Origin of the sequence: Streptomyces cupreus (genome assembly GCF_014257025.1) — a bacterium.
In the GTDB taxonomy this organism is placed as follows: Bacteria; Actinomycetota; Actinomycetes; order Streptomycetales; family Streptomycetaceae; genus Streptomyces; species Streptomyces cupreus.
On sequence record NZ_JACMSF010000028.1, the window covers coordinates 57672 to 105258 of the forward strand.

Annotated in this window: 43 protein-coding genes and 3 pseudogenes (1 of these 46 running past the window's edge); 20 read left to right on the forward strand and 26 right to left on the reverse strand. The window is 68.8% G+C overall.

The genetic code is table 11. The features are described from left to right. From H4N64_RS24465 to H4N64_RS24485, 5 genes and pseudogenes are all read left to right on the forward strand, one after another. Positions 1 to 750 carry the 3' portion of a cytochrome P450 gene (locus H4N64_RS24465; protein WP_186284562.1) on the forward strand. The gene continues 615 nt to the left of window position 1, outside the view, so the window shows 750 of its 1365 coding nt (coding positions 616–1365); the start codon falls outside the window, past its left edge; it ends in the stop codon at positions 748 to 750. A gap of 37 nt (positions 751 to 787) precedes the next feature. Continuing rightward, positions 788 to 1224, forward strand: a pseudogene (locus H4N64_RS24470) (IS5 family transposase); the annotation flags it as partial. 221 nt (positions 1225 to 1445) lie between these two features. Continuing rightward, on the forward strand, positions 1446 to 2030 hold the full coding sequence (locus tag H4N64_RS24475) for a TetR family transcriptional regulator (RefSeq protein ID WP_186284563.1): 585 nt from the start codon (positions 1446 to 1448) through the stop codon (positions 2028 to 2030). A gap of 63 nt (positions 2031 to 2093) precedes the next feature. Then, on the forward strand, positions 2094 to 2381 hold the full coding sequence (locus H4N64_RS24480; protein ID WP_186284564.1) for a YciI family protein: 288 nt from the start codon (positions 2094 to 2096) through the stop codon (positions 2379 to 2381). 12 nt (positions 2382 to 2393) lie between these two features. Beyond that, entirely contained in the window at positions 2394 to 2993 is a 600-nt protein-coding gene (locus H4N64_RS24485; RefSeq protein ID WP_186284600.1) for a DNA-3-methyladenine glycosylase I, read from the forward strand. A gap of 391 nt (positions 2994 to 3384) precedes the next feature. Here the strand turns inward: H4N64_RS24485 and H4N64_RS24490 are convergent, their stop codons facing one another. Next, on the reverse strand, positions 3385 to 4296 hold the full coding sequence (locus tag H4N64_RS24490; RefSeq protein ID WP_260859938.1) for a helix-turn-helix transcriptional regulator: 912 nt from the start codon (positions 4294 to 4296) through the stop codon (positions 3385 to 3387). Between the two features lie 163 nt (positions 4297 to 4459). Beyond that, positions 4460 to 5455, reverse strand: a complete 996-nt coding sequence (locus H4N64_RS24495; protein ID WP_222109357.1) for an aldo/keto reductase — start codon at positions 5453 to 5455, stop codon at positions 4460 to 4462. A 300-nt stretch (positions 5456 to 5755) separates the two neighbouring features. On the opposite strand from H4N64_RS24495, the gene H4N64_RS24500 reads away from it, so the two are divergent. Continuing rightward, positions 5756 to 5932: a DUF6616 family protein gene (locus tag H4N64_RS24500; RefSeq protein WP_186284565.1), complete on the forward strand. Its 177-nt coding sequence runs from the start codon at positions 5756 to 5758 to the stop codon at positions 5930 to 5932. Between the two features lie 85 nt (positions 5933 to 6017). Continuing rightward, positions 6018 to 6386: a VOC family protein gene (locus H4N64_RS24505; RefSeq protein WP_186284566.1), complete on the forward strand. Its 369-nt coding sequence runs from the start codon at positions 6018 to 6020 to the stop codon at positions 6384 to 6386. 148 nt (positions 6387 to 6534) lie between these two features. Here the strand turns inward: H4N64_RS24505 and H4N64_RS46425 are convergent, their stop codons facing one another. After that, a complete protein-coding gene (locus tag H4N64_RS46425; RefSeq protein ID WP_336246795.1) occupies positions 6535 to 7020 on the reverse strand; it encodes a hypothetical protein in 486 nt (161 codons plus the stop codon). A 179-nt stretch (positions 7021 to 7199) separates the two neighbouring features. On the opposite strand from H4N64_RS46425, the gene H4N64_RS24515 reads away from it, so the two are divergent. Beyond that, positions 7200 to 8468, forward strand: coding sequence for a hypothetical protein (locus H4N64_RS24515; RefSeq protein ID WP_260859940.1), 1269 nt, complete (start codon positions 7200 to 7202; stop codon positions 8466 to 8468). Positions 8469 to 8717: 249 nt separating this feature from the next. On the opposite strand, the gene H4N64_RS24520 is transcribed toward H4N64_RS24515, so the two are convergent. From H4N64_RS24520 to H4N64_RS24540, 4 genes are all read right to left on the reverse strand, one after another. Beyond that, on the reverse strand, positions 8718 to 10271 hold the full coding sequence (locus H4N64_RS24520) for a M28 family metallopeptidase (RefSeq protein ID WP_186284568.1): 1554 nt from the start codon (positions 10269 to 10271) through the stop codon (positions 8718 to 8720). A 366-nt stretch (positions 10272 to 10637) separates the two neighbouring features. Continuing rightward, the gene (locus H4N64_RS24525; protein WP_186284605.1) at positions 10638 to 11639 is read right to left on the reverse strand and encodes a tetratricopeptide repeat protein; all 1002 of its coding nucleotides are present in this window, start codon (positions 11637 to 11639) and stop codon (positions 10638 to 10640) included. After that, positions 11597 to 13687: a HEAT repeat domain-containing protein gene (locus tag H4N64_RS24530; RefSeq protein WP_186284569.1), complete on the reverse strand. Its 2091-nt coding sequence runs from the start codon at positions 13685 to 13687 to the stop codon at positions 11597 to 11599. The genes H4N64_RS24525 and H4N64_RS24530 overlap by 43 nt, the downstream gene beginning before the upstream one ends. Positions 13688 to 14751: 1064 nt before the next feature. Next, positions 14752 to 15429, reverse strand: coding sequence for an ArsR/SmtB family transcription factor (locus H4N64_RS24540; RefSeq protein ID WP_186284570.1), 678 nt, complete (start codon positions 15427 to 15429; stop codon positions 14752 to 14754). Positions 15430 to 15526: 97 nt separating this feature from the next. Between H4N64_RS24540 and H4N64_RS24545 the strand changes: the two genes are divergently transcribed. Continuing rightward, positions 15527 to 16897, forward strand: coding sequence for a rhodanese-like domain-containing protein (locus H4N64_RS24545; protein WP_186284571.1), 1371 nt, complete (start codon positions 15527 to 15529; stop codon positions 16895 to 16897). Further along, positions 16894 to 18153, forward strand: a complete 1260-nt coding sequence (locus tag H4N64_RS24550; RefSeq protein WP_186284572.1) for an MFS transporter — start codon at positions 16894 to 16896, stop codon at positions 18151 to 18153. Before H4N64_RS24545 ends, H4N64_RS24550 begins: the two co-directional genes overlap by 4 nt. An 81-nt stretch (positions 18154 to 18234) precedes the next feature. Here H4N64_RS24550 and H4N64_RS24555 read toward each other — a convergent pair whose 3' ends face one another. After that, entirely contained in the window at positions 18235 to 19680 is a 1446-nt protein-coding gene (locus tag H4N64_RS24555) for an FAD/NAD(P)-binding protein (RefSeq protein WP_186284573.1), read from the reverse strand. Between the two features lie 158 nt (positions 19681 to 19838). Between H4N64_RS24555 and H4N64_RS24560 the strand changes: the two genes are divergently transcribed. Continuing rightward, positions 19839 to 20969: a helix-turn-helix domain-containing protein gene (locus H4N64_RS24560; protein WP_260859941.1), complete on the forward strand. Its 1131-nt coding sequence runs from the start codon at positions 19839 to 19841 to the stop codon at positions 20967 to 20969. 48 nt (positions 20970 to 21017) lie between these two features. On the opposite strand, the gene H4N64_RS24565 is transcribed toward H4N64_RS24560, so the two are convergent. From H4N64_RS24565 to H4N64_RS24590, 6 genes are all read right to left on the reverse strand, one after another. Continuing rightward, positions 21018 to 21497, reverse strand: coding sequence for an HIT family protein (locus H4N64_RS24565; RefSeq protein ID WP_186284575.1), 480 nt, complete (start codon positions 21495 to 21497; stop codon positions 21018 to 21020). Between the two features lie 31 nt (positions 21498 to 21528). Then, positions 21529 to 22044 (reverse strand): DUF4760 domain-containing protein, encoded by a 516-nt coding sequence (locus H4N64_RS24570; RefSeq protein ID WP_186284576.1) that lies wholly within the window; start codon positions 22042 to 22044, stop codon positions 21529 to 21531. A 350-nt stretch (positions 22045 to 22394) separates the two neighbouring features. Continuing rightward, the gene (locus H4N64_RS24575; RefSeq protein WP_186284577.1) at positions 22395 to 23456 is read right to left on the reverse strand and encodes a threonine aldolase family protein; all 1062 of its coding nucleotides are present in this window, start codon (positions 23454 to 23456) and stop codon (positions 22395 to 22397) included. 17 nt (positions 23457 to 23473) lie between these two features. Further along, complete coding sequence (locus tag H4N64_RS24580; protein WP_186284578.1) at positions 23474 to 24052, reverse strand: helix-turn-helix domain-containing protein; 579 nt, start codon at positions 24050 to 24052, stop codon at positions 23474 to 23476. Continuing rightward, on the reverse strand, positions 24052 to 24693 hold the full coding sequence (locus H4N64_RS24585; RefSeq protein WP_186284579.1) for an alanyl-tRNA editing protein: 642 nt from the start codon (positions 24691 to 24693) through the stop codon (positions 24052 to 24054). Before H4N64_RS24585 ends, H4N64_RS24580 begins: the two co-directional genes overlap by 1 nt. 223 nt (positions 24694 to 24916) lie before the next feature. After that, positions 24917 to 25798, reverse strand: a complete 882-nt coding sequence (locus H4N64_RS24590; protein WP_186284580.1) for an NAD(P)-dependent oxidoreductase — start codon at positions 25796 to 25798, stop codon at positions 24917 to 24919. Between the two features lie 96 nt (positions 25799 to 25894). Between H4N64_RS24590 and H4N64_RS24595 the strand changes: the two genes are divergently transcribed. After that, a complete protein-coding gene (locus tag H4N64_RS24595; protein ID WP_186284581.1) occupies positions 25895 to 26257 on the forward strand; it encodes a winged helix-turn-helix transcriptional regulator in 363 nt (120 codons plus the stop codon). Between the two features lie 21 nt (positions 26258 to 26278). On the opposite strand, the pseudogene H4N64_RS24600 reads toward H4N64_RS24595, so the two are convergent. From H4N64_RS24600 to H4N64_RS24610, 3 genes and pseudogenes are all read right to left on the reverse strand, one after another. Next, positions 26279 to 27153 (reverse strand): annotated as a pseudogene (locus tag H4N64_RS24600) (IS5 family transposase). Between the two features lie 820 nt (positions 27154 to 27973). After that, positions 27974 to 32254 (reverse strand): nSTAND1 domain-containing NTPase, encoded by a 4281-nt coding sequence (locus H4N64_RS24605; RefSeq protein WP_186284582.1) that lies wholly within the window; start codon positions 32252 to 32254, stop codon positions 27974 to 27976. Continuing rightward, positions 32251 to 32604 (reverse strand): CU044_2847 family protein, encoded by a 354-nt coding sequence (locus tag H4N64_RS24610; RefSeq protein WP_186284583.1) that lies wholly within the window; start codon positions 32602 to 32604, stop codon positions 32251 to 32253. Before H4N64_RS24610 ends, H4N64_RS24605 begins: the two co-directional genes overlap by 4 nt. Positions 32605 to 33093: 489 nt before the next feature. Between H4N64_RS24610 and H4N64_RS46855 the strand changes: the two genes are divergently transcribed. Together H4N64_RS46855 and H4N64_RS24620 are read left to right on the forward strand one after the other, a co-directional pair. Further along, positions 33094 to 33462, forward strand: coding sequence for a transposase (locus H4N64_RS46855; RefSeq protein ID WP_418896291.1), 369 nt, complete (start codon positions 33094 to 33096; stop codon positions 33460 to 33462). 30 nt (positions 33463 to 33492) lie between these two features. Continuing rightward, positions 33493 to 33876 (forward strand): hypothetical protein, encoded by a 384-nt coding sequence (locus tag H4N64_RS24620; protein WP_186284584.1) that lies wholly within the window; start codon positions 33493 to 33495, stop codon positions 33874 to 33876. A 268-nt stretch (positions 33877 to 34144) separates the two neighbouring features. On the opposite strand, the gene H4N64_RS24625 is transcribed toward H4N64_RS24620, so the two are convergent. Beyond that, positions 34145 to 35002, reverse strand: coding sequence for an alpha/beta fold hydrolase (locus H4N64_RS24625; protein WP_186284585.1), 858 nt, complete (start codon positions 35000 to 35002; stop codon positions 34145 to 34147). 105 nt (positions 35003 to 35107) lie between these two features. Here H4N64_RS24625 and H4N64_RS24630 point away from each other — a divergent pair, with 105 nt between their 5' ends. The 3 genes from H4N64_RS24630 (at position 35108) to H4N64_RS24640 (ending at position 37519) form a co-directional block, all read left to right on the forward strand. Continuing rightward, positions 35108 to 35653: a TetR/AcrR family transcriptional regulator gene (locus H4N64_RS24630; RefSeq protein WP_260859942.1), complete on the forward strand. Its 546-nt coding sequence runs from the start codon at positions 35108 to 35110 to the stop codon at positions 35651 to 35653. 349 nt (positions 35654 to 36002) lie between these two features. Further along, positions 36003 to 37031 (forward strand): NAD-dependent epimerase/dehydratase family protein, encoded by a 1029-nt coding sequence (locus H4N64_RS24635; protein WP_186284587.1) that lies wholly within the window; start codon positions 36003 to 36005, stop codon positions 37029 to 37031. 65 nt (positions 37032 to 37096) lie between these two features. Further along, positions 37097 to 37519 carry a CBS domain-containing protein gene (locus H4N64_RS24640; RefSeq protein ID WP_186284588.1) on the forward strand — a complete coding sequence of 141 codons (423 nt, stop codon included), beginning with the start codon at positions 37097 to 37099 and terminating at the stop codon, positions 37517 to 37519. A gap of 48 nt (positions 37520 to 37567) precedes the next feature. Here H4N64_RS24640 and H4N64_RS24645 read toward each other — a convergent pair whose 3' ends face one another. Continuing rightward, complete coding sequence (locus H4N64_RS24645) at positions 37568 to 38242, reverse strand: ANTAR domain-containing protein (protein ID WP_186284589.1); 675 nt, start codon at positions 38240 to 38242, stop codon at positions 37568 to 37570. A gap of 190 nt (positions 38243 to 38432) precedes the next feature. Between H4N64_RS24645 and H4N64_RS24650 the strand changes: the two genes are divergently transcribed. Then, complete coding sequence (locus H4N64_RS24650; RefSeq protein ID WP_186284590.1) at positions 38433 to 38783, forward strand: helix-turn-helix transcriptional regulator; 351 nt, start codon at positions 38433 to 38435, stop codon at positions 38781 to 38783. 270 nt (positions 38784 to 39053) lie between these two features. Here the strand turns inward: H4N64_RS24650 and H4N64_RS24655 are convergent, their stop codons facing one another. From H4N64_RS24655 to H4N64_RS24670, 4 genes and pseudogenes are all read right to left on the reverse strand, one after another. Further along, positions 39054 to 39773 (reverse strand): DUF6766 family protein, encoded by a 720-nt coding sequence (locus H4N64_RS24655; RefSeq protein ID WP_186284591.1) that lies wholly within the window; start codon positions 39771 to 39773, stop codon positions 39054 to 39056. A gap of 83 nt (positions 39774 to 39856) precedes the next feature. Next, positions 39857 to 40267, reverse strand: coding sequence for a hypothetical protein (locus H4N64_RS24660; RefSeq protein ID WP_186284592.1), 411 nt, complete (start codon positions 40265 to 40267; stop codon positions 39857 to 39859). Positions 40268 to 40518: 251 nt separating this feature from the next. Next, positions 40519 to 40770, reverse strand: a pseudogene (locus H4N64_RS24665) (nitrate reductase); the annotation flags it as partial. Between the two features lie 99 nt (positions 40771 to 40869). Next, on the reverse strand, positions 40870 to 41343 hold the full coding sequence (locus H4N64_RS24670) for an SRPBCC family protein (protein WP_186284593.1): 474 nt from the start codon (positions 41341 to 41343) through the stop codon (positions 40870 to 40872). Between the two features lie 119 nt (positions 41344 to 41462). On the opposite strand from H4N64_RS24670, the gene H4N64_RS46210 reads away from it, so the two are divergent. Continuing rightward, entirely contained in the window at positions 41463 to 41636 is a 174-nt protein-coding gene (locus H4N64_RS46210) for a hypothetical protein (RefSeq protein WP_186284606.1), read from the forward strand. 10 nt (positions 41637 to 41646) lie between these two features. Here the strand turns inward: H4N64_RS46210 and H4N64_RS24680 are convergent, their stop codons facing one another. Further along, positions 41647 to 42336: an HhH-GDP family DNA glycosylase gene (locus H4N64_RS24680; protein WP_260859943.1), complete on the reverse strand. Its 690-nt coding sequence runs from the start codon at positions 42334 to 42336 to the stop codon at positions 41647 to 41649. Between the two features lie 322 nt (positions 42337 to 42658). On the opposite strand from H4N64_RS24680, the gene H4N64_RS24685 reads away from it, so the two are divergent. After that, positions 42659 to 45751, forward strand: coding sequence for an FAD-binding and (Fe-S)-binding domain-containing protein (locus tag H4N64_RS24685; RefSeq protein ID WP_186284594.1), 3093 nt, complete (start codon positions 42659 to 42661; stop codon positions 45749 to 45751). 277 nt (positions 45752 to 46028) lie between these two features. Here H4N64_RS24685 and H4N64_RS24690 read toward each other — a convergent pair whose 3' ends face one another. Both H4N64_RS24690 and H4N64_RS24695 read right to left on the reverse strand, forming a co-directional pair. Further along, entirely contained in the window at positions 46029 to 46355 is a 327-nt protein-coding gene (locus H4N64_RS24690; RefSeq protein WP_186284595.1) for a plasmid stabilization protein, read from the reverse strand. A 680-nt stretch (positions 46356 to 47035) separates the two neighbouring features. Further along, positions 47036 to 47587, reverse strand: a 552-nt coding sequence (locus H4N64_RS24695; RefSeq protein ID WP_186284596.1) for an AbfB domain-containing protein, incomplete at its 5' end; no start/stop codon positions are given.

The following is a 47587-nucleotide window of genomic DNA, read 5'->3' on the forward strand; positions in this document are numbered from 1 at the left end:
GCCGGCGTACGCGCCACCATCAACACCGCCGTCGACGAACTGCAGGCCTCCGGGCACGACACCGGGGACATGCTCTCCATGCTGCTGCGCGCCGTCGACGAGGAGACCGGCGAGCCGCTGACCGGGGATCAGATCTGCTCCGAGATCCTCACCCTGGCCGTGGCGGGCACCGAGACCACCGCGTCGGTGCTGTCCTGGACCCTGTACGAACTCGCCCGCCACCCCGGCATCGAGGCCCGGGTCCTGGCCGAGCTGGACGAGGTCCTCGGCGAACGGCCGGTCGCCCTCGACGACGTGACCCGGCTGCCGTACCTGAACCGGGTGATCACCGAGACCCTGCGGCTGCACCACCCCGGCTGGCTGGTCACCCGCCGCACCATCGAGGAGACCCGGCTCGGCGAGTGGACGCTGCCCCCCGGCACCGAACTGGCCTACTGCCAGCACGCCCTGCACCGCGACCCCGAGCGCTTCCCCGACCCGGACACCTTCGACCCGGACCGGTGGAACGACCCCGCTCAGGAGCCTCCGCCGGGCGCGTTCCTGCCCTTCGGGGACGGCAAGCACAAGTGCATGGGGGACCGTCTCGCCCTCACCGAGATGGTCACGGCGCTCGCGACGATGCTGCGTTCGGTACGGCTGGAACTCGCCGAGGGCCAGGTCATCCGCCAGGTCGCCCGGCTCACCGTACGGCCGCGCACCCTGCGGATGACCGTCCGCCCCCGGAACCGTCCCGAGCCGGGGTCGGCCTAACGCGTGTCTCTTCGACGGGTTGGTCAGTTGATCGGATGTGTCTGTCCGATTAGTGATCACTGATGCGATGTGGGACCGGATCGAGCCGCTGATGCCGGCGGATCCGGTCCGCGGGCGGCGACAGGCCGACCACCGCCGCACTCTTGAGGCCATCGCGTGGAAGTACCGCACCAACTCGCGCTGGCGGGACCTCTCCGACGAGCTCGGCTCATTCCAGACCGCTCACAAGCGGCTGATCGGATGGGCCGTCGACGGCACCTGGGCAATGATCCTCGCCGCCATCCTGGCGGCGGCGGATGCCGAAAACGACATCGACTGGACGGTTTCGGTGGACCCCACGGTCGTACGGGCCCACCAGCACGCCGCCGGAGCACTCAAAAGGGGGCGGCCCACTCCGGCGAGCCCGCCGATCACGCGCTCGGACGCTCCCGCGGCGAGCTGAGCACCACGGTCCACCTGGCCGACCGGCATGGTGCAGCGGGAACACCGTGCCCATGCGGCTGGCCGGGAGGCAGGGTCATTGCGTCGTCCAGGAGAACACCACAGGCACGGTGCCGGTGACCACGTGAGTGGTGCTGTGGGACAAAACGTTGGTGATGCAGCCCGCCTTGCCAGGCTAGGACGAATGTCCTAGTGTGCCGACTGCCGCCTAGGACAGTCGCCCTAGACGCGGTCGTCGGGTGTGAGGTGTTGTCGTGGGTACTCGCGAGCAGATCGTCGATGCAGCGAACCGCCTGTTCTATCAGCAGGGCTTCGAGCCGACGTCGTTCGCGGCGATCGCGGAGGCAGTGGGGATCTCCCGGGGCAACTTCTACTACCACTTCAAGACCAAGGACGAGATCCTCCAAGCGGTGATCGAGGCCCGATTGGCGAGCACTCGGAAGATGCTCGTTGAATGGGCAGACGGCTCGGCAGACCCGCTTGATCGCGTGCGGCGGTTCGTTGAGATCGTCATCACCAACCGGGGCGACATCGAGAGCTACGGCTGCCCGGTCGGGACGCTGACGAACGAGCTTGCCAAGCTCGACCATCCCTCCCGTGCGCACGCCGTGGGCGTCTTCGAGCTGTTCCGTACCTGGCTGCGCGAGCAGTTCGAGGACCTCGGGTTCGATGCAGAAGCCGATGACCTCGCGATGCACGTCCTGGCGTTCAGCCAAGGGATTGCCGCGCTGTCGAACGCGTTCCACGACAGCGACTTCGTGTACCGCGAGGTCGCCCGGATCAACACGTGGCTGACTGAGCGACTGGCCTCTCACACATCCGCCGACGGCGCGCGCTGAGCCACTGCCGTTCCTTCTTGTTCCTTATCTTCGTCCGCACCCCTTATCTGTGAGGAGACTTTCGTGTACGTCGCCCTGCTTCGTTTCTCTGCCAACAAGGCTGCAGCCGCCGAGCACATGGCGGAGCACCAGAACTGGATCCGTAAGGGCGTGGACGACGGCGTCTTCCTGCTCGTCGGGAGCATCCAGCCGGGGCAGGGCGGCGCGGTGCTCGCCACGGGGATCACACTGGAGGACCTGCAGGCGCGCCTCGCCCAGGACCCGTTCGTGGTCCACGACGTCGTGGCGGCCGAGGTCATCGAGATCGCCCCAAACCTGACGGACCCGCGCCTAGAGTTCCTGAAGGGCTGAAGACGCGTGGAGATGTTCATTGCCCCCGATGGCGGGCTGCGCTGCGGCTGGGCGGGGTCGGCGCCTGAGTTCCTTGACTATCACGACACGGAGTGGGGCTTTCCAGTCATCGACGACCGTCGGCTGTTCGAGAAGATCAGCCTGGAAGGCTTCCAGTCCGGACTCAGCTGGCGCACCATCCTTGCCAAGCGCGAGAACTTCCGGACCGCTTTCGCCGGGTTCGACTTCCACGCGATGGCCGGCTTTGCTGACGATGACGTACAGCGCCTGCTCAGCGACGCCGGCATCGTCCGGCACCGGGGCAAGATCGAAGCCGTCATCAACAATGCCCGCCGGGCCGTGGAACTCGAACGAGAGGCTGGCTCCCTGGCGGCGTACTTCTGGCGCTTCGAGCCAGCCCCGAGCGAGGTTGATCTGCCCCAGACCGTATCGACGTCACCGGCATCGGTCGCGCTGTCGAAGGACTTGAACAAGCGCGGCTGGAAGTTTGTCGGACCGACCACCGCGTTTGCGTTCATGCAGGCCATGGGGCTGATCAATGACCACGCTTCCGACTGCTCGACGCGCGCACTGGTCAGGGCGGCTCGCACCGCCTTCACGCCGCCTCGCTAGCGCATCAGATGATGCACCCCAACGCACCCTTGTCGGTGGATGGTCCCATGAGCGCCGGCCGAGTGCGCACCGCCGGTGGACACCGCCACCATGCGCAGAACACCATCCGCAGACCCGACACGACTTTCGCGCGCAGCCGATCGTGGAGCTCCTTGACCATCTGACTCACCGGTTCGGGAACGCCGCAGATCACGGGGTGCACGGAGAGTGGCCTAGCGGGACTCCGCGGCCGCGTTGGCGTTCAAATGTGACAACAGGGCCTCCTGGTAAACGAGTTGGGTGGCACCCTCGAACTACCAAAAGGGCCCTGTTCTCATGCCCGCGGCCAGCAGCGATCACTCGATCGAGACTCCCGTTCGAAGAACGCCCTTCAAGGTCGTAAAGACAACAGCTATTTACAGTCCCCGCTGGGGCGGGGCACCGGTGTCTGCGTGTGCTGCATTTCGGTCGCCTGCCAGCTGGCGAGCAGGCGCAGTCGGTCTTCGGTGGGCGAGCCGGCGGGCGCGGTGTAGAGGACCAGGCACTGGTCGAGGTCTCCGGGCAGGAGCAGCGTTTCGTAGGCGAGTTCCAGGTCGCCCACCACGGGGTGGCAGATGTGTTTGGTGCCGTATGTCTTGTCCTGGACGGGGTGGGCGGCCCACAGGGTGCGGAAGGTGTCGCTGTGCATGGACAGTTCGCCGATCAGGGCAGCCAGCCGTCTGTCGTGCGGGTGCCGGCCGACATCGAGGTGCAGGAAGGCCACGGCCTCCTCGGCGACCGTGTGCCAGTCGGCGTAGAAGTGCTCCACGCCGGGGTGTAGGAAGGTGTGCCGGGCGGCGTTGCGGTGCTCCGCCGGCATGTCGCCGAACCCGTACAGGGCGTCGGCCAGCGCGTTGTAGGCCAGGACGTCGGTGCGGCGTCCCAGGACGCAGGCGGGCACGGCGTCCATCATCTCCAGCAGGCGCAGCAGGCCCGGCCGTACCCGCTCGCGTCCGCCCGCGGCACCGGCGCCGCGGCGGGCTGCGGCCGGGCCGGATGGGCGGGCCAGGTGCCGCAGGTGTTCCCGCTCCGTGGCGTCCAGGCGCAGGACGTCGGCGATCGCGTCCAGGATCGCGTCGGAGACGTTGCGGGCGCGGCACCGTTCCAGGCGCGTGTAGTAGTCGATGCTCACGCCGGCGAGCTGGGCCAGCTCTTCACGGCGCAGCCCGGGCACGCGGCGGCGGCCCAGGTCGGGAAGTCCCACGTCGGCGGGCTGGATGCGCGCCCGCCGTGACTTGAGGAACTCGCCGATGCCGCCGCTCATGTCGCTGTCACCGCTGCTCATGGTTCGAGTATGAAGGGCCGGTTCCCGGCTTTCCTGGCCCTGGCAGGGCCCGGCTCACATCCTTGTCTCCTTCTCTGCCACGTGCCGCCCGCAGCGCGCCCGGTGTGCGCTCCCGGTGTGCGCTCCCGCAGGTCCGTGCGGGAGCGCCATGACCGCCAGGCCGTCAGGCCTTGGGGGCAGGCGGGGCCGCAAACTGCGGGGTGCCCGACACCTCCCGGCTGCGCAGGGCAGCCGCCATCGGGCCGTAGGGGTAGTCGATGTACGGCTCGGTGACCTTGTCCAGCTGCGCGGTCTCCTCCGCGGACAGGACCAGGCCGTCGGCCGCCAGGTTCGCGCGCAGCTGCACGATCGTGCGCGCCCCAATCAGCACCGACGACACTCCGGCGCGGGCGGCCACCCAGGCCAGCGCGGCCTGCGCCGCCGTGACGCCCCGTTCCTGGGCGACGCGCTCCAGCATGCCGGCCACCTCCCAGGTGCGCTGCTGCTGGGTCTTCACGCCGAACAGCGGGCCGAACACGGGGTGGGCGAGACGACTACCGGCGGGCGCCGGCGCGTCCGGGCGGTACCTGCCGGTCAGGACGCCGCCGGCGAGCGGAGAGAAGACGAGCAGGCCGACCCCGGCCGACTCGGCTGCGGGCACCAGCTCCCACTCCACCTCGCGCACCAGCAGGTTGTACTGCAGCTGGAAGGCGACCGGGCGGGCCAGGTTGTGGGCTTCGGCCAGGTTTGCGGTCTTCTGCAGCTGCCAACCGGTGAAGTTCGACAGGCCCGAGTAGCGGATCTTCCCGGCGCGCACCGCGTCGTCGAGGAAGGCCAGCGTTTCCTCAATGGGAGTGAGCGGGTCCCAGCCGTGCAGCTGGTAAAGGTCGACGGCGTCCACACCCAGGCGGGTCAGGGAGGAATCCAGGGCACGCTGAAGATGACGGCGAGAACTGCCCTGACCGTTGGCGTCGCCGCTGGTAGGGAAACGCCCCTTCGTGGCGATGACCATCGGTTCGGTCACGTGTGCAGGGCGCTCGGCCAGCCACCGGCCCACGATCGTCTCCGCGGCACCGTTCATGTAGACGTCGGCCGTGTCGATCAGGGTGCCGCCGGCCTCGGCGAACGCATCGAGCTGCGCGAAGGCCTCCTCCTGGGAGGTGCTGTCGCCGAAGGTCATCGTGCCAGCGCGAAGGCCGACACCGCGATGCCGGAACGGCCCAGAAGACGGTACTCCATGTCATAACTCCCCGGTGAGGCATCCACATCTGCGCGATGCCGGGTGATGAGATGCCTTGACTCTGCACCCCGGGTCCGGGCGTGCCCACGGCCCTGGCTGTCCCAGGGTCTGCCAGGGCCAGGCTGGTCCGGCGGACCAGTGGCCCTGGCAGCCCCAGGGAACCGCGGGGCTCTGCCCCGCCGGCGGGCCAGCCTGGCGTTGACCCTGCACCCCCGCCCCATCGGATGAGGAGCTGCCGTCATGTACCTGGTCGTCGAAGTATGGAAGGCCAAGCAGGCCTGGTTGGTACTGCCCCGCAAAGAGCGCCACGCGTTCCTGAACGACATGGGAGATCAGCTGGCCGGCCTGAAGGAGGCGGGAATCGAGCTGATCGGCAACGGTGATGTGGATCTCGATTTTTCCCAGTGCGTGTTGTAGATCGTCCGGCGGGGTGGTTTTGCCGATGAGTTCACCGTCCTCGAACGGTCTATCCAGCGACACGACCGTTCTCGACAGGAGTGCCATGTCCACCATTCAGCCAGTGATCTTGACTGCCGACCAGGACGTTCTGCTCGGCTTCTATACGAAATTGTTCGGCGCTGAGGAGATCTTCCGGGTACCTGCGGAAGGCCCGGCCTTCTACCTCGGCTTGCGCATCGGCGACACCGACCTCGGGCTGGTGGCCAAGGCGGACACGGGGACTGGGTCGGCGCCGCGGATCCTGCTCAGCATCGGTGTTGACGACGTCGACGAGACGCTCGGCCGGGTGGAGGCGCTGGGCGGCTCGGTCCGCAGCGGCCCCAATGACATGCCGTGGGGACAACGCGTCGCCCACATCCAGGACCCCGACGGCAACCCGGTGAACCTCACTCAGCCGATCCCGGCCCGGTGACGCTGCTCCGGGGGCTTGTGCTGATCGTGGGCTGCCTGCGGTAGGCGCTGGTCAGGGGGCTGCCTGCGGCAGAGATCAGTTGTCGGTAGTGGCCTCGATGTTCGTCAGGACGAGCAGCGCGCGAAACAGGTGGGTGGCGCGGGCGGGGTCAGTTCCGACCTTGGTGAGCATCCGCCAGTTCTTCAGGCGGACAAAGCCGCGTGCGACGGGGACGCGTGCGGCGGCCAGGACCCGATTGGCCTCCTTCCCGGCGGATGCGAGCCTGCGGGCTCGGGAGACCCTTGAACCGGGTGACAAACCCGGGATCGTCCCCGTCGTCGTCAAGGCCGAGGAAGTCCGGGTCGGTCGGGGCGCCGAGCCCGGCAGCGCGCAGGTGGGCCAGGATGCGGTCGCGGCGGGTGGCGGAGATGTCGTTGCCGTCGGCCATGTCGGTCAGGCGCTGATCATGCCGCAGCACGGCCAAGACGATCACCGCGATCCTCCCGGGCGACAGCGCCCGCCACCTCGACCGTATCGCCTTCAGATGGCGTCGCAGCAGGTCGGAGAGGTAGTGCAGGATGTGCGTGGACAGCAGCAGGCGGCACTGGCAGACCAGGGACACGGTGTCCCAGGCATGCTCTTTGGGTCTCGTCACACCAGCGCAGGCCACAGCCGAACTCCTCGTCAACACCGCGCCTGCGCGCCGCATCGTTGCTCGTCACGGGGCGATCGCTGGGCCGCAGGACTCCGAGTGGAGCTGCGTTGTCAGTACCGCGTCGTAGCCTCCCTGATATGGCCCGTTCTGTGGAGCGGAAGAGGCAAATGGGGGTAAGGATGCGCAGGCCTGTCGATGGCGAAGTACACGTTCACTACGGCCAGATCTACGTCGAGAGCGATCCCGACGGCTTCGGCATGGAGCTCGGAAACTCGTTCGCCGGGCAGCAGGCCGGGCTGTGCGGAGCAGCGGTCCCCGGTGCCCTGTTCCTGCTGACCGGGCTGCACACGGGCAACGTCGGCTTCACCGTCGAGGTCCACGACCAGGCGCCGCCGGTGGATCCGGCATGGGAGGACGTCGTGGAGGCGTCTTTCCGCCCCGTCTCGGACAGCAGCTCACTCGTGCAGTGGGCCGGCGAGGACTCCTGGGAGCTCGGCCTCGAAGAGATCGATTACCGCGTGCGGTACTGCGCCAAGGGTATGGACGCGGCGAATGAGTTCGACACCCGGCTCGACGAAGAGCCCCAACAGGACCGCTATCTCCTGCAGTTCTGGCCCGCGGCGTCGGCGCCGGACCATATCGTGAAGCAGACTTCCGAGATCGCCGCCTACTGGCACGACTACGCCCGCCGGCAGCCGCCCCCTCCCTCCCCCGTCGAACGCGCCGAAGCCGAGCGCCAGGCCCGTCTGGCGCGGGAACAGCAAGAGATCGAGCGTCAACGCGACTACGACCGATGGGAGTGGGGCGGGCAACTGCCGAGCGAGGCCCTGCGCAACGTCGGTGGCAATGTGCGCGGGCTCGTCCCCTTCGATCCCGCTCTTGTCCACGCCCTCGACGCCGCCGGCCCCGACGCCCAGCGCGCGGTTGCCGTGCTGGCAGCGCGCCACGCATGCGAAGCGGCCGGTCTCGCCGACCTCGACTGGATCGCCGCAGCACTCGCCGCGTTGTCCGAAGGACGTCCGCTGCCTCCGCCCTTCGACGACTGGGACCGTATGTGGCACGCCTTGGCATCCGACCCACGCGTCCCCGACAAAACCGTGGGCCGGGCCGTCCCGCCCAAGCGGCCTCCGTTCCAGCCATCCGCCTGCGACGGTTCCCACACGAGCATGCCCAAAGCCGTGGGCCGTGGCGTAGCCATAGTGGAGTCACCAGCACCACAGCCCTCCGCCGGGGCCACCTCGCCCCGGCTCGCGGTCACCAACGGCACGCCACTGGAGTCCCTCGCCATATCCCAGCCGCACATGGCCCTCCCCGCACTGCCGGCCGCCGCCGAAAGCAACCCCCTCCAGGCGGCCCTCGACGCAGTGTTCGCAGCACTGGTCACCTACGGCGAGAACTACCCCGCCCTCCTCCCCCACATATGGGCGGCCTGCCGAACACACCCCTGACGCCAGCAGGACCACCCAACACCCACCACTCCTCAAGAAGAAGCCCGCCAGGCATACTTGCTGCGCAGCGCCCCATCCACTGTCACAGCAGGAGGGCATCTGAAGCGTCCTCACGCTCCCGGGCGCGCTCCGCGACCTGCTCCTCCAACTGCTCCAGGGGGGCGGTCGTTCGGTCGGCAGAGCCGGTCACCCGGTGTGGGTGTCGGTGAGGCGACTGCGGCCCCCTGACGGGGGCCGCAGCGCGCTGGTCTACTCGCTCACGTAGTCGTGGCCGTCGTGCAGACCGCCACCGCTGCCGGAGTCCCCGTCCGTCGGGGAGGAGTCCACCGGCTTGGTGAGTGGTTCGAGGTCGTACGCGTAGTGGCCGACGGCATCGGCGATGACGTCGATGTTGATGTCGAAGGCACGCATGTTGATGTTGTCGATGTCGTCACCGGGAGCGTGGTAGTTCACGTCGTACGCCACACCCGCCTGACCGCCGAACTTGACGGCCTGCGCCTCGGTCTTGATGCCCTCCGCACCGGTGAAGGTGCCGCCGGAGGGGATGCCGACCTCGATGAACGGGCCGTAGTCGGAACGGCCGGTGAAGTCGGTTCCCTCGTGCGGAAGGCCCTGGGAGTCGAGGAAGTCGTTGATGCCCTTCTCCAGCTGGGCCGAGCCCTCGGGGCCGGGGCCGGCGCCGATGCCGTCCGAGTCATCGCCGTCGTAGACGAAGTAGGCGGCGTTCGGCGAGGCGATCATGTCGAAGTTCAGGTAGAGCTTGATCTGCTTCTTCTGCTCTTCGGTCAGCGAGGCGACGTAGGCCTCCGAGCCCAGCAGTCCGAACTCCTCGGCCGACCACCAGGCGAACTTCACCTTGTTCTTGACGTTGCCCTGGGACTTGGCGAGCTTCTGCGCGACCTGGAGGATGCCGGCTGAGCCAGAGCCGTTGTCGTTGATGCCCGGGCCGTCGGTGACCGAGTCCAGGTGCGCTCCGAGGAAGACGGTGTTGGCCGCGTCGCCGCCGCGGGTCTCCGCAACGACGTTGAAGGTCGTGCGGTTCTCGCGCAGTTCGCGGATGTCGAGGGTGACCTTCACCGGACCCTTGGCCGCCTCGGCCGCCAGCGCCTCGCCGTCCGCCTGGGTGATGCCGCCGGTGGGGATCTTGCCGAGGGTCGCGTCGCCGATGGTGCCGTTGAGCGTGCCCCCGGTGTTGTTGTAGATCACGGCTCCGACCGCGCCCGCCGCGTGGGCGTTGGCCTGCTTGACGGCGAAGGTGCAGCCGCCGCGCTTGATCAGGGCGATCTTGCCGGTGAAGACGCCGGCGGCGAAGTCGGTGGGCTGGCAGCCGTGGGTGTTGTCGGCGTCCACGGGAGCGACGGCCACGTCCGCGGTCACTCCGCCCTCGGGGCTGCTGGCGGTGTACGTCATCAGCTGGATCGGGACGTCGCGGGGCGTGGGCGAGACCACGGTGAGGGACTCGGCGATCTCGTCGGTGTAGACGAAGTCGAACTCGTGACGGGAGACCTCGTAACCTGCGGCCTTGAGCACCGCCTCTACGTAGGCGGCCGAGAGCTCATGGCCCTTGGAACCGGCCACCCGGGTATCGCCGTTGTGGTCGGCTATCGCCTGAAAGGCCTTCAGGTGGCGAAAGGAGCCCTGGGCTGTGGACTCCTTGACGAGTTTCCTCGCCAGTGCGTCACCCCGATGGGCCCAGCTCAGGTTGTCGGCACCCGCGGTGGCGGGCCCGGCGACAAGCAGGGGGGAGACGAGTGCGGCGGCGGCCAGGGTGGCGGTCACCGCCGCTCTATGACGTGCGGACATAACGGTCCTCTCACGGCAGGTCAACAGACAGATCGACAGTTCGGGAGAACACGGTCGAGGCACGTTAACCCTCTGACTGCCCACTGCCAAGGAGACGTTCAACTTCGGTGCCAACTGGAGCATGCGCGGATGCGGAGCACGAGACGGGGCCGCCGCTCGGACCCGCGACAGCACAGCCAGTCGCTCGTCTTCTTCAACCCGGCCGGGGCGCGGGCCACAACCCGCACCCCCGAGCGAACGACGCTGCCCCGCAGTCCCCCACGTCCGCTCACGCTCAGTCAGATGGTGCAGGCTGTAACGCCTTGGCGATGCCTCTGCCAACAATCGTGTGGCAGATGGCCGCCCGCGTTCCGGCATGTCGCCCCATCATGACGGGGCGGCCACGGCGAGCTTGTCCATCCAGTGGGTGAGGGCAGCCCGCACTGCGACCGTCTCCGGCGCCCGGGCGCCGCTGCGTATGCCCCGCTGGTTTGCCAGGTCCTTGAGCTTGCGGACAGCGGCCGCGAAGTCACCTGCTTCGCCAGTCCATTGAGCCTGTTCCTGGCGAAGCCGAAGAGAGTCAGGATGGTCTCTGCCGCGCAACTCCTCATGGTCAAGGTACAGATTGGTCAAGGCAGTCGCGGCCGCGAGCGGGTCTCCTGCCTCTCCTGTGCATCGTGCGTGCAGATAGCGCGTGCGCAAGGTGATCATGTGGGCCGGCCCCAAACCGCGCTGGCAGTCATCGATCAGAGCGGCAAAGGCGGTCATGGCCGCCGTCACAGTGGTGGCCTTGCCGAGCCATCGGATGTAGAGCTGGCGTGCTTCGAAGGCAGACGGATGACGGGTGCCGAGAAGGGTCTGGCAGTCGTCGACGAGACGCTCCAGAATGTCGACGGCCTCTTCGGGATCGCCGTCGTGGCCGGTCCAGCGGCCGTACTGGCAGCGTGCGTCGAAAGTCAGCGGGTGGACGGGGCCCAGAACGCGGATACAGTCGGCGGCGAGTCGGCCAAAGCCGGCCGCGGCGGCATGAACCGCCGGCTGAGAACGTCTGTCCTCTGTCTCCCACCGAGCTCCTTGGTACCGCGCTTGGAGAGTGGACAGGGCATCCGCACCCAGGCTGCGCTCACAGTCGCCGGCCAGCGAGGCGAACGCTGCTGTCGCGGCCTGATGCTCCCCTGACTTGCCCAACCAACGCGCAGCCTGGGCACGTATCTTCACCGTGGCGGGATGGGTGGCGCCCAGAGCCGTGATGCATGTGTCAGCGAGGGCGGTCAGCGAAGTGGCGGCAAGGGCCGCATTGCCCGCCTTTCCCAGCCAGCGGCCGTTCTGATGTTTTGTCTCGATCGTCACGACGTCCAGAGGGCCCAGGTGGCGCACGCAGTCGTCCACGACGCCAGGCAGCTCCCTCGCAGCCGCGTGCGGATCGCCGGACTCACCCAAGAGGACTGCGTATTCACGGCGCGCGATGAGGGTGTCGGGGTGGTCATTTCCCATACGACGAGCCAGGATGCGAGCTGCGGCGTCGTACTGCATGGCGCCTTCATAGGGATCCAGACCCATGTCGCGGGCCTTCCGGATCCCGGTAAGAATCGGGTTGTCCTGCGGGGTTGCTGAGTTGCCCTGTCCGTCGTAGTCCTGAGCCAGCCGGTGGAGGGCTTGTTGGGCCGCATCGTCCTCAGGCCAGCCGAACCGCAGCGCAACAACAACTGCCCTCCGTACGCGTGGGCTTGGGTCTTGGGCGCGTCGCAGAACGGCGTCGCGTGCCACCGTGTCGCCCGCCCAGCCGTCGGACAGCATGTCCACAGCCTGGGACCGGAAGTCGGCCGCGCGCTCGGCTGCATTCGGCCGGTGGACCGTGTCGAGGGCGGCCATGAGGGCCATGTGTCCAAAGCCTCCGCAACGGCCGCCTCGTGTGTTTCCGACATGAGGATCACCGAGTCGCGGGCCGTCATCTGGCCCTGCCAGCGGGTGGCCATCTCCCGTTCGACGTAACGGAAGAATTGGTCGCCAGGGTCGAGCCGGAGCACGGCCGAACGCGCTCGGGGATCATGCGCCCAGCAGGCAAGAAGGGCTGCGCGAGCCACTACCACGGCGGTGAAGTCGTAGTCCTCGTCGCTGTCGGCGAAGCGCAGCAGACCGTTGTGGGTCTCGTCGTCATGCGGCCAGTTGGCCAGCAGCGCCTTCACGGCTCGTTCCCGGATACCGAAGCGCTTGCCAGGGCCGAGCAGCAGCTGGATCAGGGCGTCCCGGGCGGCAGGAGCCCCGGTCCATTCCGCGGCCAGGCCGTCGGCGGCACAGGAGCGAACCTCGCTGTTCTGGTCGCGGGCAAGGCTCAGCAGAACGTCAAGGGCCCCTTCGTCACGCCATCCCGCGGCAACGACGCTGCGTGCGGCTGCCGCTCTGACGTGGGCGTCATCGTCCCCGGAGAGGGCCACGAGCGCTTCACAAGCCGTGTCGTCATCCCACCAGCAGGCGGCGAGACTTTCAGTGGCGGCCAACCGGACACTCACCTCGGGGTCGTGTGCCATGTGCAGGAGCAGGTCACGAGTGTCCGGATGATCGGGCCATCGCTTCGCCAGAGAGTTGAGAGCGGTGCGGCGGCTGTCGGCATCGGTCAGTCGGGTGGCGGCCACGAGCACGAGGCGTTCGTCATCTGGTGCGAACGGCCCCGAACTGCTCAGTGCCTCTTGCAGGGTCCGGGCACTGTCCTCCTCCTGGGCATTGATGGCCCGGGCTTTCTCCAGCGCTGCTTTGATGTCGTCCAGCGTTGGCCGCGCGAGGAGTTCCTGAGCCAGCAGCGGGGCAGGGCCGGCTCCCGGGAGCACAGAGTTGTCTGCCGGGAAGTCTGCGAGCTCGGAGTGCAGTGACAGCCGGTGCGCCTCGGTGCAGGCCTGTTCCCAGCGCTCCTCAAGCACGCGGATACGGGCTACAGCGCGGTCGGCTTCCGCCTGGGCGGACCTCTTGTAGTCGAGGGCCTGCTCCGTCTCGCTCTGGATCTGCGTGAGGCGGGGCGAGTTGTCGCCGCCGTGCAGGAGGCTTGCCCGCAGCGCGTAGTGGTGGGAGATCACATCGCGCAGGACGCTGATGATGTCCCAGAGGGTGTTCACGAAGCACCGGGTGTCGCGAAGCGCGTACCGCAGGCGCGTCTCCAGATGCTGGGCACGTTCCAGGTCCAGCCTCAACTGGAGTTCCGCGACAGTGGCTTCTCTCGGAATGCCGCCTGGACCCGGGCCACGCGACGTCGGCCGGCGGGACGGCAGTTCCGACAGGGCGTCGAGCAAGGAGACGGCTTCCTCCCATGCCTTCTTGTGCTCCGCGTGGGAAAGGCCGGATTTCCGGCTGGTGAGGACCAGGAACTGGCGGGTAAAAGGGCGCGGCGGATGCGGACCCGCCTGAGCTTTGAAGATCCGGTCGATGTGCGACTTGGAGAAGTTCATCTCACTGATCGGGTGGGCGGGCGGGATGTTTGTCCGTGCGGCTTGCTCCTCTTCCTTCCGGGCTGCTTGGCGGAAAAGGTGTTCGAGCTCGCGTGCCCCCAGTCCGGCCTGAGCTGCTTGCCGCTTCAGGAAGCGTAGCGCTCCAGCGGAGTCGGTCCGTCGCCTCCGCCCCGCTGAACGACTGCCATTTCACCCCGTTCCTGTTTGCCTCTGCCCCAGGGTGGGTCACTGCGGCTCAGCGCGGCAAAAGCAGTACCACGACGGCAAGTTCCCAACTGCCAGTACCGATGCGGCTGTCGCGTCCCAGCGTGTCCCTCCTGGTCCCAGCCTGTCCCGAGCGAGATCGGGGACAGTACGTGGGCGCCTCATCGTCTCCTCAATTCACCTGGCCAGCAATGTGGTTGGGAACTCTCGAACGGAGACATCGCGTGAACGTCTGCCCTCATACGTCCCTGTCCAGGCCCGGGACCTCAGCTCACACCGGGCTCCCCGAGATGGCGGAATCCCTGCTGATGGCCGCACTGCCCGAGTTCCTGGGCGCGTTTGCCGCAGCAGCCGCCATTGCCGCCTTCGCAGGGGCATGGCGGGTGGCGCGAAAGCGCCGCTCCCTCCGCCTCTCTCCCAGGTCCGCAGGCCGATAGGAGCTCCACCTCGCAGTGCCCGGTCTCCCCCGTCACCCATGTGGGAGACCGGGCCTTTGTGCGTCGCGTGCGCGGTGCGGTCGCGTAGGCGCACGGCAGCGTTCCGCGTCCAGGGAGACGTCGACTGCCGAGTTGGCCAGGAGCAGGTTCCCGTGGCGGTCCAACGCGTGTGCCGGGTACGGCTCGTGTCCGCGCAGGGCCTGCTCGACGGCTGCCGGGCGGGGTCAGGAGTCGAGGGCGTGGGCAAGGTCGCCGATGAGGTCGTCGGCGCTGCCGCACATGGGCTCGCTCGTCAGGGTCGAGGCCGTGGCGGTAGGCGCGGATGGCCGGAGGGGAGGACCGCACGGCGCACCGTCGGCAGGTTCGCCTCGGAAGCCGAAGGGGTGAACACAGCCCTGGATTCAGGAGCGGGAGGGAGCCAAGTCATGCTGGGTCGCCGACGTCTACGGGCATCTCGGCCAGGCGCCACTCGAGCATGCCGTCGTTGAGGCGGATCGCACGGCGTCCGCGGTCGGTCAGCAGGCGGACGGCGTCGTAGGCGAGAACGCAGTACTCGCCGCGGCAGTACACGACGATCTCGGTGTCCTCGGGCAGTTCGTCGATACGGGCGGCCAGTTCCTCGACCGGGACGGAGACAGCGCCGGGGATGTGACCGGCCAGGTACTCCTCCGCCGGCCGCACATCCAGCACCACCACGTCACCCGCCGCAATGCGGGCACGCAGCTCCTCGCGGGTCACCTCCGTCGCGCCGTCCTCGCCGAGGTAGGCGTCGCGGGCGGCGGGGACGGTGGCCTGGTGGTGCTCGGCGACCTTGCGCAGCAGCGCGAACAGCTGGGCGACGTCGTCCCCGGCGAGCCGGTAGTGGATGCGCACACCCTCGCGGCGGGTGGCGACGAACCCGGCCTGCTTGAGGGTCTGCAGGTGGGCCGACGCGGTCGTCAGGTTCAGCCCGGCCGCCTTCGCGAGGGCGTCCACGGTCCGCTCGCCCTGGGCGAGCAGATCGAGCAGCTCCAGCCTCTTTCCGCTGGCCAGCGCCTTGCCGCTGGCCGCGAACGCATCGTAGAGCCGCGCCTTGGAGCGCGGGGTGGTGCTCTCCGCCATGACATCCTCCATAAATCCATGGAATATTGTAGATGATAGTGGGCGTGGGATCACACACCGCTGAACCACACCTCGTACCGGGTCATGGAGGACCGCCGTGAGCTTCGCAGACGACCATCTGATTGCGCTGGTCGACGAAGGACTGGGCAACAGCGCCTACCTCGTCGACCTGGGCGACGGCCGCTCCCTGGCCGTCGACGCCGGCCGTGACCTGCGCACCCTGCACGCCGCAGCCGACCGGCGCGGCCTGCACGTCGTGTACGCGGCCGACACCCACCTGCACGCCGACTTCCTCTCCGGCGCCACCCAGCTCGCCCACGACCACCACGCCACCGTGCTCGCCTCTGCCGCCGGGCAGCGCATGTTCGAGCACCTGGGCTTGGCGGACGGCGACGAGGTCGACCTCGGCGGACTGACGCTCCGGGTCCTGGCCACTCCCGGCCACACCGACGAGCACCTGTCCTTCCTGCTCCTCGACGGCGGCCGCGAGCTGGGTGTATTCACCGGCGGGTCCCTGATCGTGAACTCCGCCGCCCGCACCGACCTCCTCGGCCAAGAGCGGACCGAGGAACTCGCCCGCGCCCAGTACCACTCCCTCAAGCGGCTCACCGAGCTGCCGGACGCGACCGCGGTGTGGCCCACACACGGGGCGGGCTCGTTCTGCTCGGCGCCGCCCGGCACCGAGCGCACCACCACCATCGGCGACCAGAAGCAGGCCAACCCGCTGCTCGCCGCGCCCGACGAGGACACCTTCGTCCGGCAGCTGACAGCGAGCCTGGGCACCTACCCCGCCTACTTCGACCGGCTGAGCGAGGTCAACCGGCGCGGTCCCGCCGTACTCGCCACCGCCCCGCGGCTGCCCGCCCTCACCCCGTCACAGGTCAGCGCACTGCTCGCCGACAGCGGCCATGTGGTCGACATCCGCCCGGCCGCCGACTACGCCGCCGGCCACATACCCGGCGCGCTCTCCATTGCGCTGCGCGCCCAGTTCGCCACCTGGCTGGGCTGGCTGCTGCCCGACAACACGCGCATCGCCTTCGTCACCGGCGAGGACCAAGACCTGGACGAGATCGTCTGGCAGGCGTACAAGATCGGCTACGAGCGGCTGGCCGGACGCCTCGCCGGCGGCATGACCACCTGGCAGGAAGCCGGACTCCCCACCACGACCACCCCCTTCCTCACCCCCGACCAGACCCCCGCCGCCCCATACCTCGACGTCCGTCAGGAAGCCGAGTACGCCGCCGGGCACGTCGCCGGCGCCCTCCACTTCGAGCTCGGCACCCTCGCCGACCACGCCTCCGAGGCACCCGCGGGGGCGGTCGTCGCCTGTGGGCACGGCGAGCGCGCCATGACCGCCGCGAGCATCCTCGAACGCGCCGGCCACACCGACCTGACCGTACTCAAAGGCAGTCCCGGCGAATACGCCGCCGCCCACGGTCAGCGCCTCACCGAGAGCGGCACCCGGTGAGCACCACCACCAAGGCCGCGGCCCGACCCGTTCAGCTCGGACTGCGCGAGAACTGGCTCCAGTTCACCCTGCTCGTCGTCGTCAACGTCTGCGTCGGCGGCCTCGTCGGCCTGGAACGCACCACCGTCCCGCTCATCGGCACCGACACCTTCGGCCTGACCAGCGACCTGGCCGTCTTCTCCTTCATCATCGCCTTCGGCCTCACCAAGGCCCTGACCAACCTCGCGGCCGGCGCGCTCACGGCCCGCTTCAGCCGCAAGCAACTCCTCGTCACCGGCTGGCTGATCGGCATCCCCGTACCGTTCGCACTCGCCTGGGCGCCGTCCTGGGGCTGGATCGTCGCCGCGAACGTACTGCTCGGCCTGAACCAGGGCCTGACCTGGTCGATGACCGTCAACATGAAGATCGACCTCGTCGGTCCCGCCCGCCGGGGACTTGCCACCGGCCTCAACGAGGCCGCCGGCTACACCGCCGTCGGCGTCACCGCACTGCTCACCGGCTACCTCGCCACCGCCTACGGCCTGCGCCCGGTCCCCGAGCTCATCGGCGTCGTCTTCGTCGCTGCAGGACTCGCACTCGCCCTGGTCGTACGCGACACCGCAGCCCACGTCGCCCTCGAACTAGCCCACCGCACCACACCACTGCCCACCGACGAGAGCACCGGACCGGCCGCTACGTTCGCCCGCACCTCCTGGCACAACCGGTCGCTACGCGGAGCCAGCCAAGCCGGACTGGTCAACAACCTCAACGACGGCCTCACTTGGGGCGTCTTCCCCCTTCTCTTCACCGACCACGGCCTGGGCCTTGCCGCCGTCGGCCTGATCAAGGGCCTCTACCCCATCCTGTGGGGCATCGGACAGATCCCCACCGGTCACCTCGCCGACCGCATCGGCCGCAAACCCCTCATCGTCACCGGCATGCTCGTCCAAGCCGCCGGCTTCGTCATCGCCCTCGTCCTCCTCGACCGGCCCCTGCTCGCCGGCATCCTGTCCGCCGTCGCCCTCGGCATCGGCACCGCCATGGTCTACCCGGCGCTGATCGCCTCGGTCTCCGACCACGCCCACCCCGCCTGGCGGGCCAACGCCCTGGGCACCTACCGCTTCTGGCGCGACATCGGCTACGCGGCGGGCGCACTCGTCGCCGGCATCCTCGCCGACGCACTCGGCCTCAATGCCACCGTCATCGCCGCCGCCGTCCTGACCGCGGCGTCCGGCCTCCTCGCCGCGCGATGGATCGAGGAAGCCCCCTCGCGGTGACCGGGCGGCCCATGGCATCCCCTCCACCCGGGCCGGGCCTGCGCGTCAGCGCGGCAGAGTCTGTAGGTGCTCAAGGTGGTCTCACGGTGTGCGGAGCGCTTGCGCCGCGCGGAAGGCCTGGGCGGCTACGCCGGGGATGCTTGCGGTGATGACCGAGCCGCCGCCCATGAGGTCGCCGACCACGTGCAGGCGCGGGTCGGCCGGTAGCACCCCGCCGGACGGATGCAGGGTGGCCAGACCGGTGCCGACCAGCGAACCGACCAGCTGCCGGGCCGCGTCCGGTACCGCATGCGGCGCCGGGTTCACCGCGTTGATGACGCCGTCCGCACCGTTTTCGCCGTGGTCGGCGCCGTGGACCCGGAATCGCCCGTTCACGCGCTCGATCGCGCGGATGCCGGGGACGATGACGAGTTGCCGTGAATCGAGGAGCCTCATGAGGGTCGTCGCGTTCACCGGGACCATGGGCGAGGCCACGCTGGTGGCCGTGCGGAGGTGGCGCCGCAGGCGCGCACGATCGGATTCGGGCAACAGTCGCCACGCGTACGGGCCGACCGTGTGCACCGCCTCCTGAAGCATGCGGCGGCCGATCCGCGAGTCGTCGATGGCCTCGATCTGGCAACGGAGCCGGCGGACCGGATCACCGTGCGCGGTGGCCAGCAGTTCTGCCGCGAACGTGTCGAAGTCCTCCCCCACGTCCGCCAGTTCGGCGCGCAGCAACCCGATGAGGTCGTCGAGCCCGACGTTGCCCGCCCGGGCCCGGTGAAGCTCCGTCACCCGCTCGGCGCTCAAGTGCCGCGGACGACGGTCGATCGGGCGTTGCCAGACATACGGCAGCACTCCACTGCGCGACAGGAGGGTGATCCGCCCCGTGTGTCCGCGCGCGGCGAGGGACACGACGACGTCCACAGCCGTAAGGCCGCTGCCGATGACCGCCACTTCGTCGCCGTCGTCGACATGGTCGAGGGTGTCGGCCAACGGATAGGGGTCGGACGTGAAACCGGCCCTGCCGTCCGAACTCCCGGTCCCGGCGAGGCCGTACAGATCTGGTGGCGTCCCTGTGCCCACGCACAGCACCACATGAGTGGCGTCGTACTCCCCCGTGTCCTCCGTGCGCAGCACCAGACGGACACCGGAGCGCATGACCTCGGTGACGCGGTCTGCGACGACGCGTACGAGCCGGCCCGCCTCGCCCAAGGCAGCCAGAGCCTTCTCAGCGGTGTGCGCCAGATAGTCCCCGTAGAGCGCACGCGGTACGAGCGGCTGCCCCAGGAGCTCGTCGCGATGCGCGTTACCTCGTTCACCCAGCCAGGCCGCGTAGTGGCCGAAGTCGCCGTGCCGGATCGACATGATGGCGGGCGGCGCGTTCACCCGTACCGCATCCAGATCCGGACCGTACGGACGCCCGCGCCACAGATGCGCAGACGGCTCGAAGACCGTGATCGTGCCGGTCTCGCCCTCCTCCACAGCGGCCAGCGCGTCCAGCAAGCCGACCGCTGCCGCGCCCCCACCGACGATCGCGATGTCCATGCTCTCCCTCTCGGCTGGTCGTGTGCTTTGACCTTCGCCGTCCGTGGCGGAGATCCCCATCCCCCATGTGCGGGCAATCGACCTGGCCCGCCCCCCTCAGCTGAGGGGTTGGTGCCGAGCAGGAGGCCGGGCAGGATAGCCGCGGAGGGGGGATGCGTATGACCAGTCGGGTGGTGTCGGCCGCCGAACGGGCCGCCGACGCCTTCGAGTTGTTCAGCCGGGCCTCGGCCCGGCTGCGGAGGCTGGTGCCGTTCGATTCGGCCGTGTGGACGGCAGCCGATCCCGAGACCGGACTGATCACGGCGCCCATGCTGGTGGAGAACCTCGGTTCCGGTGAGGGGTGTGCGGCCTACTGGGAGAGCGAACTCCTGGAGGAGAACGTCGTCCCGTTCCGCGAGCTGGCCCGGGCGCCTGTGCCGGTGGCCGGCCTGCGCGCGGCCACCGGCGATCTGCCCGCCCGCAGCTCCCGTTTCCGGCGCGTCATGCACGGCCAGGGCGTGCACGACGAGTTGCGTGCCGTGCTGCGGATCGGCGACCGGCCGTGGGGCCTGGTGAGCCTGTTCCGCACCACCGACGCGTTCAGCCCGAACGACATCGCGCTCCTCGCCGACCTGTCCCGCCCGCTCGCCGAGAGGCTGCGCAGGTTCGCCCGGCCTCCCCAGTCCGAACCCCGCACCGGCCAGCCCGCACCCGGCCTGATCCTCTTCGATGAATCCGGCGGGGCCATGTCGATCAACGACGAGGCGCGCCGGCACCTCGCCCTGCTGCCGGAGGGACCGTCCTTTCCCACACCCCTGGGGCTGAGGCTGCCCATCTGGGTGATCGGCACGGCGCTGCAAGCGCGGGCTGTCGCCGACGGCCGCGACCACGGGGACGCCCGGGTGCGTATCCAAACCACCGAGGGGCGCTGGCTCACCTGCCACGCCTCCCACCTCACTCGCCCGGGCGGCCTGCCGGGCCCGGTGGCTCTCGTCATCGAACCCGCAGCCCCCGCCGACCTCGCGGTCCTGGTCGCCGAGGCCTACGGACTGACCTCGCGGGAACTTCAGATCACCCAACTCGTCGCGCGCGGCAAGACCACCGCCGAGATCGCCACGACGTTGTCCATCTCCCCACACACCGTCCGCGACCACCTCAAGACCATCTTCGTCAAGACCGGAGTATCCAGTCGAGGCGAGCTGATCGCCCGGCTGTTCACCGAGCACTACTGGCCCGCCCTTCCGGAACCCACCCCGATCCAGCGCCCTGGCCACCCACCTGCCCAAGCACGGGTGTCCATCCGACGCTGAGCAGCACGCACCACTGGCCACCTGGACCGGTCCTGCGCGGCCCCTGGCTCAGGCCGACGAACGCAGCCGGTCCAGTTCGCCGCCGATGGCCTCCCGCAGCGCATCGTGCTGGGGACCGAGTCTGAACCGCTCGTCGCTCCACCAGTCATGCGGATACAGCCACACCGGCTTGCCCACCAGCTCGACCGGCTCCCACTCGAACCTCGGCCAGACATGGGCATGCAGGAACGGGTCCGTGTTGCCGAGGATCTCCAGGTTGACCCGACGGAAATCAGGGTCCAGCCGTCGGCATGCCCGCTCAACCGCCTCTCCGAGCCGGTCCATGTCGGACAGAAACGACAGCCGCTCGGCCCGAGGCAGGTCGGACAGCCGTTGCACACCCGGCTCCTCCGCGAGGAGAACTGAATACCCAGGCAGGAACTGGACATCGCCGATCACCGCGAAGCCGGATTCGAGCCGCCGCAGCACGGTCGGGTTCTCGCCCCGCAGGGCCGCGCCGATCCGGTCCGCCCGCCAACTGCCGGTCATGGCCCGAGCTCACCTTCAGATGTCCGCATCGTCATGGCCGAGGCAGTCGCCACATGTCGGTTTGTGCTCGTGCCTGCTCGGGCGGGGTCTCGCGCACCAGGTAGTACAGATTCTCGAAATACTCCTGCCACCGGTTCGGATCCGGCAGGTTGTTCCTCGCCCGCTTGGCACGCTCCGCCTGCACCAACGGCTCCACGCGCTCCCACACCGAGATCACCGATCCTCCCAGGTAGCCGGAGACGGGTTCGATGTCCACCACGCCGTGAGCGACCAGCGCACCCAAGTTGTCGTAGAACCAGGCCAGTTCACGCACCAGGTCCCGCTCGGACCCGGGCAGTCCGTCCAGCCCCGCGGACAGGTCGCGGGAGGGCAACCGCGCGTACACCACGTGCCGGGCCATGGCCAGTTGAACGCTGCGATGCTCCCGGAACAGGTCCACCAGGACCGGCACCGCATTCGCATGCGCCGTCAGCCGTAGCTGCCGCAAGGACGCGGCACCGGACACACCCAGCGCCACCACCGACACCACCACCGCCGCAATCTCCACTTCGACCCCCCTCCCAGGTCGCTCCCCAAGCGGCGACAGCGCCAACCCCCTCAGGAGCCTGCGTTGACGCGGGCGACCAGGTCGGCGATGCGGGCCCACATCTGCGTTGGGTTGGAGTACATCGGAAGGTGGGCGCAGTGCTCGATCTCGGCGATTTCGACGCCGCCCTCGGCCAGGGCGGGGGTGCCGGTGTCCCCCAGGGCGGCCCGCTGGTTGACCGTCGGGACGTGGGTGATGGTGCGGGAGACATGGAGCCTCGCCGAGGCGATGGTCTCCGACGGTGCCCCTCCTGGCGCGGCCGGGGCCGCAACAGCCGCCCGCTGAGCGAGCCGCTGGGCCGGTTCCGGTGGTCAGCGGGTGTGGCGGCGGACCGCGTCCAGGAGCTGGTCGATGTCTTTGAGGGTGTGGGAGAAGGAGGTGACGAACCGGACGATGCCCGGTGCCCAGCGGTCGTGGTAGAAGGTGTAGCCCTCCGCGAGGAGCCCTTCGGTTGCCTGCTGGGGCAGGCGGCAGAAGAGGATGTTGGCCTGCGGGCTGCCCAGGATTTCGGTGCCGGGGATGGCCTTGAGACCGTCGCCGAGCCGGGCGGCCATGGTGTTGGCCTGGCGGGCGTTGCGCAGCCACAGACCGTCAGTGAGATAGGTGTCGAGCTGGGCTGTGTGGAAGCGCATCTTGGAGGCGAGCTGGCCGGCGCGCTTGGTACGGAAGGCGAGTTCGGTGGCCAGTGCGGGGTCGAAGGAGACGATGGCGTCGGCGGTCATCGCGCCGTTCTTGGTGGCCCCGAAGGACAGCACGTCGATGCCTGCCTTCCAGGTCATCTCGGCCGGGGTGGCGCCGAGGTGGTCCAGGGCGTTGGCGAAGCGTGCGCCGTCCATGTGGACGCGCAGTCCCGCGTCCTTGGCGATGGTGGCCAGACGGCGGATCTCGTCGAGGGTGTAGACGCTGCCGCTCTCCGTGGCCTGGCTGATGCTCACCACTGTCGGCTGCACGCTGTGCACGTCACCGGCCTTACGGCGCACCGCCTCCTGGAGCGCATCGGGGTCGATCTTGCTGTCGTCGCCGGGGACCGTGACGAGTTTGGCGCCGTGTGTGAAGAACTCCGGCGCGCCGCATTCGTCGTTGTTGATGTGACTGTCCGGGTGGCACAGCACGCTGCCCCAGGGTGGGGTCAGGGCGGCCAGGCCCAGGCAGTTCGCGGCGGTTCCGGTGGAGACCGGGAAGACGTCGACATCACGTTCGAAGATCTCGCTCAGCCTGCGGCGGACGCTGCCGGTGAAGGGGGCGTTGCCGTACGGCAGGGTGTGCCCGGCCGCCGCCGCGGCAACAGCCTGCGCTATTTCGGGCGAGGCGCCCGCCATGTTGTCGCTGATGAAGGCCAGACCGGAGGGGATGACGTCGGTGGTGGTGCTCATGGGTGGGGTTCCTTGGCTCAGGTGCTGATGGGGGAGGCGAAGACGACGGTGATGTCCACCGCCTCGGTGCCCGTGCGGTAGAAGTGCGGGGCGTCGCCGGCGAAGGCGAGCATGTCGCCGGGGCCCAGGTCCTGCGGGGCATCGACCGGCCCGGCGGTCACATGCCCGGCGGCGATGAGCAAGTGCTCGATGGTGCCGGTGGCATGGGGGACGCCGGTCAGCTCCGTGTCGGGCGGGATCCTCAGCCGCCAGATCTCCAGGCTGTTGCCGCTGCTGATGCGGCGCAGCAGCTCCCGGGCGACCTCGCCCGGTTCGGCGGGTGTGCCCGGCCGGTAGACCGGCCCGGTGTCGGCGTCGCGCGCCAGCAGGTCCGCGATCGGGATGCGCAGCGCGACGGCGATCGCGTCCAGAGTGTCGATCGTCGGGTTGCCCTTGCCCGCCTCCAGCTGCGACAGCGTGGCCTTGCTCAGCCCGGCGCGCCGGGCCATCTCCGCAGCGCTCATGCCGCGCTGCTGGCGGCGCAGACGGATCTTCGCGCCGACCGCGGCCGCGGTACTGCTCACCGGCTGCCGGCCGGACCCAGACGTCGCGGCCATCAGTGGCTCCGGTGGGTGGCGCTGCAGGACACGCGGATACGGCCCTTCTTCACCTTCAGCGTCGGCAGGATCACCCCGGCCAGAGCGCCGAGGCTGCGCACATGGGTGCCCCGGCACGGCGCGGAATGCAGTGCGTCCAGGTGCACCACGCGCCGCCCCTCACCCTCGTATCGCGCGAAGACGGGCAGGTCGTCGGCGATCGCGGCGGCCACCGCGTCCCGCAGAGCGGTGGTGGCCTCCTCCCGCCCCTCTGGGTCGGCCAGCCGGGCGTCCGGCTGTGGCGCCTGGAACTCGATGCGGGCCTGACCGGGGAAGTGGTTGTTGCTGAGCATCTCCCACCCCTGAAGGCGTCCGACCGCCTCGACCAGGTGCCCGGCCGTGTGCAGCGCGGCGTGCGTCATCCGGGCCTGCACATCGATCCGTGCCCGCACCGGGACGACCTCCGCCCCCTCCAGCCAGCCCCGGCCGGCGGGCTGGCCGCCGCCCTGCGGGTGGAACAGACAGTGCTCGACGGCAGCCCACGGCGCACCGTCCCGCTCACCTACGGCGATCACCCGTGTGTCGGCCTGATCCAGATACGTGTCATCCAGGTACGTGGCGACCTGGACGGCTCCCTGAAGCGTCTCGCTTGAATGAACCATATGTTCACTATAACGAACGAGCAGGAGATGAACAGAACGTTCAGTAAAACGAACGAGCCGAGCTGCAGACCGGCCGCCAGGGCGAGGTGTACGCATTTACTGCGGCAGCGCCGGAAGGGCAGGCATGACGATCGAACTGGAGCGTGTTGTGAAAGTGCTGGTCACAGCGTCTCGTTGAGGACTGTGACCAGCACGGTCGCCTCTGTGGCAGGCAAGTGGCTGGTCAGTGCACCAGCAGGTCGATCACGCCCGTCAGATCCTCCTCGCCGCTGCCCTCGGCCAGGCGGCGGCGCATCAGCTCGAAGTAGGGGCTGAGCAGTTGCGGGCTGACACCCTGTTCCTCGGCGGTGCTCAGGAAGGTCGGCGTGCCGGCCACCTGCATGGCGAGGTTGGAAACGACGCCGTTGGTGTAGTCGCCGCTCCGCAGATGATCGGCGGTCTGGTGAACTGCCGGGGCCATCGCGACGAGCCAGTCGACCAGCAGCGGGGCAAGCGACGCGGGGTCGATGTCCTCCTTGCGGATCAGGGCGAAGGCGTGCGCGGCCCCGGCGAACATCCCGTACATGGCACTGAGCAGGGCCACGTCGTGCAGGGCCGCGAAGCCCGCGTCCTCGCCGACGTAGGTAGTACCAACCGGGACGGCCAGGGTCTCCTGGTGCCGCTCGAACAGCCCCCGCGAGCCGCTGTAGAAGACGTAGCCGCCGGCTTCCGGGACGCCGATCATCGGAGGGACAGCCATGATCCCGCCGTCCAGGTAGTGGGCGCCGCGCTCGCGTGCCCACTCGGCGCGGGCGCGTGCCTGGGCAGGGGTGCTGGTGGTCAGGTTGACCAGGTCCCTGTCGGCCAGGTCAGTGCCGGCCAGCACCTCGTCGACCGAGGTGTCGTCCAACAGACAAACGACGATCAGGGTGTTCGCTGCGACCGCCTCAGCGGCGGTGTCCGCGACCCTTGCACCCTCGGCGGCGAGTGCCGCGGCGCGGGCTGGGGTGCGGTTCCAGACGGTGAGTGGGTGGCCGGCGGCAAGCCAGGTGCGAGCCAGCGCGGTGCCCATTGCGCCGAGGCCCAGCATCGTGACGGGAGTCTTCTCAACAGTGTTCTGTGCCATGCCGATTAGGCTGGTCGCAGGGCCGGAGGTGATCAAGTACGCACTTGGTAGTGGGTGGTTACCCCGGGGTGAGCGAGCACGTCAGAAGGGTGGGGCATGACGACGCTGAACCGGCCGGGCGCACCAGACGGACACGTCTGCGGGATCGACGCCGCGATGGAGGTGATAGGCGGCAAGTGGAAGGTGCTGATCCTCTGGGCGCTCCACGAACACCCCTACCGTCGCTTCGGCGAGCTGCGTCGGCTGCTACCGGGGATCACCGAGAAGGTGCTGGCCTCTCACCTACGTGAGCTGGAAGCGGACGGCGTCGTGCACCGCGCCTCCTACGACGAGGTGCCGCCCCGCGTCGAGTACTCGCTGACCGAGGACGGCATGCGCCTCAACGACGCACTCGAGCCGCTGGCTGCCTGGGGGCGCGAGCGGCCGACCACTCAAGCGCTGGGGAAGAAGGCAGGCTAGGGTCTGTTGTGAACGTGCTGGTCACAGCCACTCGTTGATGGCCACGACCAGCACGGTGGCTTCGTAGCGGACGGCGGGTTTGTCGTATCGAGTGGCCACCGCCCGGTGGCGTTTCAGCCGGTTGATGCCGCACGCTACGGCATGGCGTTGTTTGTAGTCGTTCTTGTCGAACTCCGGTGGTCTTCCGCCGTGGTAGCCGCGCTTTTTGCGGTTGCGGACCTGGTCGGCCTACTCGGGAATAGTGCAGCCGATCCAGCGTCCGCGTAGGTAGGAGCGGTTGGCGCGGGAGCCGTAGGCTTTGTCGGCGCGGACCTTGTCCGGCCTGGTGCGGGGCCGGCCCTGACTGGTGCGGGGGACCCGAATTTTCTCGAGCACCGGTTGGAACTGCGGACTGTCGTGCCGGTGCCCGGCCGTGATGATCAAGGACATGGGTTTTTGCCCCAGCTCGGTGGCGAGGTGAATCTTCGTGGTCAGCCCGCCGCGGGACCGCCCCAGGCCGTGGTCCTCCGGCTCGGTGTCGATGCCGCCGGGAGGCTCTTTCTGGAGATCCCCCTTTTGCGGGCGCCCGCGGCGTGCTGATGGGCGCGGCATACGGTGGAGTCCACGCTGACGTCCCAGGTGATCAAGTCCTTCGCGTCGGCCTCAGTCCGGAGCTGTTCCAGGATGGGCTTCCATGTCCCGTTGCGCTGCCATCGCCGGAACAGGTCGTAGACCCGGTCCCGCGGGCCGTATCGCTCGGGCACGTCCCGCCAGGGCGTTCCGGCGCTGGTATGCCACCGAATGCCGTCGATCAGCTGCCGCCTGGTCCATATCGGCGGCCGACCCGGCCTTTCCCCGCGCGGCAGCAGCGGCTGCAGTCGTGACCACTGTGCATCCGTCAGGTCTCCACGCGCCACAGCACATGATCATCCACAACCAAGATCCGCTTTCGCAACAGGCTCTAGTGACCGAACTCGGGAGCGGGGGCGCGCTCCAGCTGACCCGCCCGGGTGGTGACCCTGTCCGCTCCTTCGTGGCACACCGCGGCGGTCGAGCGGTACCTCACCGGCGCCGGGATCGCGAAGTCCTCCGCGCGCATCTACCGGATCTCTCTGACGACGTGGGGGGGATGATCGCTGGCGAACCGGCGCCGACCGGGCCCGCCAGCCGGGGCGCGAAGCCGCGATCGATGACCCGGCGCTGCCGGAGAGCAGGCTGCGGCCCGCGCCGACATGAGTGGCAGCGGCAGGGCTGGATCGACGGCGATCCGACGCTCGGCATAGAGCGGCTGCCAGCACCACCGGACGCACCAAGGCCCTCGCCGAGAACCAGATTGCCGAGGTCTTGGCGCATGTGCTCGAAGACCGACTCGATCCGCCAGCGCGTGCCGTACTGTTCGGCCAGGTCGTCGGCGGGGCTGTTCAGGTCGGTGCTGACCAGTGCGAGGTCGCACGGGTGGGGCGAGTCCAGATCGCGGACCAGGACGAGGCGGACCGGGAGGTCCTTGAAGGCGCCGTACCACAGGCACTCCAGTTCGGCGATCCACGCGAACTCTCAACGCGAAATCACCCGGCAGAGCAGCCGCACCTCCCTACCCAAGATCGCGCTCCTCCGCAAAGTCGAGACAAGTTCGAAGCCCCGGAATATCGCCAGGGACGGCTTCCTCACTCTGACTTCTTCAGAGGCGCACACATCATCGACGACAGCGGACAGCCCCGCGCTCTCCGGCTTCTTGTTCTACTCCCCGCATGGCGGACTCGCATCCGCCCCTGCGGGGAGTAGTTGCTTTTCGGCTTTGGTGAAGTCGCGTCCGGCCGCGGTGCACAGGGTGCGGAACCAGGTGTCGGGGTTAAGGGAGATGCTCAGGCGCCCTGTTGCAGTGAGCCAGGCGAGTTCTTTCCCAGGTTGCTGCCAGGCTGTCCCCACCTTTTCCGGTACGGAAACGGATGCGAGAAGATGGCCGGTCTTGATGCTGAAGATGTCCAGGTCAGCTGATTCTTCTGGGCCGTTGCCCGCCGCGGAGAAGAGCAGCGTATCGTCTGGGCCGAATCCGATAATCTCCTCGTCGAACGTGCTGCGGATTCTCACGTCCCCCGCGCGTGGCCGGTCTACCTTCCATATTTTCACGCCATCATCTGTCACAACAGCGAGGCGTTCTCCGCCCGAGTCGAAGACCATGAGATAAAAGGGCATTCCATACTCTTCATAGTCGTTTGATACAGCTGATACGGAGCCCACGCTCCAATGCTCTTCAACCTTCCTGGTGCGGGTGTCCCAGAGTTGGACTCGGTTGTTGGCCGTGAGGATTGCGATCTGCCCTTTGTGTCCAGGACGCGGGGCTGCGTCAAGGCACTTCGCTGCTTCGGTGCGGTCGCCGCCGTCGGCGCAGATGCCCTGGCTCTCGGTGTGCGCTGTACCGCTGGCCGCGTCGAATCGCAGCAGGGACTGCTCGGTCAGGACCATGGTTTGATCACCATCGAGGGCGACGACATCTACGATGGGCGTCTGACCGCTGCTCCATTGTGCGGTCAACCGCAGGTCCGGCAGTGAGTACGTCAGCAGCCGGGACCCATGCCAGACGACCAGGTAGCGACTGTTGGCTGTGAACGTCACCCGCACCGGGGTGTACTCTGGAAAGCCTTTCGGCTGGATTTGGTGGATTTTTTCCTCGCCGCGCACGGTCACCATCAATGGAGTATCGCCACCCACTCCTGCGCGGTAGTGACCGTCCGGGCTCTGCACCACCTGCTCACCGCTGATGCTCCCGTTCGGGGTGGGATCGAGTGCGGTGTCTTCGACTCGTCGGGCCTGCAGCACCCACCTGTCCAAGCCGATGAAGGATGTGGCCTTGACGACGTCGGCTGACTGCCGGACAACCAATAGTGAGACGGTGCCAACAGGAAGGACGGTGCCAACAGGCGGAGTCGAGAGGTGATATCGCTTCCCGTCGCGGATATCGATGAGGTTCATCGTCCCTGCGGATCCATGCTCCATCAGGTAATGGCCGCTGACATCAACATCCGGAGGGAAATCCTCGGAATTGATCCGTATCCGTGCACCGTTTCCTGTTCCACCCGGGATGGGGGTGACTCGAGCCCATCGACCCCCTTTCTCAGGTACCACAACTGTGCCGCCTCGGCTTGTGATCCCTAATGTTCGGGGGAACGACTGGACGATGTCCCCCGAGTCCAGTCGACTGACCCCCACAGCGATGCCTGTGTCGCCCAAGCCGCTTTGAACGACCAGCGACTTACCGTCATCGCTGAGAGCAGCCCTTGACACGTAATCCCAGTCGGGAACCGCAGACCGATCCACGAAGACCGCCTGCGCCCGGGCGACGTCCCAGACATGAGCTTGGGTATCACGTCCCCGGTAGGTGCCGTCGACGGCGTCTTTGTCTTGTGTGCCGCTGAGGTGAAGCAGCCGCCGCCCATCCGCACTGAAGTCGAAAGCAACGGTGTTAAGTTCGCTGCCTGCTCGCGCGGTGGACTGCGGCATGACGCGACCGGGTTTCTTCGCCTTCACGTCCCAGACCATCACCCGCCCGTCCGCGCAGGAGGCGGCGAGGTATCGTCCGTCGTCGCTCAGCGCGACGGCGACGGCATCGTCCGGAGCATTCGGAACCCGCCAGGAACGGGGGGCATGGCCGAGCAAACCAGTCCTGACAGTGATCCGCTCCGTCCGCTCCGACGGGTTTCCTTCCCGCGTCACGACCGTTTTTCCGTCAGGTGTGGCATCGAGCCGGCTAACCGGGCCGGACAACAGCGCCGGATGCACGCGCACCGCATCGCGCGCGGCCAGGTATTGGCGCAGCAGTGCCTGATATGCCTCGGGTGTGTGACCGTTACGCCAGGCGGCCAAGGCGAGTTGGATTGCCGTACCCGGCTCTGAGTCCGCCCGTGCCTCGGATTCCTCGCCGAGAGTCGCAGATGCCTGGATGCGCAACTCGTCTTGAAGCCTTGCGTTGTTGGTCAATGCGTACACGGTCAAAAGCCCGGCCACCAAGGCCAGAGCAGCAATGACTCCTGTCACGGCACGCCAGCGCCGGACACCGCGCTGCCGGTGGTGGCGGCTCAGCTCGATGTAGCGCCGCTCGTCCGCACTGATGTCGGCGGGACGCTTCGCCAGCCATTCCAGGGCCCGTTCCAGCAGCACGCCGCGCAGCAGGCTTCCGACATCCCGACAGTTCGCCTGCCATACGGCCGCGCTGCCGCGGATCTGCTCCTGCCAGGTGCGGAACTCCCGGGATTCCTCCAGCCATCCGCGCAGCCGCGGCCACTGGCTGATCAGTGCTTCATGGGCCAGATCCACCAGTTGCTCGTCCACCGGTCCGCGGTTGAGCACCACCAGCCGGGTGCGGGCCAGTGATCGGGCCACCGACTGCACGTCCGGGTCGAGGGCGTCGAGATCCGCGGGTCTGCGGGCGAAGCGACCGGCGCCGTCCGGGCGGGCGAGTTGGGCGAAGAGACGTTGGGGCGCCACTTCGCCCAACTCGGCGATGACCGGCCGCACGATGTCCTCCGCATAGGCGGACAGGGCACCGCCGACACCGCCGAGGGCGTCGTAGACGTCATGGGTCAGCAGGGAGGCTTGGTGCTCCTCCCACAGCCTGGTCAGGACAAACTCCACCAGCGGCAGATAGCCGGGCTCCGAGCCGGCGTCATCGACGATGCGCTCGGGCAGGCCCGGTTCGAAGGCGAGTCCGGGGACGCGGGCGGTCGGCGCAGTGACGGCGCGCAGCAGAGCCTCTCGCCCAGGCGGGGCAAGGAACTGCACGCCCTCGCCGAGCAACCGGTCCGTGGCCGGTTCCAGGAGTCCGTCCAGGGAGCCGGGGCGCAGGGTGGCTACGATGCGGTGCCTTCTGGGGTCGGTGAGGCGCGCTGCCCCGCCCATGGCGATGACCAGGCTGAGGAGTCTGCGGGCTTCGGCGGGGTCGGCGCTGGCCACCTCTTCCAGCTGGTCGAGGAAGAGTACGTTGCCTGCGGGACCGCCGCGCTCCAGTAGTTCCTCTCCCAGGAGAGCGGCGACCTCGCAGTCTGCGTCCCCGCCCCCCTCGCTGAGCCGGGCGGCCAACTGTTCCAGCCGGGGACTGTGCTCGGCGGTCGTGTCCAGGCTGCTGAGCAAGGCATGGGCGAGTGCGCTGATAGGGCGCGCGCCCTGCACCGGCCGGAAGGTGATGACCGTGAAGCCCTTGTGCCGTAACGCCGGGATGACCCCTGCCCGCACCAGAGAGGACTTGCCGCTGCCGGATGGTCCGACGACCGCCACGACGGGGTGCTGGAGCACGGCATCCGCCACCCGCCCCGTCTCCTCCTCCCGGCCGTAGAAGAATTCCTCGTCCTCCTCGCGGAACGGCTCGAGACCGCGGTAGGGACACCTGCGCAGACCAGGCTGCATGTCGAGCAATGCAGCCGACGGAATGAGATACGCGGTGGAGGTCGGTGATCCCCGCTCGACCGCGACCGTCATCCCGATGACGCCGCCCAGCTCCGCATCCCACACGGGCGATCCGCTGTAGCCGCGACCGATACGGGGGCGTGAGCCGTCTTCGTCCATGGCCACCCACCCCGCCCCGACCGCGGCGCGCAGCCGCCCCGTGGCCCACACTCCCTGATCGCCGCCGCGCGGGAAGCCGAGCACCCGGAAACGGTGATCCCACACATCGTCCGCGCTGACCAGCGGAACGGATTGACCGGGTCCGGGCAGTTCTTCAGGGAGTCTGAGGAGGGCGATATCGCCGCTGTCGTCATTCCCCACCATCTGCCAGGCGGCGACATGAGTCTCGTACCGTGGAATCGGCCGAACACCGTCGGCGAGGAGGGGGAAGTCCAGGAGCACCCGGCCGCTCGGAGGCTTCGCCTCGGTCTCGGCCCCGGACACGCCCAATGCCTGCGCGACGACGTGAGCGCAGGTGCACACCGTGTCCGGAGCGATCAGGAAGCCGACCCCGACCACGTCCCCGGCCGCGTTGCGCAGCCGGGCCACGGCCGGCCCGAGGCGCTGGACCATGTCGGTCATGAGGCTGTGGGCCCGGAAGCGAGGTCATTGGTGTGATTGGCCCACCGCACACTCACCGTGAAGTTGGCCTCGGTCGCGGCACGGGCGACGACGACCCCGGCTTCCGCCGTGAGTTTGATCCCGAACTCGACCGTCACCTCGTCCGGCGCGTGCGCCAGCCCTCGCGTGGTGGCGAATACGGCTTCCAGGGCCGGGCGCATCCGGGTGAGAGCCTGCTGGAGGGTATCGGCGCTGCTTCGCACAGCGTCGGCGGCCCGGCCAACCCTGTCGACTCCGCCTGGTTCTTCTCCGGAGACCTCAAGCAGCAGCACGCTGCCGTCGTCGAGCGGTAACTCTCCAATGTACGGCACGTACAAGCCTCCCTGCGCACGCGTCGGCCGCGGCGCCTTTCCTCTCCGGGGGGTGTGGTGGCAGATCCTAGCCACGGACCGCATCCGGGTGTGGTCGGCGACGGACTCATCCCTGCACCCGCCGCACGCAGCTAGACCCACGCCTGTTTGCCATGAGCCAGACAGGCTAGGCGGTGAGACTGCAGGTGGCGCGGGGGATGATCCTGTGTCCCGCCCCCGAGGGGGCTCTGGGAAGTTCGTACGAGCCGGTCAAATGAGCCCCTTCAGACATCACCCGATCGGGTCTCGACTTTGCGGAGGAGCGCGATCTTGGGGAGGGGTTGCGGCTGCTCTGCCGGGTGGTTCGCGTTGAGCTTAGGGCGCCCGGGGCGAATGTGAAGAACCATCAGCGGTGCTGAACAACCGCCTCGAGACGTTCTGCCACCTGGCGGCCGGGATGGCCGCCCAGACCGGCCGGCAGACGGTCACCGGGATGCTGACCGGGCGGGACTGGCGCGGTGGTGGCCGCATGGCAGGGCGCATGCCTTCTTCTCCCGGGCCTCCCGGGCCTCCTGGGGCCCCGGTCAGCTCGGCCTGCGCCTGGCCAGGACCGTCGTCGAGGCCCTGCTGCCGGCCAACGCGGCGATCCTGGTCGTCGTCGACGACACCCTGCTGCACCGCGCCGGCAAGAAGGTCTTCGGGGCACTGTGGGCCCACGACGGATCCGGGCGGGGCAAGGACAAGCTCGGGTTCGGCAACACCTGGGTGATCGCCGCCGTCGTGGTCCGCCTGCCGTTTTTACCAAGCCGGTCACACTGCGGTGGCCGCCCGCCTGTGGCGCGGCAGGGCCACCGTTTCCCGCACCGATCCGGCCCTTGAGATGGTCCACGACCGGGCCGCGCTCTTCCGGTGCCGCACCACGTCACCGGCGATGCCGCCTACCACTCCGGCAAGGTCGCCGGCCTGCCCGGATCTGTCACCTTCACCACCCGGCTGCCACGCAACGCCGCCCTGTTCGGGCCGACCCCGCCTCGGACCAACAAGCGCGGTCGGCCCCGCAAGAGGGGCACCGCACTCGGCCCGCTCACCGCCCTCGCCAAGGCGGCAACCTGGCGTCTGACGGTCGTGGAGCGCTACGGGCGCACGGAGTTCGCGTGGATCACCGAACTGGAGTGCCTGTGGTACGGCGCTTTCAAGGACCTCCCGGTCCGCCTCGTCCTGGTCCGCGATCTGGACTCGCCCAACCCGTACGACCTCGCACTGGTCAGCACCGACCTGCGAAGCGGGTCGTGATCGACCTGTCCGCCGGCGCGACGACTACCCGAAGCCACCGGGCGAGCCCGTTCACCGTCACCTTTACGCCCAGGGTCCGCCCTCTCCAGCCCTCAGCCCGAACCCCATCGACGGTCTGGCAGCCAAACTCCGCCGCGGCCCGCACGAACACCTCCTGGAGGAGCTGGAGATCAGCTTCAGAGGGCTCCCACATCGGCTGACCCCGCAACTGGCCGAGTTGGAGCTGCTCACCGGGCACCCTGTGCGCAGCGAGTACAAGAGCTCGCACTCAGTCAGCGTGTCGGGTCGGCTCTGCTCCGGTCTGGACAAGAAAGTCAGTCAGCACGTCGGCAAGCCGTTCGGGCTGGTCCTCAGGGATGAGGGTGGACGAGGCAGCGATCTCGATGAGCCGGCCCTGCGGGTACAACTCGGCCAGGCGGGGGCCGTGCTCACGCGGCATCAGTCTGTCCTCGGTCGCCCAGACGACCAGTACCGGGCGGTCGAATTCACGCAGTCGCTCGCTCCAGGCGAGCAGTGTCTCGCGGTCGGGTGCACCGGCGGCGAACTTGGCGAGGTCCTTGCGAATGGCCCTACTGAGGGTGGCGGGAGCGAACCAGTCGTCCATGATCTCGTCGGGGATCCCGCGCAGGCTCATCCCACCGTATCCGGCCCGGTTGTGGCGGAACGCGGGGATGCCCATGAGTCGGGTCAGGAGCCAGACGCCGCCGGGGACCCTGCATACCTGGGCCATCGCCTTGGCGGGTCCGGGGGGAAAGTTGTCGAAGGCCTCGCAGGCCACCAGCACCAGGCGCGCGAGCCGCTGGGCCCGACCTTCCGACACCAGGAACTGGCCCCCGCCCCAGTCGTTGAGGACGAGGGTCACCTGGTCCAGGCCGAGCCGTTCGATGAACTCACCCAGGAGCCGGGCGACACCGCGCTGGGACAGGTCGGCATCCGGGTTCATCGGCTGGCGGTGACCGCCGAGGGGCAGCGTAGGCAGGACACAGCGGTATCCGTCCAGCAGCGGGACCACCTTGCGCCACTGGGTCTCGTTCATCGGCATACCGTGGCCGAACACCAGCACTGGCCCTTCACCGCCGGTGTCCTGGTAGTCAACCGGTCCGGACGACAGCTCGATCCTCGGCATCAAACCCCCATTTGATAGATTGTTCTACTGTAATCTTGGAGGCCTGAAGAGTTGAGGGCAATGGGACAATCGGACACGCGAGCCAGGATCCAGGGTGCTGCCACGATGCTCTTCCGTCGCCACGGCTACTCAGCGACCGGCCTCAAGCGGGTCGCGACAGAGGCAGAAGCGCCGTTCGGCTCGATCTATCACTTCTTCCCCGGTGGCAAGCAGCAACTGGCCGAGGACATGATCCGCACGTCCGGACCCGAGTACGGCCGAATGGTGTTGGCTGTGCTGGACAGTGTGCCGGACCCTACCGAATCCCTCGTGCACGCCTTCGAGGCAGCCGCGGACGACCTTGCCGCGGCCGACTACGCCGACGCATGCCCGATCGGGACGGTGGCATTGGAGGTTGCCAGCAGCAATGAGGTGCTGAGGGCCGCGACGGCAGAGGTCTTCGAGGAGTGGGTCGACAACGCGGCGCAGTGGTTCGGCCGTTGGGTGGTCGACCCAACGGCGGCGCGATCACTCGCCTACTCGATGATCATGATGCTTGAGGGGGCGTTCATGCTCAGCCGGGCTGCTCGTGATCCGGAACCGCTGCGGGTGGCCGGCCGATCGATGGCCGAGTTGCTGCGCACAACTGTCGCGCAGGCACAGCAGCGGTGACGGCAGGGTGCCCGTCACCGCCGTCCGCCATACGCTGCCGCCCTGGAGACCATCGCCGCGCTTGAGCCACTCGCCGATGCCGGCGACAAACGCTACGTCACACCTGGCGTGACACTCACCGAGTGTGAGGAGTTGCCGCAGACGGTGTTACCGCAGCTGCCGCGCCAGCGCCGCGGCCCATGCCCGTTTCGGCAGCTTCGCAGGGGTCTCCGGCGCGCTCTGCTCCACCTCGGGACCCAACCCGGCCGCCTCCCCCCACTACACCCCCGTCCCGGCTGGGTACCCGGAAACGGCATGGCTGCTTTCGCCACCGTGCTGCCTTGTGGCAGGGACATTCGAGGAGCGGAACATGAGCGTCGAGCGTGGCAAGAGGATCGTGGTCACAGGAGCCACCGGGAATGTGGGAACGAGCGTCGTCCGGGCCTTGAGCGAGTCGGGCGAGGTGTCGTCCGTGGTGGGTCTGGCACGTCGTGTGCCCGCGTGGTCGCCGGACAAGACCGAGTGGGTGCGGGTGGACGTGTCGAGCGATGAAGGGCGGCTCGCAGAGATCTTCAGCGGCGCCGATGCCGTCGTACATCTGGCCTGGCGCATGCAGCCGACGCGCGATCAGGTGGCCACGTGGCGGACCAACGTCCTGGGCAGTGTCTCGGTCTTCCAGGCGGTCACCGAGGCGAACGTGCCCGTTCTGGTGTATGCGTCGTCGGTCGGCGCGTATGCGCCGGGTCCCAAGGACAGGGCCGTGGACGAGACATGGCCTACTCACGGGTGGCCGACGGCGGCGTACTGCCGGGAGAAGGCGTATGTCGAGCGGGTACTGGACGGCTTCGAACAGAGCAACCCGGGCGTACGGGTGATCCGTATGAGGCCCGCGTTCATGTTCAAGCGGGAGGCTGCGAGCGAGCAGCGGCGTATCTTCGGCGGGCACTACCTGCCGGGGCCTCTCGCCCGTCCCCATCTGCTGCCGTTCGTGCCGGACGTCCCCGGCCTGAGGTTCCAGGCACTGCACACCGACGATGCCGCGCGCGCGATCCGGATCGCGCTGACCTCCGAAGCACGCGGGGCTTTCAACCTGGCGGCCGAACCGCCTCTCGATGCCGAGGTCCTCGGCGAGCTGTTCCATGCGCGGGCCGTTCGCCTGCCGGCGACCGCAGCGCGCTCCGGGCTGTCCGCGGCGTGGGCCCTACGGCTGGCAGCCGTGCCTCCGCAGTTGTTCGATGCCGTGGTCAGAATCCCGTTGATGGACTGCACCCGTGCCCGCGTCGAGCTCGGCTGGGTACCGGAGCACACCGCGACCGAGGCTCTGAAGGAGATGCTGCGCGGTGTCCGGGAAGGCTCGGGAATGGATACGCCGCCATTGGTCGGGCACAAGGCGAGCTGAAATCCCCCGCGCTGAGGTACCCGAGGGCGGCAGATATCCGTCGCGGAAAGTGAAGGGAGCTCGTCATGGCCCAGCGCGTGCGCGACATCATGACCAGCAGTCTCGTGACCGTGGAACCGCAGGCGTCGGTGACGGCCGTGGCCCGGCTGATGCGGGACGAGGACGTGGGTGTCGTCCTCGTGACGCAGGACGATCATCTGCGGTGTGTCGTGACCGATCGCGATCTGGTGGTGCGTGCCTGCGCGGACGGTGCGGACCCCGAGCAGACGACTGTGATGCGCGCGAGCAGTGAGGACCTGGTGACCATCACTCCGGACGACACCATCGACCGAGCGGTCAAGCTGATGCGCGAGCACTCCATCAGGCGTCTGCCGGTCGTCGAGGACGACGACCGGCCCGTCGGCATCGTCTCCTTGGGGGACCTGGCGATCGAGCGGGACCAGAGGTCGGCTCTGGGAGACATCAGCGCCGCACGTCCCAACACGTAGGCCGCACAGGCCGACGCACCGTCGGGAGGCCGGGGCCGGGCGACGCCACTAGCGCCCGGTCCCGGCACCGACCCCGGAACGTCGATGACCTTCGTGGGCGGTGATCGTCGCGACGGCCGTCGTCAGTTGCCTCTGCAGGGGATCCGGCAGGGGCGGTCCCTTCACGGTGGTCACCACGCCCTCGGCCAGGCGGTGCAACTTGGTGTTGGTGTTCTGGGAGGCCATGACCAGCACGTTCCACGCTTCGTCGGCGCTCAGGTTGAAGGAAGCCATCAGGATGCCACGGGCCATGTCGATCTCCGGCCGGGTCTGCATGGCTCGGCGGAGGTGGGCGACTTCCGAACGGAGGCCGACGCCCGCGTCGTGGGGCGGCTCGGCCGGCGGTGGCGAATGGCCCGTGTCCTTCTCTTCCGTCCCGGAGGCAGGTGCGAAGAGGGCGTGGGTGTCCGTGAGGGCCAGGAGTCGTTCCACCACGGTACTGGTGGCGGTGACCAGGAGCGTCTTGCCCTGGGCGAGTGCTTGCCGACGGACGCTCAGCAACACGCTCAGCGCGGACCAGTCCCAGAACTCCAGGCCGCTGAGGTCGAGGTCCACGCCCTCGCCGGCTCCGCCGAGGGCTGTGTGCAACGTTCGTTCGAGCGCCTCGCCGCCTTCGAGATGCAGCACTCCGGTCACCGTGACGAGCACGCGCTCGCCGTCCCGTGTGGCGACGCATGTACTCATCGGCAACGGCGTGCAGTCGGTACCAGTGGTCGACCCTGCTTCACCGTGCGGTATGGGCATGTCTCTCCAGGGTGCTCGCGTGTCCTCCCTGTCCGTCCAGGGTTGCGCCCCACTCCAGATACGTCAAGGTATACGCGAATTTAAATTCGCTCTTTTGAACACCCGAATGGTAGGTCATAGGATTTGACCCATGGTTGGAGTAGACGGAGTGCCTGCGCCACACACTGGATGGACGTTCCTCACCAGTCACGCTCGGGTTCTCGCCTCGATCGCCGACAACCGCAGTGTGCGGGTGCGTGACATCGCAGCGCGTTGTCGGCTCACCGAACGAGCGGTTCAGAAGATCATTTCGGATCTGGAGCAGGATGGTTACCTCTCCCACACCCGCCATGGCCGCGGCAACATCTACCGGATCGACCCGAGCAAGATCTTGCGCCACCCTGCCGAGGCCGATCTGACGGTTGCTTCGCTCCTTGCCATGCTGGCCAGGGACGAGGCCGAACGCCTGGGCGTCGTCGAGGAGTCCCACTCCGAATCCTGAGCGCGCGGCAGCGAGGTGCCACCGGACGCGGAGGCCGCGCATGCCTGAGGTGGACGCCGAACGTGTCCGCCGCGACCGCCACGGCCATGGACGCTGCCGATCATGTGGCTTGAGTCTCTCCCCACGGGAGGGTCCGGAGTCGGGGTCATGAGCACCACTGATCTCGATGGACGCCTCGCCGCGGTAGCGGGCGCAAGCAAGGGAGCCGCGCTGCCGGTCCTGAAGGTGCTGGATGCGGGGACCGTGCCGACGTCGACGAGCGCGTACTCCTCAGCCCTCCACGCCCGTGGCGCCGTGGGCCGCTCCCACCGGTTTCGACTCCGGGGAGCCTCGTTGCCGCAGGTAGATCGACAACACCGCCATCGAGGCGACGGCGAGCAGTTCGGACTGCCAGTTCTGCAGGGTACGGTTCCAGAAATCGGCCCCGCCCAGGTAGTCGGCCCAGCTCTGCTGGGCCTGCAACTGCCGTAGCCGCTGTTCGTTGTAGGCGGTGACGCCGGTGATCGACTGCACCAGCCAGGACAGCAGGAAGATCGTCCCCATGACCAGAAGCAGTGAGTGCGAGTAGACCGCCTGTCGCCAGCCGCCGGCCCCGGCCCACTTGGGTGAGCTCTTCTTGGCGTAAGCGCCGACCAGTTGCTCCTCGTCGGACTCGGTGCCGCCCTTGCGCAGTTCCTTGGACTCCGGGGAGCCGCGTTGCAGCAGCCAGACGGTCACGCCGATGTAGAGGAAGAACTGCAGGTACTCCGACTGCCAGTTCTCGGACACATCGACGGCGAAGTCGGATGTGGCGACGTATTCGCCGAACGAGACCTGCTGGAGCTGGTCCGTCGCCATCCGGTTGTTGAAGTCGGCGTGGCCCGCGATCGCCTGCCCGACCAGCGCCAGCAGGAACGTGACGATGAAGAACAGTCCGAGCCCGTTGTCCCGCACGAAGCCGCGCAGGCCCCGGTGCTTCGGCGGGGTAGCCCGGCCCGAGTGCTCGGTCATCGGTGCATCAGCCCCAGGGAGGCCAGATAGACGAGACCGACCGCGATGATCCCGACGACGACGCAGAACATGACCCTCACAGCTCACCCGCCCTTGATCTTGCACTGGTACGGCTGCTGCGGCCGCTGCTCGCAGTCGGCGGCCACGGCCTTCCAACCGGAGGTGAAGTGGGAGAGGAAGAGGGTGTCGGTGGACAGCACCGCCCGCGCCTGGTTGCCGTACACGTCCGCCCGCCGTACGGCACCGCCCGGCGTCGGCGGCTCCGCACGCAGCGCCTGCGCACACGGGCTGCCGGCCGACTGCTCCAGTTCCTCCAGGGTCCCCGGCGCGAGAAGGGCGCACACCCGGTCGTACGCCCCCGCACCCAGCGACGCCTGGAACAAGGCCGCGGTGTCACGTACGTGGGCCTGCCGTTCCGCCACTGTGCCGCACCCGCCGACGCCTGCGACGGTCAGCAGGACGCACGCCGCCACATCCCACGCTCGCCCGGCCATCGACCCACCTCCTACCGCAGTACACCGCAACGAGCCCTGCCCGGGCGGGCTACCGCGCCCCGGCATTACCTCACCCGGCCGACTGACAGCGTTCCGGAGCCGCGTCGGAGCGCGCAGGGTCTGTGGGTGGCAGGCGGTGGCGAGGTCGAGCAGGTCGTCGGCGCCGGTGGCTTGGGCGGCCTGGGCGAGCGTCTCCTTTCTCTCCCGCGGGCTCGGTGGGCCGTCGTCGGCGGGGTCGGGCAGGTGGAGGCCAGGTCCTTCGGCCCGAGCCGGCCGCGGTTCACCCGGTCCTGGGCGCGGCCCCGCATCCCGACGATCCGCCCGCCGGCGACGGCGAGGTCCATCACGTCCCCGTTGGAGTGCAGCAGCGACGCCGTCCGCACCCAGCGCTGCACCGCGTCGGCCGTCCCGCCCGCCCGCAGAAACGAGTCGACCCGGGCCGGGCACCGCTCATGGGTGCCGTACGAGGTGCGCTCGCCCCAGGGCTGTGCGATCCGGTCCACCTCCGGCCGGCATCATCGACCTCCGTGTCTGTCGCACCGGTTCGGACCGTGCACGCCCGTCCCGTCGTCCCGTGCTTTCCGATCTGCGGTCCCGAACCGTCAGAGGCTGGTGCCCGGGTCCTCCGGCCGGATGCGTCCGCGCCAGCCGCGACCGGTGCCGCCGGCCTCGACGTAGTCCTTGAACCGGCCCAGGTCTCCCTTCACCCGCCGGTCGATCATGCCGAGCGCGTCGGCGCCCTTCTCGGCGATACCGGTGGGCTCGACTTCCATCGTGAGTTCCACCCGGGTGTGCGTCTCGTCGAGGCGCTTGAAGCGGACCGAGCCGCGCTGCTGGGTCTCACCGCCGACGGTCCGCCAGGTGATCCTGTCGTCCGGCAGCTGGTCCACGATTTCCGTGTCGAACTCGCGCCGCACCCCTCCGATGCTGATGGTCCAGTGGTTGTGCTGGTCGTCGAGCTGCGTGACCTCGTCGACGCCCTCCATGAAGTTCGGGAACTCCTCGAACTGAGTCCATTGGTCGTACGCCCGGCGGAGCGGAACCTCCACGTCGACCGTTTCCTTGACCGTGCTCATGGGCCCTCCTGGTCTGCTCTCGGTGTGCCGACCGCGGTGGGCAGGTCGGCCTCCTGTGCGGGGCACCGGGTACCCGGGAAACCCGACGTAAAAGACCATCGGGGTCCAACGCTCAGAGAGTGCGCCAAGGCTCGTACTGGCTCGAAACCGCGCCACCCGGCGCCCCGGCTCCCCCACCGACCGATGACCTCACCGTCGACGTCGCCGTGGTCGGCGGCGGTATCGCCGGACTCAGTACGGCCTGCGTGGACACGGAGATCGGAGGGGCATGGGAGCGGATCCGTCGATCGTGAGGGTTGTCCGTCACGCCGCCTCGGCGGCGGCGAGCACCTCGTCCGCGAAGGGCTTGTCGAGGGCCGCGTGGACCAGGCCGTCCGCCAGGCGGGGCAGTTCGCGACCGGCGACGAAGCCGCCCAGTTTCTCCGGCGAGTCCGGCAGTCCGAGCCGCCTGGCACCGTCCAGGGCCTTGCGGTCGATGTAGGGCGCGAATTCCGGCCAGACGCCCTGCACGTCCCGCAGAAAGATGTCGGTCCCGGTGGGCCCGATCCCAGGTATGTCCGACAGGGCCTTCGGCGGGTCGGGTTCCTCACGAAGGCTACGCAGATCGCCGCCGTAGCGTTCCAGGAGCAGCTCGGCTCCGTTGCCGAGCATGGTCGACGTCCGCTCGTCGTAGCGGCGATAGCCGCCCTTGCCGAGTGCGTCGACCCGTTGCTGCCAGGACGCGTCCGCCATCGACCGCGGGTCGCGCAGCCCGGCAGCGAACAGTTCCCTCGCCGCCGCCACAGCGATGTCGCCCCTGATGCGGGCGCTGAGGAGAATCGCCAGCACGAGCGTCTGGTACAGCGGGGCCGGGGTGTTGCGCAACTGGATGCCGGCCTGCGCCGTATAGGTGCGCTCCTGTCGTTCGAGCAGTGCGCGTACTACTGCCTTGCCGGTCGTGTCGGACGCCTTCTTCTTCCGGGGCGTCTGCGTCCCCTTGGTCTTCGTGGTCATCGCCTTGCCACCGACTCAACGCTTCACCGGATTTCCTCCATGCACCGTCCCTGCGCCTTCCGTGTACCCGACCCGGTCCCGTCGATGCCGTCGTTTGTCGCCCCGGGGCACGGGAACACGGTCGCCATGGCCAGCAGCAGCGGCAAGTCCTGGAAACCCGTCTCGGGTGACTCGTTGGAAAAGTGCCGAGGCAAGCGCAGGCCCATACGCAGTGGCCGCACCTCGACGAACTCTCCGAGGACGCCGAGGACGAGACGTAGCCCTGATCTGTGACACGACGGAATGCGAGAAGGGAACAGCGGGAAAGGACGGACGAGGGCTTATGGCCGCCAAACCCCTGGAAGGCCCCTCTTCCGAGCGGGTGCGTTCCGCTGAGGCCGCCCTGCGCCGCCGTGTCGACGGCGAGGTGCGCTTCGACGCCGGCAGCCGCGGCGCGTACTCAACGGACGGCTCCAACTACCGGCAGGTGCCCGTCGGCGTCGTGGTGCCGCGCAGCATCGAGGCGGGCGCGGAGGCGATCGCGGTCTGTGCCGAGTACGGCCTCCCTGTGCTCTCCCGGGGTGGCGGGACCTCGCTCGGCGGGCAGTGCACCAACCACGCGGTGATCGTCGACTGGACCAAGTACTGCCATCGCCTGCTCTCGGTGGACGAGGACAACCGCACCTGCGTCGTCGAGCCGGGCATCGTCCTCGACGAGCTGAACCGGCAGTTGTCGCCGTACGGTCTGAAGTTCGGGCCGAAGCCGTCCACGCACGGCCAGTGCGCGCTCGGCGGCATGATCGGCAACAACTCGTGCGGCGCGACGGCACAGGCGTACGGCAAGACGGCCGACAACGTACGCCGACTGGAGATCCTCACCTATGACGGTGCGCGCTGCTGGACCGGCCCGACTACGCAGCGCGAGTACGAGGAGATCCTCGCCGCCGGCGGTCGGCGTGCCGAGCTCTATAGAGGCATGCGCGACATCGCCAACCGGTACTTGGGCGACATCCGCCGGGGCTTCCCGCAGATTCCGCGGCGGGTGTCGGGATACAACCTGGATGCCCTGTTGCCCGAGCACGGCTTCGACGTCGCCCGGGCGCTGACCGGCAGCGAGGGCACGCTCGTCGCCGTGCTGCATGCCGAGCTCGAACTGGTGCCGGTGCCGGCCGCGGAGGCGACGCTCGTACTCGGGTATCCCGACATCTTCGCCGCCGCCGACGATGTCCCGCGCCTGCTGGCGCACTGCGACCCCGTGATGCTGGAGGCGGTCGACGGCCGGATGGCCCAGCTGATGCGCGAGGAGCGCGTCCACCTCGACTCCCTCGACCGCTTCCCGGACGGCGACAGCTGGCTCCTGCTGCAATTCACCGGCGACTCCACGGACCAGGCCGACGACTTGGCCCGGCAGCTGCTGCGCGCGGTGGGCCGCGGCGAGCACGACACCTCCGTCGCCTTCAGCGACGACCCCGCACGCGAGGAGCAGCTGCTCAAGGCGCGCGAGGCCGGGCTCGGCGTCACGGCGCACCCGCCGGACGACCGCGAGACGTGGGAGGGCTGGGAGGACTCCGCCGTCCCTCCGGAGCGGCTCGGCGCCTATCTGCGCGACCTGGAGGGGCTGTTGACCGAGTTCGGTTACGGACTGTCGTCGCTGTATGGGCACTTCGGCCAGGGTTGTGTGCACACCCGTATCCCCTTCGATCTGCGATCGGCCGAGGGTGTCGTGGAGTTCCGGCGCTTTCTGGAACGCGCGGCCGACCTGGTGAGCTCCTACGGCGGATCCCTGTCGGGCGAACACGGCGACGGGCAGGCGCGTGGAGAGCTCCTGGTGCGCATGTTCGGTGAGCGGCTGGTGGGTGCGTTCGGCGAGCTGAAAGCGCTGTTCGACCCGGACGAGCGGATGAATCCCGGCAAGGTCGTACGGCCGCGCCCGATCGATGCCGGCCTTCGGCTCGGCGCGCAGTGGCATCCGACAGAGCATGCAACGTACTTCAGCTACCCGCACGACGAGGGCCGCTTCGACCGGGCGGTGCTGCGGTGTGTCGGGATCGGTCAGTGCCGGAGCCACTCCGGAGGGGTGATGTGCCCCTCCTACCGGGGGACACTCGAAGAGGAGCACTCCACGCGCGGCCGGGCGCGCCTGCTCTTCGAGATGCTGGGCGGCCACCCCGACTCGGCGGTCCGCGACGGCTGGCGGTCGACCGAGGTCCGTGACGCGCTCGACCTGTGTCTGGCCTGCAAGGGGTGTAAGTCCGACTGCCCGGTCGGCGTCGACATGGCCACGTACAAGGCCGAGTTCCTGGCCCACCACTACGCCGGGCGGCTGCGGCCCGCCGCTCACTACGCACTGGGCTGGCTGCCGTTGTGGGCACTGCTGTCCAGGCCGGCACCGCGGGTGGTCAACGCGGTCCTGCACGCGCCCGTGCTGTCCGACGTCGGCAAGCGGCTCGCCGGCGTGGCCGCGCAGCGCGATGCGCCGCTGCTGGCCGAGCGGTCCTTCGGCCAGTGGTGGCGCGAGCAGCGCGGGCCGCAGCCGCGAGCGGGAGATCCGCACGCCGTCGTCCTGTGGCCCGACACGTTCAGCAACTACTTCCACCCGCACGTCGCCCAGGCCGCAGCGCGTGTCCTGCAGGACGCGGGATTCCGCGTCGCCGTACCCACCGAGCCGCTGTGCTGCGGCCTGACCTGGATCTCCACCGGCCAGCTCGGCACCGCGCGCCGTGTGCTGCGGCGGACGCTGCGCGCCCTGGGACCGTGGCTGGAGGCCGGCACCCCGGTCGTGGTCCTGGAGCCCTCCTGTGCCACCGTCTTCCGGGCCGACGCTCCCGAGTTGATGCCCGAGGACCCGCAGGTGCGGCGGCTGGCCGACATGACCAAGACCCTCGCCGAGGTGCTGCTCGACCGGGCTCAGGACAGCTGGCGGCCCCCGCACCTCGCCCGCACCGCCGTCGTCCAGCCCCACTGCCATCAGCACGCGGTCCTGAAGTTCGACGCGGACACCGAACTCATGCGCTGGGCCGGGATCGACGCCGACGTACTGGACGTGGGGTGCTGCGGACTCGCGGGGAACTTCGGGTTCGAACGCGGTCACCACGAGCTGTCGATGCGTATCGGCGAGCTGGGTCTGCTCCCCGCCGTCCGCGAGGCCGCGCCGTCCGCGCTGGTCGTCGCCGACGGCTTCAGCTGCCGGACGCAGATCGAACAGGGCGGCACGGGCCGACGTGCCATGCATCTGGCCGAGGCCCTCGCCATAGGCCTCGACGGCCCGGCACCCGCCGACCATCCGGAGAAACTGGGCGCCCCGCGAGAGACACCCCGGCCGGCCGATGCACGCCGGGCCGCCGCGGCGACCGCCACCGGGGCGCTGGCCGCGGCGGGCGGCGTCACGGCGAGCGCCGTCCGCCACCTGTCGGCGCGCCGCAGGAAGCGCATGTAGGACGGGCCGCGTCCTCGGCAACGGCGGGCCAAGGGCCAAGGCGACCGGGCAGGCGGGCAGGCGGGCAGGCGGGCAGGGCAAATCGTCGAGTCCGAGGACGGTAGGAGTCTCGCGGAACTCGAGCGACCGGGACGCCCGTGCGAGACGGCACGGGCCTCTGCCTGGTTTCAGGACCAGCCTGCGGGAATGCGTACGGTCGTCATGGTGGGCATGAGCGGGCGGCCCCCGGGGCAGTCGCCGGGGCCCGGGAAAGCTCCTCCACGCGCAGGTGGGTCGCTCACTTCCCGCCGAGTGCCTGCTTCAGCTGACTCTTGTTCATGTCCGAACGACCGTGGATGTTGCGCCGCTTGGCCTCCTCGTAGAGCTGGTCGTAAGTGGGTCCCTGGGAGCCTTTCCCGGACCGCTGGCCGCCCCGCCTGCCTGAGGACATGTCCTGGGTGGACGTGCGGCTGGCCCTCTCCGACTCGCCGGCGCGGGCGCGTTCCTTGTTGACCGTGCGCGCCGCGATCTCCTTGGCCCGCTCAGGGCTCTCACCCCGATCCTGGGCGCTCTTCTTGATGTGCTCGTATTGGCGTTCCCGTTTCGGGCTCGAACCGGCCGGCATGTGGGTCACTCCTCTCACAGTCGCCGTCCGAGTACCCACATCCCGGCGCCAGCGCTCCAGCCGGGCGACCTTCCGCTGCTCCCCCGCCGCCCAGGAGCCCAGGGCCGGGCGGTGCGGTTGTCGTACGAGCCGGTGTCGACAGTCCGCCCGGTGCGGCCACGTCCCTCGTCAGGTCCGTGCTGCCGGTGGCGGCAACCGCGAGGGCGGCGACGTGGCTATGCGGAAGCGGGGCGACGCTGTCCTGGTCGGCAAGGGGGCCGGTTCCGGAACGGCCGGAAGGGGCGCCCGAAGGAGGCGCCGCCGACTGGATTCCAGAGCTGCGACCGAGAGCCACGGCCGTGACCGGCTCCCCGCTGCCTGCCGGATGAGGCTCCAACCGGCGGCAGTGCACTCTGTGTTCCCCCAGAGCGCCTGCCCACCTTGCCGTCGGCCTGGACTGAGGACATGTTCGCGCCGTCTGGCGTGGTCAGTGCCCCCGATACACCGCTGGCCCCGCTCAGCGTTCCGCGACAGCGGGAACGAGCTGATGGCCCGGTTGTCCGCGGCTGTCCGGGACAACGCCTCGCCTCGTACGACGTGCCCCGTCAGTCCGTCGTCAGGAGCCCTCTCGCCGGTCACCGCGACGCGCCCCCGGTCCGTGGCGTCGGGGGCGCTGAGGAGTCAGGGGCTGGAGCTCTGGCTCACTGGGTGTAAAAGGTGGCGTCGGCCCGGTCGGTCGCCGTGCTGAGGGTCTGCACGTTCAGCAGGTAGTTGTAGTGGCGGATGTAGCGGCCCGGGAAGTTGTACGACTCGTAGGAGACACCGGCCGAGTCCGCCTGGCCGGCGCGGGCGGTGAAGGAGGCGTCGCTGCGGAACTGGGACGTCCCGTCGTTCTTCTCCACCCGCACCTCGAAGTTCTTGTGGCGCAGGTAGTAGCCGGGGAAGTTGGCCGACTCCAGGGAAACGGTGCCGCTGCCGGCGAGACCAGTGACCGTGCGGAACTGCGAGTCCGCCAGCGGGGAGACGTTCGGCTCGATCCTGGCGCGGTACTCCCAGTGCCGGATGAACCGGTCGGGGAAGTTGTACGAGGACAGGCGGATCGGGGTGAGACCGTCGGCGACCGGGATGCCGAAGTCGGGTGTGCCGTCGGCCTTCCAGTAGATCTTCTGGACGCGGGTGCGGCGGTTGGGATCGTTGAGGGGATCGCCGCTGATGTCCCAAGTTGCCTGTTGCTGCGCCGTGTCGGCCTGGCC

Coding starts and splice junctions, on each gene's coding strand:
- H4N64_RS24485 (WP_186284600.1), top strand. CDS start 2,394: ATGTTCATTGCCCCCGATGGCGGGCTGCGCTGCGGCTGGGCGGGGTCG.
- H4N64_RS24490 (WP_260859938.1), bottom strand. CDS start 4,296: ATGAGCAGCGGTGACAGCGACATGAGCGGCGGCATCGGCGAGTTCCTC.
- H4N64_RS24495 (WP_222109357.1), bottom strand. CDS start 5,455: ATGACCTTCGGCGACAGCACCTCCCAGGAGGAGGCCTTCGCGCAGCTC.
- H4N64_RS24500 (WP_186284565.1), top strand. CDS start 5,756: ATGTACCTGGTCGTCGAAGTATGGAAGGCCAAGCAGGCCTGGTTGGTA.
- H4N64_RS24505 (WP_186284566.1), top strand. CDS start 6,018: ATGTCCACCATTCAGCCAGTGATCTTGACTGCCGACCAGGACGTTCTG.
- H4N64_RS24515 (WP_260859940.1), top strand. CDS start 7,200: ATGCGCAGGCCTGTCGATGGCGAAGTACACGTTCACTACGGCCAGATC.
- H4N64_RS24520 (WP_186284568.1), bottom strand. CDS start 10,271: ATGTCCGCACGTCATAGAGCGGCGGTGACCGCCACCCTGGCCGCCGCC.
- H4N64_RS24530 (WP_186284569.1), bottom strand. CDS start 13,687: ATGAACTTCTCCAAGTCGCACATCGACCGGATCTTCAAAGCTCAGGCG.
- H4N64_RS24540 (WP_186284570.1), bottom strand. CDS start 15,429: ATGGCGGAGAGCACCACCCCGCGCTCCAAGGCGCGGCTCTACGATGCG.
- H4N64_RS24555 (WP_186284573.1), bottom strand. CDS start 19,680: ATGGACATCGCGATCGTCGGTGGGGGCGCGGCAGCGGTCGGCTTGCTG.
- H4N64_RS24560 (WP_260859941.1), top strand. CDS start 19,839: ATGACCAGTCGGGTGGTGTCGGCCGCCGAACGGGCCGCCGACGCCTTC.
- H4N64_RS24565 (WP_186284575.1), bottom strand. CDS start 21,497: ATGACCGGCAGTTGGCGGGCGGACCGGATCGGCGCGGCCCTGCGGGGC.
- H4N64_RS24575 (WP_186284577.1), bottom strand. CDS start 23,456: ATGAGCACCACCACCGACGTCATCCCCTCCGGTCTGGCCTTCATCAGC.
- H4N64_RS24580 (WP_186284578.1), bottom strand. CDS start 24,052: ATGGCCGCGACGTCTGGGTCCGGCCGGCAGCCGGTGAGCAGTACCGCG.
- H4N64_RS24585 (WP_186284579.1), bottom strand. CDS start 24,693: ATGGTTCATTCAAGCGAGACGCTTCAGGGAGCCGTCCAGGTCGCCACG.
- H4N64_RS24590 (WP_186284580.1), bottom strand. CDS start 25,798: ATGGCACAGAACACTGTTGAGAAGACTCCCGTCACGATGCTGGGCCTC.
- H4N64_RS24595 (WP_186284581.1), top strand. CDS start 25,895: ATGACGACGCTGAACCGGCCGGGCGCACCAGACGGACACGTCTGCGGG.
- H4N64_RS24605 (WP_186284582.1), bottom strand. CDS start 32,254: ATGACCGACATGGTCCAGCGCCTCGGGCCGGCCGTGGCCCGGCTGCGC.
- H4N64_RS24625 (WP_186284585.1), bottom strand. CDS start 35,002: ATGCCGAGGATCGAGCTGTCGTCCGGACCGGTTGACTACCAGGACACC.
- H4N64_RS24630 (WP_260859942.1), top strand. CDS start 35,108: ATGCTCTTCCGTCGCCACGGCTACTCAGCGACCGGCCTCAAGCGGGTC.
- H4N64_RS24635 (WP_186284587.1), top strand. CDS start 36,003: ATGAGCGTCGAGCGTGGCAAGAGGATCGTGGTCACAGGAGCCACCGGG.
- H4N64_RS24640 (WP_186284588.1), top strand. CDS start 37,097: ATGGCCCAGCGCGTGCGCGACATCATGACCAGCAGTCTCGTGACCGTG.
- H4N64_RS24645 (WP_186284589.1), bottom strand. CDS start 38,242: ATGAGTACATGCGTCGCCACACGGGACGGCGAGCGCGTGCTCGTCACG.
- H4N64_RS24650 (WP_186284590.1), top strand. CDS start 38,433: ATGGTTGGAGTAGACGGAGTGCCTGCGCCACACACTGGATGGACGTTC.
- H4N64_RS24655 (WP_186284591.1), bottom strand. CDS start 39,773: ATGACCGAGCACTCGGGCCGGGCTACCCCGCCGAAGCACCGGGGCCTG.
- H4N64_RS24660 (WP_186284592.1), bottom strand. CDS start 40,267: ATGGCCGGGCGAGCGTGGGATGTGGCGGCGTGCGTCCTGCTGACCGTC.
- H4N64_RS24670 (WP_186284593.1), bottom strand. CDS start 41,343: ATGAGCACGGTCAAGGAAACGGTCGACGTGGAGGTTCCGCTCCGCCGG.
- H4N64_RS24680 (WP_260859943.1), bottom strand. CDS start 42,336: ATGACCACGAAGACCAAGGGGACGCAGACGCCCCGGAAGAAGAAGGCG.
- H4N64_RS24685 (WP_186284594.1), top strand. CDS start 42,659: ATGGCCGCCAAACCCCTGGAAGGCCCCTCTTCCGAGCGGGTGCGTTCC.
- H4N64_RS24690 (WP_186284595.1), bottom strand. CDS start 46,355: ATGCCGGCCGGTTCGAGCCCGAAACGGGAACGCCAATACGAGCACATC.